Source organism: Stenotrophomonas maltophilia, from assembly GCF_006974125.1.
In the GTDB taxonomy this organism is placed as follows: domain Bacteria; phylum Pseudomonadota; class Gammaproteobacteria; order Xanthomonadales; family Xanthomonadaceae; genus Stenotrophomonas; species Stenotrophomonas maltophilia_O.
Map to the genome: position 1 here is coordinate 4205751 of NZ_CP037858.1, position 56141 is coordinate 4261891.

The window sequence follows — 56141 nt, forward strand, 5'->3', positions numbered from 1 at the left end:
TGGACACGATCGAGTCGCCGGTGGCGAAGAACGCGACCAGGCGGTGGATCAGGTGGCGCTCACCCGGCGACATCTTGCTGTGCAGGTCGGTGATGTCGATCTGGAAGTTGATCTCTTCCACCGTCCAGGTGTTCTTGATCGCGTTCCGGTACATGTCATAGAACTGCGGGTAGCGCATCGGGCGCAGGGTCAGTTCAAAACCGGGATCGAGCAGCATCTGCTTGGGCTTGTCGGCCATGGGTGTTTCCTTGAATTCCTGGGTGAGCCGCCGGGCATGGCCCGGCGCTACCGTGGGTGTTTTTTCGCAGCCGAGCATGGCTCGGCTCTACAGGTGCGAGGTGCCGGCGGGGCCGGCACAGCGCGTTTTACTGGCAGGCCTCGCAGGCTTCCGGGTTTTCCAGCGAGCAGGCGATGGCTTCGTCCGGGCTGAACACCTTGGCCGGGGCTGCGCTGCTCACCGTGGTCTTGGCGATCTTGGTGGCCGGGCGCGAACGCAGGTAGTAGGTGGTCTTGATGCCCTGCTTCCAGGCGTACATGTACATGGAAGACATCGCGCCGATGTTCGGGCTTTCCATGAACAGGTTGAGCGAGGCCGACTGGTCGATGAAGGCGCCACGCTCGGCGGCCATGTCGATCAGCGAGCGCATCGGCAGTTCCCACGCGGTGCGGTAGACCTCGCGCAGCGTTTCCGGAATCTGCGCCACGCCGGCGATGGAACCTTCGGCCAGCTTGATGGCATCGCGCATGTCGGCGGTCCACAGGCCCAGCTTCTTCAGCTCGTTCACCAGGTAGCGGTTGACCTGCAGGAAGTCACCGGACAGGGTCTCGCGCTTGAACAGGTTGGACACCTGCGGCTCGACGCACTCGTAGCAGCCGGCGATCGAGGCGATGGTCGCGGTCGGGGCGATCGCGATCATCAGCGAGTTGCGCAGGCCGTGTTCCTTGATGCGCTCACGCAGGGCATCCCAGCGTGCGGTGTCTTCCGGCACCACGTTCCAGGCGTCGAACTGCAGTTCACCACCGGCGGCACGGGTGTCGTTGAACGACGGGTGCTTGCCACGTTCCTGGGCCAGCTCGCAGGAGGTTTCCAGCGCGTGGAAGTAGATCGCTTCGGCAATCTTCTTCGACAGGGCGCGGGCTTCGGCGCTGTCGAACGGCAGGCGCTTGCGGAAGAACACGTCCTGCAGGCCCATGCAGCCCAGGCCGACCGGACGCCAGCGCAGGTTGGCGCGGCGGGCGGTTTCGATCGGGTAGAAGTTCAGGTCGATGACGCGGTCGAGCTGGCGCACGGCCAGGCGCACGGTCTCGGCCAGCTTCTCGAAGTCGAACTCGTTGTGCTCGTCGAAGTGGTTGCCCAGGTTGATCGAACCCAGGTTGCACACGGCGGTTTCATCGTTGGAAGTGACTTCCAGGATTTCGGTGCACAGGTTGGACAGGTGGATCACGTTGCCCGGACGCAGGGTCTGGTTGCTGGCGCGGTTGCACTTGTCCTTGAAGGTCATCCAGCCGTTGCCGGTCTCGGCCAGCGTACGCATCATGCGGGCATACAGCTTGCGCGCGGAGATGGTGCGGTTGGCCTTGCCCTGGGCTTCGGCCTGCAGGTAGGCGGCCTCGAAGGCTTCGCCGAACAGGTCGGTGAACTCCGGCACGACGCGCGGATCGAACAGCGACCATTCCTGGTCGGCTTCGACGCGCTTCATGAACAGGTCCGGCACCCAGTTGGCCAGGTTCAGGTTGTGCGCACGGCGGGCTTCGTCACCGGTGTTGTCACGCAGCTCGAGGAAGTCCTCGATGTCGGCATGCCAGGTTTCCAGGTACACGCAGGCCGCGCCCTTGCGCTTGCCGCCCTGGTTCACCGCGGCCACGGACGAATCCATGGTCTTCAGCCACGGCACGATGCCGTTGGAGTGGCCGTTGGTCGACTTGATCAGCGAACCACGCGAGCGCACGCGGGTGTAGCTGACGCCGATGCCGCCGGAGAACTTCGACAGCTGGGCGATATCGCCGTACTTGGAATAGATCGACTCCAGCGAGTCCTGCGGCGAGTCCAGCAGGAAGCACGAGGACAGCTGCTCGTGGGTGGTGCCGGAATTGAACAGGGTCGGGCTGGACGGCAGGTAGTCCAGGTTGCCCATGCGCTTGTACAGCGCCAGGGTCTCGGACACGTCCTCGCTCAGCGCGCTGGCGATGCGCAGGAAGAACTGCTGCGGGGTCTCGATCACCTTGCGGGTGTGCGGGTGGCGCAGCAGGTAACGGTCGTACAGGGTACGCAGGCCGAAGTAATCGAAGTTCAGGTCCAGCGAGATGTCGATGGCATCGTTGAGCTTGCGCGCGTTGGTCTGCACGAAGTTCAACAGGCGGTCGTTGATCAGGCCGACTTCATGGCCACGGCTGACCGACTGCGAGAACGCGTAGATTTCCTGGCCCGAGACTTCCTTGGCGATGTAGTTGGCCAGCAGGCGCGCAGCCAGGCGGCCGTACTCGGGCTCTTCACCGATCAGCAGGGCGGCGGTGCGGATGGACAGTTCGTCCAGCTCGCGGGTGGTGGCGCCGTTGTACAGGCCGGAAATGGTGCGGGTGGCCACGCGCATCGGATCGACAGCGTGCAGGCCTTCGGAGGAACGCTGCACCGCGCGCACGATCTTGTTCAGGTCCACCAGTTCGGTCGTGCCATTGCGCTTGGTCACACTCATCGCGTTGGCCGTCGGCGGCGACGTCAACAGGAATTCGCTTTCCTTCTCGATGGTGGCGCTGGATTCGGTGGTCACGGCGGGTGTCCTCTTGGCGTGATTGGTGGGTGCTCGATGCATCGGGTGACGCAGCCCGGGACATGACAGCCCAGGATGGCAGGACGGCGTCGCAGGGGATGAGACCCTGCGCCTGCCACTGCCGTTGACGATCGCGGATGGGTACCCCGGGCACCCCTGGAATTGGGGTTGCTGCGACCGACGGCCACAAGATAGTGGGGGTAATGGGGTCCGTCAACGCCAAATGTAGTGAAATTCGGCAATCCCTTGCGCCGCAAGGATCGTGCCATCGGCGCCCGGATCAGACGCTTCAGACCTGCCGGAACGGGCTGCGCAGTCAAGCCCGAAAGGCGTCATTGCGGTGGTACAACGCACCGCGAAAACGGAACAATGACAGCTTCACATGACAGTGATGAAACTGGCTAGGGACAACCCTGTGGATAGATGGTGGGCAGCCGGTGGGAAAGCCGGTATGGCCGGTTGGATGCCATCGGGCAGTGACTTCCGGCCGGTGACGGCACCGTGCGGGCGCGGGATGCTGGGGCCCTGCACCGACCGGAAAGGATTCCACCATGCGCCCGCCCCTGCCCGCCTTGGCCCTGCTGGCCTGCCTGGCCACCGCCCCGGTGATGGCCGGCGACGCCCCGAAGCTGCGCTCGGACCAGTGCGGCATGCGCACCGACTACGACGTGCTGGTGGACAGCGGCGGCATCTGGCTGCGGCATGGCCCGCAGGCGCCGCACGAGGTGGTGTTCCACGATGGCGTGCTGAGCCTGGACGACACGGTCGTGCCGGTCAGCGAGGCCGACGCCGCCCGCCTGCGGCAGATGGAGGCGGGGGCGCGGCAGCTGATGCCGGCAGCCACGGCGTTGGCCCAGGAAGTGAGCGGGCTGAGCTTTGACGTGCTCGACGGGGTCTATGAGAGCCTCACCGGCACCGCCAACAGCCGCAAGGTCCGGCGCCTGCGCCGGCAGGCCGATGACTGGATCGGCGGCACGCTGGGCAAGGGCTACTGGGAACAGGCGGTGTTCGGGCCGGGCTTCGAGGCCAAGGTGCAGGACATGGCCGAGTCGCTGTCCGCATCCATCGCCCGCAGCATGCTGTGGCAGATGGTCACCGGCCGCAGCGAGGCGATGGAGGAGCGCGCCGACCGCCTGGACGCGCAGATGGAACAGCAGCTGGAAGGCCGCGCCGAGCGCATCGAGGCCCGCGCGCAGGCGCTGTGCCCGCTGGTGGCCGCCGTGGCCGAGGCCCACGACGCGCTCGAGGTCCGCTATCAGGGGCAGCCGCTGCGGCTGATCCAGCGCAGTGAGGGCGTGCAAGTGGCGGCCAGCGTGCGCGAGCAGCCGCAGGATGATGCGGTGGCGCCGAGTCGATAGGCCCGCCGCGCTGTTGTAGAGCCGAGCCCACGCTCGGCTGCCTTTCGGCACGTCATTCAGAAGCAGCCGAGCATGGGCTCGGCTCTACAACCAGCGGCCCCCTCACGCCCGGTGCGGGGTACCCAGGTACTCGGCGCTCTGCATCTCGATCAGGCGCGAGGCGGTACGCTCGAACGCGCCCTGCAGGCGCTGCCCGGTGTACAGCTCGATCGGCGAGGTGCTGGCGGTGCAGACCAGGTTGACGTGGCGGTCGTACAGTTCGTCGATCAGGTTGACGAAGCGGCGCGCGGCATCCTCGTTCAAACGGTCGAAGGCGGGGATGCCACCCAGCAGCACGGTGTTGAACTCGTGCGCGATCTCGATGTAGTCCGAGGGCCCGCGTGGGCCCTCGCACAGCGCGGCGAAGTCGAACCAGGCGATGCTCTTGCCGCGGCCGCGGACCGGGATCTTGCGGCCCTCGATCTCGATGTTGCCGGGCTTGGCCGGCTGGCCGCCGCTCAGCTCGTTCCAGCGGGTGGCCAGCCAGTCGTCACTGTCGGCCGCCAGCGGTGCGCGGTACACCGGCGAGCGGGTCAGCGCGCGCATCCGATAATCCTCGGTGCCCTCGGCGTACAGTTCGACGCAGAAGCGCTGCAGCAGGCCGATGGCCGGCAGGAAGCTCTCGCGCTGCAGGCCGTTCAGATACAGGTTCTCCACCGCGGTGTTGGAGGTGGTGACCAGGGTCACGCCTTCGGCGAACAGGCGCTCCAGCAGCCGCGCCAGCAGCATCGCATCGCCGATGTCGGTAACGAAGAATTCGTCCAGCACCAGCACGCGCAGGTTGCTGCGCCATTCCTGGGCGATCTTCGCCAGCGGGTCGCTCTGGCCCTGGTGCTCGCGCAGGCGCTCATGGACGCTGCGCATGAAGCGATGGAAATGGGTGCGGTACTTCTGCTTGATCGGCAGCCCGTCGTAGAACAGATCAACCAGGAAGGTCTTGCCGCGGCCGACGCCGCCCCAGAAGTACAGGCCCTTCACCGGCTCGGGCTTCTTCCAGAACGAGGACAGGCGGTCCAGCCAACCGTCCTCGGCACTGTCCAGCAGGCCCAGGTGGATGCGGTCCAGCTCGGCCAGCGCCGCATGCTGGGCCGGGTCGTTCTGCCAGTCGCCACGGGCAACCCCTTCCGCGTACCGCTGCGACGGGGTCAACTCCGTTGCACTCATGCCGCTGCGCCCAGCCAGTGCTTGACGCCGTGGGTCAGCGCGCCGCGCAGATCGATCAGCTTGCGGTGGAAGAAGTGGCTGGTCTCGGGCATGCGCACCAGCTCATGCGGGGCGTCCAGCGTGTCCAGCCACTGGTAGACGGCCTGCGGGTCGACGATCTCGTCCTGCTCGCCCTGGATCACCAGCCAGCGGGCCGGCGGTGCAATGCCATCGAAGTCCCAGCGACCGGCCGGCGGCGCGATCGAGATCAGCGCTTCCGGCTGCAGTTCGCCGGCGGCCTTCAGCGACACGAACGAGCCGAAGCTGAAACCGGCCAGCCACAGGCGGTCGTCCGGACGCTGGCTGCGCACCCAGGCGGCGACGGCCTTCAGGTCATCCTGCTCGCCCACGCCGTGGTCGAACTCACCGGCCGAACCACCCACGCTGCGGAAGTTGAAGCGCACCGTGGTAATGCCCAGCTCGCGCAGGGTGGTGGCGGTCATGGTGACCACCTTGTTGTGCAGGGTGCCACCCTCGGTGGACAGCGGATGGCAGACGATGGCCACGATCGGCTGCACCGGCACATCGGCCTTGGGCAGGTCGACGACCACTTCCAGCGGGCCGGCCGGGCCGTCCAGTTCGAGGCAGGCGGTTTCGCCGGGGGCGACGGGGAACGAAGGCTTGTGCATGGCACCATGATACCGTCCCCTGCCCCTGCCCTGTGCCCCGCCCCATGCTCTACCTGTCCCTGGCCGTGATCTGCAGTGTGCTGGTTTCGGTGTTGTTGAAGCTGGCCAACCGCCGCGCGCTGGACGTGCCGCAGATGGTGACGTGGAACTACCTGGTGGCCGCCACCCTCACTGCCGTGGTGCTGCAGCCGCCGCTGGAGGCGCTGCGCGCGCCGCATGCGCCGTGGGTGTCGCTGCTGGCGCTGGCGGTGGTGCTGCCGTCGATCTTCCTGGTGCTGGGCCGCGCGGTGGCGGTGGCCGGCATCGTCCGCAGCGACGTGGCGCAGCGGCTGTCGCTGCTGCTGTCATTGGCCGCCGCCTTCCTGTTCTTCGGCCAGACCGCCACGCCATGGAAGCTGGCCGGGCTTGGCCTGGGCCTGCTGGCGATGGTAGCCATCAGCCTGCGCCCGCGCGGCCCGGCGGTGGCGTCCTCGCCCGGTGGCTGGGGCTGGCTGCTGGGCGTCTGGGCCGGGTTCGCGGTGGTCGACGTGCTGCTCAAGCAGGTGGCACTGTCCGGCACGCCGTCGATGGCGGCGGTGCTGGCCAGCTTCAGCGTGGCCTTCGTGCTGATGCTGGCGCTGCAGCTATGGCGGCATTTCAGCGGCCGCAGCCGGCTGGCCTGGCGCAACCTCGGCGCGGGTGCGCTGCTGGGCCTGCTCAATGGCGGCAACATTCTTTTCTATGTGCATGCGCATCAGTCGATGCCGGAGAGCCCGGCCACCGTGTTCGCCGGCATGAACATCGGCGTGGTGGTGCTGGGTGCACTGGTGGGCGTGTTCGCCTTCGGCGAGGCCACCACGAAGTGGAACCGCGCCGGCCTGGCGCTGGCGGTGCTGGCGATCGGATTGATCGCCTGGGGGTGAGCGTTGGTTGCGGCGGGCCATTTCCGCGCCCGCGGTGGGATGTCACTTTTCTTTTCGCGCGAAAAGAAAAGTAACCAAAAGAAACGCGCCGCCAGCCGCGAGCCGGTGCTGTGCACCGGTACCCTGCGCTTCTCGATGAACCAGGGGACGGCGCCGAACTCGCTGCGCTCAGACATCGGCGCCTCTTCGCCCCTGATTCACCTGCGATGCTCGGCTCGCTTGAAGACGGACTGGAAGATCAAAAGCAACAGCAGGATCAGTGCCGCCCCATGTGCACGCCACACCCCAGCGGATGCACAACCGCTGGGTTATTCATCGAAACCCAGCAACAGCGGGTCGTGGTCGGAGCTGCGCCACGGGCCCTGTACGTTGCGGCCCTGGTAGCCGCTGGCGTCCTGCTCGTCGGCATTGCTGTGCCATTCGGCGGCCCCGCGCAGGCGCTTGGCCATGCCCGGGCTCAGCAGTGCATGGTCGAGGCGGCCGGTGTAGCCGTTGTAGACGTAGCTGTAGGGATGCTCGACCTTGGCGACCTTGAACGCGTCCTGCCAGCCCAGCTCATGCAGGGTGCGGATCGGGTCTTCCATCGCGTAGGCATTGAAATCGCCCAGCAGCACCGCGTCCTTGGCACCGGTACCGGTCGGGTCGGTCTGCAGCCAGGCGTGCAGCTGCTGCGCCGAGGTCACGCGGGTGGCGTTCCAGCAGCCCTGGTTGTCGTTGCGGTCGGCGTCGGCACCGCTCGCATCGCGACAGCCCTTCGACTTGAAATGGTTGGCGACCACCACGAACGGCGCGCCCTGCTTGCCCTGGAAGGCCTGCGCCAACGGCACGCGGCTGTGCTCGACGAACGGGCCGCCGGTCAGCGTGGCCGGCGCGCCCACCGGCTGCAGGCGTGAGCTGCGGTAGATGATGCCGACCCGGATCGGGTTGTCGCCGGGGCCGTTGCCCGCGTCGACAAAGCGCCAGTCGCCCTGCGCGCCACGGTCGCGGTTGAGCGCATCGACCAGTTCGGCAATGGCCGACTGCGGACCGTAGCCATCGTTCTCCAGTTCCATCAGCGCGGCGACGTCGGCCCCCAGCGCGTTGACCGTGGTGACCAGCTTGGCCACCTGCGCCTTGTGCTCGTCCAGCGTGCGCGCGCCGCGCAGGGTCGGGAAGCCACCGCCCTGGCCGTCACCATTGAAGAAGTTCTCCAGGTTGAAGGCCGCCACGTGCAGGCTGCCCGGCACCGTCGGCACCGCCGGACGCTTCAGCTCCGGCAGCTTCAGCGCGCCTTCGACCTGCAGCCGCGGACGGCCCTGTGCGTCCACACGCACGATACCCTCCACATTGCGCAGCTGCATGCCGGTACGCAGCACCGGGTTGGCCGGCAGGTACGGCACGCTGGCCGGGTCGCGCGCATCACTGCCGTCGTCCAGCACCAGGCGGCGGCGCAGGTTGTCGGCCATCACCTGCTCGTAGCCGGCAGTACCCGGCGCGGCCACTTCGGTCGGCTGCCAAAGGCGGCCATCGAAGGCGACGGTGAGCTGGCCGAAGCGCTCCAGGCCGTCGGTACCGGCCAGGGTGAGCGGTGCGGCGATGCGCACACGCTGGCCATCCAGCGCGCGCCAGTCGGCCGGTGCGGCGGTCAGCACCACGGTGCCGCTGCTGCGCGCGGCGGAGGGCGACGCGACCGGTGCGGCCTGCGGCTGGGCCTGGGCAAAGGCGCCGGCCGGCAGCAGCAGGGACAGGGCAAGGGCGAGGGAACGGCGGCGCATCGACGGGCGACTCCATGGAAGAGGCGCACAGACTAACCCTGAAATGCGAAACCCCGCCTGCGCAGCGGGGGCATATGAGCGATCAGGCCTCGGTGGGCAAAGCCGGGTCGTGCCGGCCGCTGGCCGGCACGATCGTCTACTTCAGGTTGCCCAGCATCCAGTCCACGGTGGCGTGGATCTGCTCCTCGGTCAGCGCCGGGTTGCCGCCCTTGGGTGGCATGATGCCGCCGTCCGGGCCGGTGTAACCCTCGATGGCGTGCTTGTAGAGCGTGTCCTTGCCCTGCGCGATGCGCTTGTCCCAGTGCGAATGGTCCAGCGTTGGCGCCATGCCCACACCCGTGGTGTGGCAGGCAGTGCACAGGTTGTCGAAGATGACCTTGCCGTCCTTGGTGCCGCCATAGGCCACCTGCGACGCCGCCTTGGCCAGCGCGGCGGCCTTGGCCGCTGCCTGCGCGGCGGCGCCGGTACTGCCGGCATAGACCGCACCGGTGGGCGAGATGCGCTGTTCGGTGCGCTTGGCCGCGGTCGGCGACACCTCGGGCGGAATCCGGGTGTGGATGTAGGCGGCAAGGAGGATGAGGCCGAGGGTGATGGTCGCCAGCAGCGCGATCACCATGGAGAAGCGTTTCAGGAACTCCAGATCGTAATTCCGCACTCTTCGTTACCCCTGGCTGATAGTCGTTGGACCACGGCTGAGCGACTGCGTGATGGGCCGAGTATAGAACGCGCCTTGCGTGCGACAACAGGCGTCACTGCTGGTGCGGCGCAACATGCCGGGGGATGGGGTCAGATCCCTTTTGCGCCGCAAAAGGGATCTGACCCCAGCAACAGAAGCCGGCCAGCGGCCGGCTCTACCGGATTACCGGGCGCCGATCGCGCGCAGGCAGAAGCTGCAGATCGCATCCACCAGCGCGTCTTCGTCGCGGTGCGCTTCGCGGCTGGGCGCGGTGGGGCCGACCATCGCTTCGGTGAAGGCACCGACCAGGCACGCGGCCGTGGCGTGCGCGTCCTGCGCCGGCAGTTCACCGGCGGCCACGCCCTCTTCCACCAGCCGCAGGAAGACATCCCCAAAGGCACGACGGCCGCGCATGCGCTCGGCTTCCACATCCGGGTCGACCGGCTCAACGATGAAGGCATGGGCCAGCCCCGGCCCAGCCAGCGCACGGCGGACGAAGGCGGTGATCGCCAGCCGCAGACGCTCGCTGGCCACTTCCGGGCCACTGGCGATGCGCTCCATGATCGCGACCTCGTGGGCCACGGCGGCGTTGAGCACCTCCACGAACAGTTCGGCCTTGGACGGGAAGTGGCGGTAGATCAGGCCGGTGGATACCCCGGCCTGGGTCGCTACGGCCGTCACCGGGGCGTTGCGCCAGCCGCCGGTGGCGACCAGCTCACGGGTGGCCAGCAGGATCCTTTCACGGGCCCCGGCCAGGCGTTCTTCCATCAATGCAGAGCGTTTATAGGCCATGTTCTGATTCTAGTTTCAATTTTTGAATTCGTATTCACTTCTTGCCCGAACCCCGCTACGCTGGGGCCATCGCCCGTACGGGTGGCGGTCCTGTACACCGCCGCCCGCTCCCCCGTCGGGTGCGTCCATTTCCTGCCATCCCGCCGTGGAGCCACCACAATGCACGTGCCATCCCTGAACTTCGATCTTGGCGAAGACATCGACCTGCTGCGCCAGAGCGTGGCCCATTTTGCCGCCGCCGAGGTCGCACCGCTGGCCGCCGAGGCCGATGCCACCAATCAGTTCCCGCTGGCCCTGTGGCCGAAGCTGGGCGAACAGGGCCTGCTCGGCCTCACCGTGGAAGAAGAATACGGCGGCACCGGCATGGGCTACCTGGCCCACGTGGTGGCGATGGAAGAGATCTCGCGTGCTTCCGGCGGCATCGGCCTGTCCTACGGCGCGCACTCCAACCTGTGCGTGAACCAGCTGCGCAAGAACGGCAACGAAGAACAGAAGCAGCGCTTCCTGCCGGGCCTGTGCAACGGCAGCCTGATCGGCGCACTGGCGATGAGCGAGCCGGGTGCCGGTTCGGACGTGGTGTCGATGAAGCTGCGCGCCGACAAGCGCGGTGACCGCTACGTGCTCAACGGCAACAAGATGTGGATCACCAACGGCCCGGACGCCGACGTGCTGGTGGTCTATGCCAAGACCGACATGGACGCTGGCGCCAAGGGCATCACCGCGTTCCTGGTCGAAAAGGGCATGAAGGGCTTTTCCACCGCGCAGAAGCTGGACAAGCTGGGCATGCGTTCCTCGCCCACCTGCGAGCTGGTGTTCCAGGACTGCGAAGTACCGGAAGAAAACGTGCTGGGCCAGATCGGTGGCGGCGTGCGCGTGCTGATGTCCGGCCTGGACTACGAGCGCGTGGTGCTCTCTGGTGGTCCGCTGGGCCTGATGGCCGCGGCGATGGACGTGGTGATGCCGTACGTGCACGAGCGCCACCAGTTCGGTGAAGCGATCGGCAGCTTCCAGCTGATCCAGGGCAAGATCGCCGACATGTACGTGGGCCTGGGCGCCTGCCGCGCCTATGTCTATGCCGTGGCGCGCGCCTGCGACCAGGGCCGCACCACCCGCCAGGACGCCGCCGGTGCCATCCTGTATGCCGCCGAGAAGGCCACCTGGCTGACCGGCCAGGCGATCCAGATCCTGGGCGGCAACGGCTACATCAACGAGTACCCGACCGGCCGTTTGTGGCGCGACGCCAAGCTGTATGAAATCGGCGCCGGCACTTCGGAGATCCGCCGCATGCTGATCGGCCGTGAACTGTTCCAGCGCACCCTGTAAGGCCACCGCGATGACCGTCCTGAACAGCCAGCTGCAACCGGGCAGCGAAACGTTTGAAAGCAACCGCGCGGCCATGCAGGCCGTGGTCGACGACCTGCATGCCACCTTGGCGCGCACCGCGCTGGGTGGCAGCGAAGCCGCACGCGCCAAGCACACCGCACGCGGCAAGCTGCTGGTGCGCGACCGCATTGATGCCCTGCTCGACCCCGGCAGCGCCTTCCTGGAAATCGCGCCGCTGGCCGCGCATGGCATGTACGAAGACGCCGTGCCTGCCGCCGGTGTGGTGGCCGGCATCGGCCGCGTGAGCGGCGTGGAATGCGTGATCGTGGCCAACGACGCCACGGTCAAGGGCGGCACCTACTACCCGATGACGGTGAAGAAACACCTGCGCGCGCAGGAGATCGCCGAGCAGAACCACCTGCCGTGCATCTACCTGGTCGATTCCGGTGGCGCGTTCCTGCCGCTGCAGGACGAGGTGTTCCCCGACCGCGACCATTTCGGCCGCATCTTCTTCAACCAGGCCAACCTGTCGGCGCAGGGCATTCCGCAGATCGCCTGCGTGATGGGCAGCTGCACCGCCGGTGGCGCCTACGTGCCGGCGATGAGCGACGAGACCGTGATCGTGCGCGAGCAGGGCACGATCTTCCTGGGCGGCCCACCGCTGGTGAAGGCGGCCACCGGCGAAGTGGTGACGGCCGAGGAACTGGGCGGTGCCGACGTGCACACGCGCATTTCCGGCGTGGCCGACCACATGGCCGACAACGACCTGCAGGCACTTGCACGGGTGCGTGCGATCATCGCCCAGCTCAACTGGCGCAAGCCGGAACCGGCGATGGCGATGCAGGCCAGCGAAGAACCGCTGCTGCCGGCGCATGAACTGTACGGGGTGATCCCGGCCGATACGCGCAAGCCCTACGACGTGCGCGAAGTGATCGCGCGACTGGTGGACGGTTCGCGTTTCGATGAATTCAAGCCGCGCTACGGCGCAACGCTGGTGACCGGCTTCGCGCATCTGAACGGCTACCCGATCGGCATCATCGCCAACAACGGCATCCTGTTCTCGGAGTCGGCGCTGAAGGGCGCGCACTTCATCGAGCTGTGCACCCAGCGCAACATCCCGCTGGTGTTCCTGCAGAACATCACCGGCTTCATGGTCGGCCGCAAGTACGAACAGGGCGGCATCGCCAAGGACGGGGCCAAACTGGTGATGGCCGTGGCCTGCGCCAAGGTGCCCAAGTTCACCGTGGTCATCGGCGGCTCGTTCGGCGCCGGCAACTACGGCATGTGCGGCCGTGCGTACTCGCCGAACTTCCTGTGGATGTGGCCGAACGCGCGCATCGGCGTGATGGGCGGCGAACAGGCCGCCAGCGTGCTGGCCACGGTCAAGCGCGATGGCATCGAAGCCAAGGGCGGACAGTGGCCGGCAGCGGAAGAAGATGCGTTCAAGGCGCCGATCCGCGAGCAGTTCGAACAACAGGGCCATCCCTACTACGCCAGCGCGCGCCTGTGGGACGACGGCGTGATCGATCCGGCCGACACCCGCCGCGTGCTCGCCCTGGCCCTGTCGGCCAGCCTCAACGCCGCCCCGCAGCAGACGCGCTTCGGCGTGTTCCGCATGTGACCCGTGCCATGACCGAGCCTGTTGCCATGTTCACCAAAGTCCTGATCGCCAACCGCGGCGAGATCGCCTGCCGCGTCATCGCCACCTGCCGACGCCTCGGTATCGCCACCGTGGCGGTGTATTCCGATGCCGACCGCAACGCACGCCACGTGCGCCTGGCCGACGAAGCCATCCACATTGGTCCGGCCGCTGCACGTGAGAGCTACCTGCGCGGCGATGTCCTGCTCGACGCCGCACGCCTGACCGGCGCGCAGGCCATCCACCCCGGCTACGGCTTCCTGTCCGAGAACGCCGATTTCGCCGACGCCTGCGCCGCCGCCGGCATCACCTTCATCGGACCGCCGGCCAGCGCCATCCGCGCGATGGGCGACAAGAGCGCGGCCAAGGCACTGATGGCCAAGGCCGGTGTGCCGCTGACCCCGGGCTACCACGGCGACCAGCAGGCGCCGGACTTCCTGCGCGCGCAGGCCGATGGCATCGGCTACCCGGTGCTGATCAAGGCCAGTGCCGGCGGCGGTGGCAAGGGCATGCGCAAGGTCGAGCGCAGCGAGGACTTCGTCGATGCGCTGGCCAGCTGCCAGCGCGAGGCGGCCTCGGCATTCGGCAACGACCACGTGCTGGTCGAGAAGTACGTCGAGCGCCCGCGCCATATCGAGATCCAGGTATTTGGCGACAGCCACGGCGAGGCGGTCTACCTGTTCGAGCGCGACTGCTCGGTGCAGCGCCGCCACCAGAAGGTGCTGGAAGAGGCACCCGCCCCGGGCATGAGCGCGGAACGTCGTGCTGCGATGGGCAAGGCCGCGGTCGATGCCGCGCGTGCGGTGGGCTACGTCGGTGCCGGCACGGTGGAGTTCATCGCCGGCCCGGATGGCGATTTCTACTTCATGGAAATGAACACCCGCCTGCAGGTCGAGCACCCGGTCACCGAGTACATCACCGGTACCGATCTGGTGGAGTGGCAGCTGCGCGTAGCCTCGGGCCAGCCGCTGCCGCTGCGCCAGGAACAGCTGGCCATCCACGGCCACGCCATCGAAGCGCGCCTGTACGCCGAAGATGCCGACCGTGGCTTCCTGCCGTCCACCGGCACCCTGCGCCGCCTGCGCCTGCCGACGCCATCGGCCCATGTGCGCGTGGATACCGGCGTGGAGGAAGGCGACAGCATCACCCCGTACTACGACCCGATGATTGCCAAGCTGATCGTCTGGGACGTGGACCGCGACGCCGCGCTGCGCCGCATGAGCCAGGCGCTGGCCGACTGCCAGGTGGTGGGCGTGACCACCAATGCCGGCTTCCTGCGCCGGCTGGTGAACACCGATTCGTTCGCGCACGCCAAGCTGGATACCGCGCTGATCGAACGCGAACAGGCGGCATTGAGTGCAGTGGGCGACACGGATGACGCCCTGTGGCAGCTGGCCGCCGTGGCCGCGGTTGCTGGCACTGCTGGTGCCAGCACCGACGCGCGCGACCCGCATTCGCCATGGCAGGCCCAGGATGGCTGGCGCCTCGGCGCATCGGCACCGCGCGTGCTGCCGCTGCAGCAGGGCGAACGCAAGCACACGCTGAAAGTGTGGGCACAGGCCGATGGCTGGCGCGTGCAGCGCGATGACGCCGCGCCGGTTCAGGTGATCGGCACAGCCGATGCGCAGCATCTTACCGTGCAGCTGGGCGAACGCCGCTGGTCGCTGCAGCTGCTGCGCGACGGTGACCAGCTGTACCTGTTCGGCGCCGACGGCCAGCACCGCTTCACCCTGCACGATCCGGTGGGCGAATCGGACCACGCCGTGGCCGATGCCGGCAGCCTGCTGGCGCCGATGCCGGGCAAGATCGTCGCGACACTGGTCGCGGCCGGCACCGAGGTCAAGCGCGGCACGCCGCTGGTGGTGCTGGAAGCGATGAAGATGGAGCACACCCTGCAGGCACCGGCGGATGGGACGGTGAAGGGCTATCGCGCCAAGGCCGGCGACCAGGTGGGTGATGGCACGGTACTGGTGGACTTCGAAGCGGCGTGATGCAGCAGAGGCCGCGCGGGGTCAGCCCGCGCGGTCTTCAAGGTTCCAGATCGTGCCTGCAGGGTCCAGCTCGGTCGTGGTCATGGTCGCGGCGCGCCAGCCGAAGCCGCACACAGCGAGCACGCCATCGGTGACGGGATCCAAGGAAAGGGCGCGCTCGATTGCTTTCTCGTTGATTGCCGCAGTGATGAACGCACCCAGGCCATCGTCGGTCGCGGCCAGATACAGTGTCTGGGACAGATGGCCCGCCTCAAGGGCGATGACGCGGTAGCTTTTCGCGTGCTGGCGATACTTCCAGAATGTACGGTCGAAGCGCGGCGCCAGGATCACCAGCACGTGCGCATCGGCAAACCAGTGCTGCTGGCCCACAACATCCATCACGAAGTCACGGTCCACCTCGCTGTCCGAGGCCACCGGCTCCAGCACATGGGTATCGCCGCGATAGTGGTACAGGCCCGCCGGCAGCCCTTCGACGTGCTGCACCACCAGATAGGCCTCGATGGGATGCAGCCCGCCACCGGAGGGCACGTTCTTCTTCATGAACACCAGGTCCTCGCCGACACGGTGTTCTCCGGTACTGCCGAAGGTCCGCTGCAACATCCGCGCCAGCATCGGCAGCGGCAGCGGTCGCTGCCAGTCGAAGTTGCGACAGGTTGCGCGACGGGCCAGCAGCGTGTCGAAGGCTGCCGGCTCGGCCCTGGGCAGCGCAATGGCGCCTTCGCTGCAACGTGACACCGTGGTCGCAGGCGGCGCTCCCAGTGTTTCACGCATCTGCACGGCCGTCTCGGTCCTGGACGCGCGCATGTTGCCGACGGCATCCACCCCATCCCAGCGCGAGAATGCGTGCAGCACGGCAGCAAGCGGGTGCCAGTAGGTCGAGCGCAATGCCTCGTCGGCAATCGACGCTGCATCCGTCGCGCTGCCCTGGACAAACACCAGCCCTGCCTGCTGCAGGGGCGACACCATGCCCGCCTCCTCGCTGTCCACCGCGACCTCCTGCCATGCGCTGGGGCTGAGCCGACCCAGCCAGGCCTGCTGCCTGGCATCCAGTTCGACCGGTTCGGGCAAGTGCGGCGCGAGCGCAAGCCAGGCCTGCCTGCGACGAAGCCCATCACCGCCCTGCATCAGGCCCTGCAGGTCGAACGTTGCCGTTTCCCGCAGCTCCATCATCAGTACCGAACAGCGCCTGACCTGCATGTTCTTTCCTTTGGATATTCCTGCCACGTTATCGAGCGATACCGCGATTCCTTGATGGCAGCGCGGCGGTCACTCAAGAAGCGCTCCCCTGCGCCGACATCAAGGTTCCATATCGACGTTTCCGGACCCCACCATGCCCACCCTGCAGCTGGAACCTGCCGTCGCGCAGAATCTTGTGAACCTGCTCGCCACCGATGACGCATTCCGCGGCCGCTTCACCCAGTCGCCGGAGGCGGCGTTGCTGGAAGCCGGCCACGTTCCTGCAGATCCGGCCGAGCTGAGCCAGTTCGTCGCCATGTGCTGTGCCTCCATCGAGCTGGCGGACAAAGCCGTCATCGAGCAGGCACACGCGCAGATCGTCGCGATGCTGTCCAGTGGAACGGCCTACACCGTGCCGATGCTCGAGAACGGCAACACAGGTAATTCCCCGCGTACGCTCCGCTGAGAACCGCTCACCCTTCGGGCCTGGTCTCCGCTGCGGGCAAAGGCCGGGCAGCCTCGCGCACATCCAGCACGTTCATCGCCTGCAGGCAGTAACTGCATTCGATCTCTGCGTACGCAAGGCCGGGGTTGGAGGCCAGCCAACGCTTCTGGTCGAGCATCTGGGCATCCAAGCCCGCATCGCGGGCCGCCTTCATCGCCGCGACCCGCGATTGCACCCGCGAGCGAGCACCCAGATAGGGTTCGAGCAGCTGGAGTGCCTGCAGCGGTTTACCTGATGCGCGCAGCCTCTCCGCGCCCAGCACAGCATCGAATTCGCGGATGACGGCGCTTTCCGGCTTTCTCTGCAACGAAGCCCAGCGACGCTCGACCTGCCTGGCGTAGCGGGCGTCCCCCATGCGCAACCCTACAAGTGCCGCGGCCTGGGCGGTGACGATACGATCAACGGCATCGACCACGGGAACTGATTCGATGCCTTCGAATGTCCGGTGGATCGCCTCATCCAGCAGCGGTCCGACGCTTGAATGCTGGCCCGCCTGCAATCGCGCTACGGCCAGGGGAACATAGAAGTTGAAGCGGTCAACACCGGGCATGGTGTAGCTCCGCTTCATGCCGCGCTCGGCATTCCACAGCGCGGCCTGGATGTCACCCTTGTCCAGCTGGACGGAAATGCGGATGTTGTCGGCGTGATAGTCGCTGGCGTCGATCTTCTGCAACAAGCCCAGGGACCGTGCCAGGTCGCCTCGCGCCGCTGCAACGGTCGCCTGTCGCATCAGTGCTCCCTGCCAGCCGCTGGCCGCTGCAACGGAAAGCGCGCGGTCTGCTTCATCGAACCGCCCCATTGCCAGCAGGATGCGGCCGTACTGATCCTGGCCAACGCCCAATAGATCGACCTGGCTCATCGCAACGCGTTGCGCCAGCGGCAGTGCTTCGCTGAAACGGTTCTCGCAATAGAGGCTGATCGCAGCATTGTTCGCAGCCGGCAGATAGTCCGGATACAACTCGGCCATCTGCATCCATCCATCGGTTGCGCGGTCCGGGTCGCCCAGATGAAGGGTCCAGTTGCGTACGTAGAGCGCTTCACGTGTGGTCAGATGCCGGGACCATCGCTGTGCCTTCTTCAACACGCTGGCGGCACGGGAGAAATCCGCATCCGCGAAATGGCTCCGAGTCTGTCCCAGCCATGCCAGTGCGAATTCTGGATCGATTTCCGTGGCCTGCTGGTAAAACGCCAATGCTCCCTTGTAGTCACCGCGCACGTAGCGCTTCTGGCCCAAGGCAAACGCACGCAGCGCATCCATGCTGCCCGTGGTCACCTCAGGCAGGGATTGGCTGTCGCGCTGGATCAATGCGGGCTCTTCGCCCAGGCGATCGCGCAGCTGGCGCGAAACATCGTCCACCGCCGCCAGTACCGCACCCGCCTTCGCATCGGCGGATACCACAGCCAGGGTGCGCAGCGTCGACGGCTCGATCACCTCCACGCTGAAGCGGGTGCGGCCGCCGACATCGGTAGCCGATGGCACGAACACCAGGCGGGCGCCCGTGCGTACCGCCACAGCGGCGGCATCGCCGCGTTCGCGGACGCCACCATCCAGCGGTTTCCGCATCATCTCAAGGGTGCGGCCGACGCGGTCGTCACTGACGACGTTGACGTAGCGGGACTGCTCGAGACTGATCCGGAACGCCTGGTCCAGGGCGTCATCGAGCAGGCGATTGCCGGTGAAGTTATGCAGCCCGCCGAGCACCACCCAATCGCGTTCGGCGAACGCGATGGCCGGCTGTGGCCGGGTCAGCAACCAGACGCCAAGCACCGCGGCCAGCAGTACGGCAGCCTGCGCCGCCATCGCCAGTGGACGGCGCCACAACGGCAGGTCACGCCGGGCCTTGGCCGTGTGCCGCAGCCGCCCCGGCGTGGGCATGCCCGCCGCCTGCACGCCGTAGACTTCGGCTGGCTGGCTCACGCCCTTGAAACGCCATCGCCCGAACGATCGCCATTGCAGGCCTTCAGCCATCGCGCCCAGCGACCCACTGGAGCGACGCACGATGGATTCGGCCACCGCCGAAAGCAGGATCTGGCCCGGCCGCGCCAACTGCATCAGGCGCGCCGCCGTCGGCTTGGCCAGGCCTTCGACTTCAATCGCCTTGGCGCCAGCCCGCACTGCCTCGGCGCTGTTCTCCCAGGTGAGCACATCGCCCACATGCAGACCGGCCCGCGCCTGCAGATGGATCTCGTGTCTCTGCCCCAGCGGCTGCAGTCCACGCTGGTAATCCAATGCGAAGCCAAGCGCGTCGATCGGGCGCTCGAACAGCATGAACAACCCGTCGGAGCGATCGATCAGCTGGCCGTTCCAGCGCTGCTGCAGCGCCAGCACCAGCCGGTCGTGTTCCTGGAACAGTTCGGCGGCGGCGACATCGCCGATGCGCTCGACCAGCAGCAGCGAGTCACACAGGTCGGTGAACAGCAGGGCGCGCAGTTGCTGGTTGTGCGGCGCCGACGTTCCGTTGTCGCCATTCATCGCCTCTGTCTCCCGATCTAGGGTGAGTCCACTGCGTCTGCCCAACGCAGGCAGTTGCCACCATCGCGCTTGGCCTGGTACAGCGCACGGTCCGCGCTGGCGTACCACTCGCTCCAGCCCGCATCCGGGTCCAGCAGGCTGGCGCCGATGCTGACCAGGCTGACGTGCGGCGTGCCGTGGCTGCGTTCGAGCAGACCATGTACCGCGCTGAGGATGAACTCGGCCGCGTGCTGCACGATCTCGTGGTTGCCACGACGCAGGATCAGGCAGAACTCGTCACCGCCGAGCCGGCAGGTCAGGTCCTGCTCGCCGGCCATCGAGCGCAGGATGTTGCCCATGCTCTGCAGCACGCGATCGCCGGCCTGATGGCCATGGCGGTCATTGATCTGCTTGAAGCGGTCGCAGTCGATCAGCAGCAGCGCCTGCGGCAGCCCACTGCCATCGGCACGGCATTCCTGCAGGTACAGAGTGAGGCCACGGCGGTTGTGCAGTCCGGTCAGTTCATCGGTACGCACCAGCTCACGGGTGTGGGTCAGCTGGTGGGTGGTGATGTAGAGGTTGTCCAGCGCGGTTTCCAGGTCATGGTTGCGCCGGCGCAGCTGGCTGATCAGGGCCTGTTCGTTGGTCAGCACGCGCATGATCGTGCGGCGCAGGAAGTAGGCGACCAGGCCCGGATCGGATTCGACCAGGCGATGGAAGTCGGCGGGCCCCAGCTCAAGCACCTCGCAGTCCACCAGGGCGCGCGCACTGGCGCTGCGCGGGTGGTCACCCACCAGCAGGCCCAGCTCACCGAAGAACTCCTGCTGCCCGAGAGTCTTGATCACCAGGTCCTCGCCGAAGTCCAGTTCGATCTGGCCTTCCAGGATCACGTACATGCGCTCGCCACGATGCCCACGCTGGAACAGCCACTGTCCGGCATGAAGCTTGCATGGACGGGCAAATCTGGCGAACAATGCGACTTCGGCATCGGACAGCAACGCATGCACGATCTCGGCCATCGCCACCCGGGCGATACCTGACGTCACATCACTGTTCTCGGCCGCACCCCTGCCGGTCATTCCCTGCACCCGCCGCCAGCGTCCCCTGGTGAGCCGCGGAGCATAGCACCGCTTTAAAATGTGCGCCCTATCTCATTTTGAGCCTTGAGGTCCGCTTTCCCGATGTGAAGGCGCGCGGTGGCCGTTCTGCCCGCCACGATCGAGGGAAAAGTCGTTCCGGATCAATCTGATGGCCACCTTCACAGGGTTTCGGCCAAGTTGCCGGGCCGTGGGGTGCGCCGGATTGACGCTGGCGGCCTCCATCTGTTTCCCATCGACACAACAACGCCGGCAGGTCCCCCGACCCACCGGCGTTGCCTGGCCCTTCCCTGGCCACCCTGATCGGATTTCGAGGCTTCGGTAGAGCCGGCCGCTGGCCGGCTTCCCTGCAATGCCCGGAAGATCACATGGTCGCCGGCCAGCGGCCGGCACTACCGCATCACGCGGCGCGTTCGCTGCGCCCGCCGTGGAACTGTTCTTCTTCCGTCGAACCGGTCAACGCGGTGGTCGAGGACTGGCCCTGCTGGATCGCCTGGGTCACGGCATCGAAGTAACCGGTGCCGACCTCGCGCTGGTGCTTGACCGCGGTGAAGCCACGCTCGGCTGCTTCGAACTCGGCCTCCTGCAGTTCCACGAAGGCGCTCATCTGGCGGCGTGCATAGCCGTGGGCCAGGTTGAACATGCCGTAGTTCAGCGCATGGAAACCGGCCAGGGTGATGAACTGGAACTTGTAGCCGTAGCTGCCCAGCTCGCGCTGGAACCTGGCGATGGTGGCGTCGTCCAGGTTCTTCTTCCAGTTGAAGCTGGGCGAGCAGTTGTAGGCCAGCAGCTTGCCCGGGAACTTCGCATGGATTGCCTCGGCGAACTTGCGTGCGAATTCCAGATCCGGCTTGCCGGTCTCGCACCACACCAGGTCGGCATACGGTGCATAGGCCAGGCCACGGCTGATCGCCTGGTCCAGACCATTGCGGGTCTTGTAGAAGCCCTCGACGGTGCGCTCGCCGGTGGCGAACGGCTTGTCGTTGCCGTCGATGTCGCTGGTCAGCAGGTCGGCGGCTTCGGCGTCGGTGCGCGCCACCAGCAGGGTCGGCACACCCAGCACGTCGGCAGCCAGGCGCGCGGCGTTGAGCTTCTCGATCGCCTCGCGGGTCGGCACCAGCACCTTGCCTCCCATGTGGCCACACTTCTTCACCGAGGCCAGCTGGTCCTCGAAATGCACGCCGGCGGCGCCGGCCTCGATCATCGCCTTCATCAGCTCGAACGCGTTGAGCACGCCGCCAAAACCGGCTTCGGCGTCGGCCACGATCGGCTGCAGGAAGTCGATGTCATCCTTGCCTTCGGCGTGGTGCAGCTGGTCGGCGCGCAGCAGGGTGTTGTTGATGCGCTTGACCACCGCCGGCACCGAATCGGCCGGGTACAGCGACTGGTCCGGATACATCTGGCCGGCCAGATTGGCGTCGGCCGCCACCTGCCAACCGGACAGGTAGATCGCCTTCAGGCCGGCCTTGACCTGCTGCATGGCCTGGTTGCCGGTCAGCGCACCCAGCGCGTTGACGAACTCGCGCTCGTGCAGCGACGCCCACAGCTTCTCCGCGCCCAGGCGGGCCAGCGAGTGCTCGATGTGCACGGTGCCGCGCAGGCGCACCACGTCGGCGGCGCTGTAGTTGCGCTGGATGCCTTCCCAGCGCGGGTTGGTGTCCCAGTCGTGCTGGATCTGTTCGGCAGTGGGCAGCTTGCTCATGTCTTTCTCCAGTTCGGTTCGTGCGTGCAGCGGGGAGGGAAACGACGGGTTTGCGGGCAGTCGGTCAATCGATGCGCGCGTAGGCCGGCAGGGTCAGGAAATCGGTCAGTTCTTCGCTGCGGCTCAGTTCACCGAGCAGGGCGATGGCTTCGCTGATGCGTGCGCCACCGGGCAGCGCGGCGGTATCACCCAGCCGTGCCGGCAGCTGCGCCAGCGTGGCGTCGAGCAGAGCCAGGTCGATCGCGGTGCCATCGTCCAGCTGCTGGCCCGGCGTGTGCAGCCACTGCCACAGCTGGCTGCGGCTGATCTCGGCGGTGGCCGCGTCCTCCATCAAGTGATGGATCGGCACGCAGCCGTTGCCATCCAGCCAGGCGGCCAGATAGCGCACGCAGACTTCCACGTTGCCGTCGAAGCCGGCGCGGGTGATGGTGCCCGGCGGCCGTGCGATCAGCTCGTCGCGACCGACGCGCACATCGTGGCGCAGCACGCTGTGCTGGTTCGCACCGGGCATGTGCTCGTCGAAGATCGCCATCGCCACCGGAATCAGCGCGGGGTGCGCGACCCAGGTACCGTCGTGGCCGGCAGTGACCTCGCGCAGCTTGTCGGCGCGCACGCGGGCCATCGCCTGCTCGTTGGCAGCGGCATCGTTGTTGATCGGGATCTGCGCGGCCATGCCGCCCATCGCATGCGCACCGCGGCGGTGACAGGTCTGGATCAGCAGTTCCGAATACGCCTTCAGGAACGGCTGGGTCATGGTCACCTGGCCGCGCTCGGGCAGCACACGGTCAGCGTGGCGGCGGAAGGTCTTCAGGTAGGAGAAGATGTAATCCCAGCGGCCGCAGTTGAGGCCGACGATGCGCTCGCGCAGCGCGTGCAGGATCTCGTCCATCTCGAACACCGCCGGCAGCGTTTCGATCAGCACGGTCACCTTGATCTGGCCGTGCGGCAGGCCCAGCATGCCTTCGATGTGCGACAGCGCGGTCTCCCACAGCGCCGCTTCTTCCATGCTCTGCAGCTTGGGCAGGTAGAAGTACGGGCCACGATCCTTCGCCTGCAAGGTGCGGGCGTTGTGGAAGGCGAACACCGCCGCATCGAACAGGCCACCGGCAATGAACTGGCCATCGATGCGCACGTGCTTCTCGTCCAGGTGCCAGCCACGCGGGCGCACGATCAGCACCGCCTGTTCGTCGTAGGGGCGCAGGGTGTAGTGCTTGCCCGGCTTGCCGTTGGCGGCCGGTGCGGTGAATTCCAGATCGCCGCGCACGGCGGCCGCCAGCGACTGCTGGCCGGCCAGCAGGTTGCGCCAGGTCGGCGAGGTCGAATCCTCGAAGTCGGCCATGAACACCTTGGCGCCGGAGTTCAGCGCGTTGATGACCATCTTCGGATCGGTCGGGCCGGTGATCTCGACGCGGCGGTCCTGCAGCGCGGTCGGCAGCGGGGCCACGCGCCACTCGCCGCTGCGGATCGCGGCGGTGTCTTCGCGGAAGTCCGGCAGGCCGCCCTGGTCGAAGAATGCCTGGCGCTTGCGGCGGTCCTGCAGCCGCGCCTGCCGGCCCGGTTCCACCGCCCGGTGCAGCGAGACCAGCAGGGCCAGCAGCGGTGCCGGCAGCACGGTCTCCTGGCCGGCCACGCGGGTCGCCAGGGCGATGCCGGGGGTAGCCTTGCTGGCAGGGGTGGGAACAGCGGAAGCGACGGCGGACATGGGGCGACTCCAGCGGTGGGGGAACGTCTCCACGGTGCCGCTGGGCCTTGGTATTTGGCAAAACAGTTTTTGCAATGCTTTACATAAATTGTGCTAATACTTGTGACGCCATGACCACGCGCCCCTCGCCAAGTCCGCGTTTTTCCTACAAATCCGACCGGTTGAAGCCGCTGCGCGCGTTCTGCCAGACGGTGCGCCTGGGTTCGGTCTCACGGGCGGCTGAGGCACTTTTCGTCAGCCAGCCGGCCATCAGCCTGCAGTTGCAGGCGTTGGAACGGGAGCTGGGTGTGCCGTTGTTCGAGCGCAGCGGGCGGCGCCTGGTGCCCAGTCGCGAGGGCCAGCTGCTGTACGAAATGGCACAGCCACTGGTGGAGAACCTGGATGGGCTGGAGGCGCGCTTCCGCGACAAGGTGCGCGGCCTGGACGCAGGCGAACTGAACATCGCCGCCAACAGTTCCACCATCCTGTACCTGCTGCCGAAGATCGTCGAACGCTTCCGCCTGCACCACCCGGACGTGCGCCTGACCCTGCACAACGCGATCAGCGCCGATGGCACCGACCTGCTGCGCGAGGACGCGGCCGACCTGGCCATCGGTTCGATGACCGATGTGCCGGCCGACCTGAGCTACGCACCGGCCTATCGCTTCGAGCAGGTCCTGATTGCTCCGCACGACCATCCGCTGGCCAGTGGCGGCGAGCTGGAACTGGCCGACATCGCGCGCTACCCGCTGGTGCTGCCGCCGAAGCGGCAGATCACCTACCGGCTGGTGGACCAGGTGTTCCAGCGCCACCGCATCGCGTACACGGTGGCGCTGGAGGTCGGTGGCTGGGAGGTGATCAAGCAGTACGTGGCGATGGGCATGGGTATTTCCATCGTGCCGGCGCTTTGCCTGAACGATGCCGACCGCGAGCGGCTGGCGGCGCGGTCGATGAAGCGCTGGTTCCCGGAGCGCAGCTACGGGGTGATCGTGCGGCGCGGCAAGGCGTTGTCGGCGCAGGCGCGGGCGTTTGTGGAGCTGATCCAGCCGGAGTTGTTCAGTCCGCGCGATTACGACCAGAGCGGGCATTCGGAGCGGTAAGGGGTGTTCGGCAGGGCTGCGCCCTGCACCTGCCGAATCAACGTCAACGGCAACTGCAACGTCAAAAGCCGGGCTTCCGTGAGTTGGCGGGGTGGGTCCGGTTGCGGGGGACGCTGCAAGTACGTCCCTGTAAGCTCGGTCGCCGCATCCATGCGGCTCACGCCCCCGCAACCGGACCCACCCCGCCTTCGACAGATTGCTGCTGTTGGTGGGTGTCGACCTTGGTCGACACGGTAGATCCACGCCATGCGTGGATGACGTACAAATGATCGAACTGTTGGATCCGCGGCTCGGATCCCGTTGCCTTGCAACGGGCTCTGACCCTATGTGCAGCTCACGGCGGGAGCGATTGCCCCGTGGGGCCGTCCACGATGGCGAGCCATTGCGCGAACGCGGTGTCGAAATGTTCGGGCTGCAGGTTGGTCCAGCTGCATTGGTAGATCCGCTGCTCTGATTCAACATCAAGAATCTCAGCATCGCATTCACCGGAACTCCAGTAGGTGATGCGGGCGATGACCTGCGCGGTGTCGATGTCGAGCCTGCCAGCCGGGTTGGCGGTGGGGAGACAGCGCGTGGCGATGCCATGGGGTGCAGCCCAGGCCAGGAAGGCGTTCAACCATTCGCGATGGATTGGCGGGTCGAAGGGCATGGGGTTCCGGTCACGGTGGATTCCTGACCGTAAGATAGGCGGGCCGACCGGGCGCGTCATCTGCCGCTGCTGCATGTCCATCGAACTCCGCCACCTGCGTTACTTCCTCGCTGTCGCCGATACGCTGCACTTCGGCCAGGCGGCGGAGCGGTTGGGTATGTCGCAGCCGCCGCTCAGCCAGCAGATCCGCCAGCTGGAAGATCTGATCGGTGCGCGCCTGTTCGTGCGCAGCCATCGTCGCGTGCAGCTGACGCCTGCGGGCGAGCTGCTGCAGGAACGTGCACGCGCCATCGTGCAGCAGGTGGAAGCGGCGGTGGACGAGGTGCAGCGTGCGCAGCGCGGCGAGCAGGGTGAGCTGCATATCGGCCTGACCCGCGCCACGCCACTGTCGCCGCAGATTCCGCGTTCGATCCTGCATTACCGCCAGCAGTACCCGCAGGTACGGCTGCAGCTGAGCGAGATGAACACGCTGCAGCAGATCGATGCGCTGCTCGACGGTTCGCTGGACGTGGGCATCATCCGCAAGCGCGCGTTGCCGCCGGAACTGGCGGCGCACAGCCTGTTCGTCGATCCGCTGGCGTTGATCGTGCATGCCGACCATCCTGCTCTGCGCAGACTGTCGAAGCAGGGCGCGCTGTCGCTGCGCGACTTCGCGCAGGAACCGTTCGTGGCATTCCGGCGCAGCGCGGGCGCGGGCATCCACGACCACATGATCGCGTTGTGTGCGGCTGCCGGATTCACGCCGCGCATCGTGCAGGAAGCGGGTGAAGCCTCGACGCTGATCAGTCTTGCTGCTGCCGGCCTGGGTGCGGCAATCCTGCCGTCGTCGTGCGATCACATCCGGGTCGAAGGCGCGCGCTTCGTGGCACTGGCCGATGCTGGCGCGCATTCGGAAGTACAGCTGGCCTGGCGCCGCGAAGGGGTGACGCCGTTGATCCGCAACTTCGCCGGATTGTTGCGCGGCGCGTTTGCCGAAGAGTGAGGCGCCGACCAATCAGGTTTGGTAGACGCCAACCTTGGTTGGCTGCTGTGCCAGAGCGCCGACCAAGGTCGGCATCTACCAGAGCAACGCCGCGCCCGTGCGGAACGCGAGGCAGGCGTCAGGCAGCAACCGGCTGCGGGGCGCGCTGCTGCAGGGCCCAGACGATGCCACCACCGATCAGCGTCAGTACGGCGGCAAACAGGCACACGCCCAGCCAGTCCCAGGCTGCATAGGCCAGGCCACCGACACCACCCAGCACACTGGACCCCAGGTAGTAGGCAAACAGGTACAGCGCCGACGCTTCCGCGCGCATCGTGCCGGCGCGGCTGCCGACCCAGCTGCTGGCCACCGAATGGCCACCGAAGAAGCCGAAGGTCACCAGTGCGATACCCAGCGCCATCGTGCTCAGCCACGGCATCGCCAGCAGCGCGATGCCGACGCCGATCAGCGCGAACGAGACCGACAGGATGCGGCCGCGGCCGTAGCGCGTGGCCTGCTGGCCCATCCACGCCGAACTGAAGGTGCCCACCAGATAGACGCTGAAGATCAGCCCGACCACGGTCTGGCTGAGGTGGTAGGGCGGCGCCAGCAGGTGATAGCCCAGGTAGTTGTAGAGGGTGACGAACACGCCCATCAGCACGAACGAGGTAGCGAACAGCCACGGCAGGCCCGGGTCGGCGAACAGCGTGCGCCAGCGCGACGGCAACTGGCGCAGGCCATCGCGGCGCGCGCTGAAATGGCGCGACGGCGGCAGCTGCAGCCACAGCAGCATGGTGCTGGCGATGGCGATGATCGAGACCACGCCGATACCCCAGCGCCAGCCCCAGTGGTCGGCGATGATGCCGGCCAGCAGGCGCCCGCTCATGCCACCAATGGCATTGCCGCCGATATACAGGCCCATCGCCAGGCCCAGCGCGCGGCTGTCCATTTCCTCGACCAGGTAGGTCATCGCCACTGCCGGCACGCCGCTCAGCGCCAGGCCGAGCAGGGTGCGCAGCACCAGCAGCGTGGTCCAGTCGTCCACCAGCGCCGTGCTCAGCGACAGCATGGCCGAGGCCAGCAACGCGACGATCATCAACGGACGACGGCCGACCGCATCGGACAACAGGCCGGCCAGCAGCATCGCCACCGCCAGCGTGCCAGTGGTCAGCGACAGCGACATCGCGCTCCCGGCGGCGGACACGCCGAAGTGGCGGCTGAACTCGGGCAGCAGCGGTTGCACCGTGTACAGCAGGCCGAAGGTGGAGAATCCGGCCAGGAACAGCGCCAACGCGGTGCGGCGGAAGGCCGGCGTGCCCTGCTGGATGCGGGTCTCGGCGCCGGAATCGGCAGTGTGGGGACGGCGTTCGACAGCCGCCGCGGTTTCGCCAGTCATCGGATCGGTGGGCCGGTGGGGTCGGCCGGGCATGGGAGGGAACGGGCCTAGACTAGGCCCACCCATCCAGTCGATCCATAACCTGATAGGTCATGATTGATACGCCTGGCGTATTGATTCAGCTTAGAGGCGCTGCCACTCGAAGCCGTCGCCACGGCGGTAGTACACCGCCACCGCACGGCCGTAGACCTTGTCCGCATCGACGAAGCCGAAGAAACGGCCATCGAAGCTGTTGCCGCGGTGGTCGCCCAGCACCAGCAGCTTGCCGTCCGGCACCACCAGGTCGGCGATGTCCGGGCCGCCCCCCATGTCCAGATCGAGGCGGGCACGGCGTTCACCGAAGGCTTCCACATCCTGCAGGTCCGCGGTCTGCAGCGGCTGGCCGTTGATGCTCAGGTGCCCTTCGTGCAGCCGCACATGGTCACCGGCCACTGCGGCCACGCGCTTGATCAGGCGGGTGCCATCGGCCGGCGAATCGAACACCGCCACTTCGCCGCGCTGCGGGGTACCGGTCGCCATCAGTTCCTTGCTGGTGAACGGCAGGCGCAGGCCGTAGGCACGCATGTCCACCACCACCCGGTCACCAGGCTGCAGGGTCGGCTGCATCGAGCCGCTGGGCACTACGTAGTGGTTGGCCAGGGTATCGCGGGCGGCGGCGAGCAAGCCGAGCATCACCAGCAGGGGCAACGCCTCCTTCTTCAGCCAGGCCAGCGCACGTTCGGAAAAGGGAGGGCGGGCAACGGCATCCATGGCAGGCTCCGGGTAGGTGGTAGCTGCATCAGACCACACATGGGGGGAGAGGTTCCCGGTAGCGCCGGGCCGTGCCCGACGGCCGATGGAAACGGGGATGCGGCGCGTTCACCGGGCATGGCCCGGCGCTACCGATGCAGGGTTACGCAGGTTTTACGCGCTGGACCGGCCACGGGCATCGCACCTTTACGGCCAGCGCGCGCATCGTGTGCCCACCGCGCCACAGGGCGCATTCCGCAAGGTGTTGTATGACCCTCCTGGTGATCCGCCACGCATCTTCGTCGGCACCGCGCCCGCAATTGCCGACGCAGCTGGCCGGCCATCGCGTGCTGTGCAGCGACTGCGCCAGCCTGTCCGAAGTACGCCAGTGCCTGTGCCAGCCGCACGCGCGCTCGGCCGACTGGGTACTGCTGGATGTCGGCGTGGCCGATGATGCGCAATGGCAGGCCGAGGGTGGCGCGCTGCAGGCGGCATTGGAACGACTGCCGGCGCAGTACATCGAACTGCAGGCACCCAGCGAGCCCGGCCTGGAGGCGCGCCTGCGCCTGCAGCATGGCCCCGCCGCGGTGGTGGTGGACCAGCGCAGCCAGCAGGCCGGTTACCCGTTGTCGCTGGCCATCGTTGGCCACCGCCTGGCACAGGAGGGCTGAGCCATGTCGATCTTCATCATCCGCGGCCCGGAAGCGGCCGGCGCCTTGATCCGCACCGCCATGCCACTGCCGGCGCCGGTACTGAAGTCGCTGGTGCATCGCGCGATCGACGCCGGCACCAGTGTGGCGATCCGTGCCTGCGGTTCGGAGCAGGAACTGCTGGATGCGCTGCGCGTGGCCGACCACAGCCGTGGCGAGGTGACGCTGCTTGACCCGGGTGCCTGTGCCAACAGCCTGCGCCTGCAGCGGCTGCTGCCCTACCTGCACAACGCCTACGTGGAAGTGCATGACGACGGCGCGGTCGCCGAGCCGTGCCTGCCGGCCGGTGTCGGCCAGCGCCTGGGCATCGCCGCCGGGTATGGCGCACAGAGCTATGTGCTGGCGCTGGATATCGCGCTGGATCACCTGGGATTGGCCGAACAGGCAAACCGGGTGCATGTGGGGACGTGATGGCCGGGCTGCGCCCGGCACCCGGTAGTGCCGGCCGCTGGCCGGCAACCTCAACAGCAACAGCCGGTTTCCTGGGGGATGGCGGGGTGGGTCCGGTTGCGGGGGACGCTGCAAGTACGTCCCTGTAAGCTTGGCCGCGGCATCCATGCCGCAGACACCCCCGCAACCGGACCCACCCCGCCTTCGACAGATCTCCGCGAACTGTCGGAATGGCATGGCCTGCTTCTGGTGGGTGTCGACCTTGGTCGATACATGGATCCACGCCATGCGTGGATGAGCGGCAAACTGCGGAATCTGTCGATGGCATCGATTCAACGAATAACGGCGGGGTTTCCCCCGCCGTTATTTCTTTCGTACTTCAGGTCGCGCTTATTTCAGCCCGCGGAACTTCAGCAGCGGTTCCACCGACGGATCCTTGCCGCGGAAATCGCGGTACAGGGTCGACAGTTCCACGCTGTTGCCGCGCGAGAGAATCTTGTCGCGGAACTCCTGTCCATTGGCCGCGGTCAGGCCACCGTGTTCGGTGAACCACTGGTAGGCGTCATGGTCCAGCACTTCCGCCCAGAAGTAAGCGTAGTAACCGGCCGAGTAACCACCCCCCCAGATGTGGTCGAAGTAGGTGGTGCGGTAGCGCGGCGGCACCTGCGGCAGGTCGACCTTGAACTTCTTCAGCGCGCTGGCTTCAAAGGCGCCAACATCCTGCAGCGGCGCATCAGCCTTCTGCGTGTGCCAGGCCAGGTCGAGCAGTGCGGCCGACAGGTATTCGGTGGTCGCATAACCCTGGTTGAAGCTGCGTGCCTTGAGGATCTTGTCGACCAGTTCCTGCGGCATCGCTTCGCCAGTCTTGTAGTGCTTGGCGTAGTTGGCGAACACCTTCGGATCCAGCGCCCAGTGCTCGTTGAACTGCGACGGGAACTCGACAAAGTCGCGCGAGGTGGCGGTGCCGGCGATCGACGGGTACTTCACGTTCGAGAACATGCCGTGCAGCGCATGGCCGAACTCATGGAACATGGTGGTGACGTCGTCGAAGCTGATCAGCGCAGGCTGGCCGGCGGCCGGCTTGGTGAAGTTGCAGACGTTGTAGACCACCGGCTTGGCACCGGTCAGGCCATCCTGCTCGACGAACACGTCCATCCAGGCGCCGCCGGACTTGCTGTCACGCTTGAAGTAGTCGGTGTAGAACAGAGCCAGCGAGGTGCCGTCCTTGTCAAACACTTCGTACACCTTCATGTCCGGGTTGTAGGTCGGAATGTCGGTACGCGGCTTGAAGGTGATGCCGTACAGCTGGGTGGCGGCGTAGAAGACGCCGTTCTGCAGCACGTTGTCCAGTTCGAAGTACGGCTTGATCTGCGATTCGTCCAGATCGTACTTGGCCTTGCGCACCTGCTCGGCGTAGAAATCCCAGTCCGAAGCGGCGACCTGGAAACCACCCTTCTGCGCGTCGATCACCTTCTGGATCTCGCCGGCTTCGGCGCGCGCCTTGGCGGTGGCAGCCGGCACGGTGTCGGTCAGCAGCTTCAGCGCGGCGGCCGGGGTCTTGGCCATCTGGTCGCCCAGCTGGTAGTCGGCGAAGGTGTCGAAGCCGAGCAGCTTGGCCTTCTGCGCGCGCAGCTGGGCCAGGCGCTGCACGGTCTGCCGGGTGTCGTTGGCATCGCCGCGCTCGGCACGGGTTTCCGAGGCCTTCAGCACGGCGGCGCGCTGGTCGCGGTCACTCAGCGAACCGAGCACCGGCTGCTGGGTGGTGTTCTGCAACGGCAGCAGGAACTTGCCATCCAGCTTGCGATCCTTGGCTGCATTGGCGGCGTTGTTGATCGCATTCTCGTCCAGGCCGGCCAGCTTGGCCTTGTCGTCGACAACGACGGCCGCAGCGGCAGTGGCGGCCACCAGGCGGGTATGGAACTGGGTGGAAAGGGTGGTTTCTTCCACGTTGAGCTTGCGCAGGCTCGCCTTGTCGGCGTCGGACAGCTGCGCGCCGGCGCGCACCAGGCCGTCGTAGTAATGCTCGACCAGGCGCTTCTGCACCGGGTCCAGTTCCAGCGTGTCACGCTGGTCGTACAGCGACTTCACGCGCGCGAACAGCTTCGGGTCGAGATTGATCTCGTCCTGGTGCGCGGCCAGCTTCGGCGCCACTTCTTCCTGGATCTTCTGGCGTGCATCGTTGGTATCGGCCTGGACCAGGCCGAAGAAGATGCGCGACACGCGGGTCAGGGTCTCGCCGCTGCGCTCCATCGCCACGATGGTGTTGTCGAAGGTGGCCGGCTCACTGCTGTCGGCGATCTTGCGGACATCGGCCAGGTGCTGGCGCATGCCTTCCTCGAACGCCGGCAGGTAGTCGCTGTCCTTGATCTTGTCGAACTGCGGCGCCTGGAACGGCAGCGTGCTGGCGCTCAGCAGCGGATTGGTGGAGGCTTCGGCCGGCTGCTGGGCCGGGGCTTTCTGGGCATCGGACACGGGGGTGGACTCCTTGCCGGAACAGGCCGCCAGCGCCAGGCTGATGGCGGCGGCCAGGACTACGGTACGCGACATGTAAAACGCTCCTTGGGCAGACGGTATGGAATACCAGCCCTCCACCCTACTCCTGTCGCGCTCGCCCGGCATGTGCCGGACGTGGCGTCTATGCGGCGGCCTGTGACCGGCTCAGACCGTGCCGCGGGTCTTGCCCATCCACGGCCGGTAGAACTCGCGGATGGCGGCCATGTCGGCGGCGTCATCGCCGGTCGGCCGGAACAGCGGGCCGATGCCGATGGTTTTTTCCGGGTAATGGAAATAGGCGGCCAGGATCGGCACGTCGGCCATCCGGGCGATCTTCAGGAAGCCGGCCTTCCAGTCCTTCACCGCCTTGCGGGTGCCCTCGGGGGTGATGGCGAACCACATCTTCTCGTTGTTGCGCAGCAGGTCCACCGCCTGGCCCACCGTGCCCTGCGGCGAGCTGCGGTCCAGCGGGATCACGCCCAGCTTGTGCAGCAGCGGGCCCAGCGGCCACCAGAACAGCGAGGCCTTGCCCAGCACCTTCACCTTCATGCCCAGCGCGATCTTGGCCGCCATGCCCCACAGGCCATCCCAGTTGGACGAATGCGGCGCGATGATGAACACCAGGCGCGGGATGTCAGGCAGGGTGCCGGTCACCTTCCAGCCGCCCATGCGCAGGGTGCAGCGCGCCAGCCAGCGCAGGAAGGCGTTGGGTTTGACCTGCGGCATCTGCGGCGGCACGGCCGGCAGCAACGAAGTCGGCTTGTTCAAGCAATCACTCCCAGTCACGTGATGAGCGCCCGCGCTTGATCTGCGCGCGCCCGCGTTTGGCGTCCAGACGACGCAGTTTCGACCCGAGGGTCGGCTTGGTGGCCTTGCGTGGTTTGGGCACGCTCAGCCCGGCCTGGATGAAGGCCGCCAGCCGCTCGCGCGCATCCTCGCGATTGCGATCCTGGGTGCGGAAACGTTGCGCGTCGATGACCAGCACGCCTTCGCCGGTCATGCGCCGGTCGCGCCGCGCCAGCAGGCGCGTGCGCAACGGTTCGGGCAACGAGGGCGAGTTGGCCACATCGAAACGCAGTTCCACCGCGGTGGAGACCTTGTTGACGTTCTGGCCACCGGCACCACTGGCACGCACGAACCGCTCGACGATCTCGCCGTCGGGGATTTCAAGCTGCGCGCTGATGGTGACCGGTCCACTGCCCATCCGCGCATTGTAGCGGCAGCCACGTATCGGAGTGCGCATCGCGCGCCGTATGCCGCCGATCAGGTACCGAACACGCCGCCTTCGCCTTGGCTGCGGGTATGCTGGCCGTCCCATGTACCGCAGGAAGCTTCGCATGACCCGCTCCGCACCCGCCCTGCCGTCCCTGCCGTCCCTGCTGCGCCGTGCCGCCCTGTTGCTGGCGCTGGCCGTGGCCAGTGTCCCGGCCCTGGCCGCACCACCGACCGACGGCGACATCAACCGCCTGCTGTCGGCCTCGCGCGCGCAGAGCATGATCGACACCATGCTGCCGCAGATCGAGGCGATGCAGCAGCAGCAGTTCCAGCAGGTGGCCGCCCAGCGCCAGCTCAACGCCCAGCAGCAGGAACAGCTGAAGCGGATCCAGGCACGGACCAGCCAGACCCTGCGCCAGGCCCTGTCGTGGCAGCAGCTGCGGCCGATGTACGTGGACCTGTACAAGAAGACCTTCAGCAAGGAAGACGTGCTGGCGATGGCCGAGTTCTACGAGAGCGCGGCCGGACAGAGCCTGCTGGACAAGACCCCGGCCCTGATGCAGAACGTGATGGTGGCCATCCAGGCGCGCATGCAGCCGCTGTTCGCGGACCTGCAGAAGGACCTGGAAGCAATCGTCAACGAGCCGGAAAAGAAGTGAGGTAGTGCCGGCCGCTGGCCGGCAATCCCAGGACAACGGGAATCAGGCAGCTGCCGGCCAGCGGCCGGCACTACCGTCAGGCGGTTTCTACCTGCCAGTCGAACAGGTCCAGCGCCTTCTGGAACTCGCGGTCCAGCGGCGCACGTACATCCACCACGCCACCATCGGGATGCGGGAAGCGCAGGCGCTCGGCGTGCAGCAGCATGCGGTGCACGCCCTGCATGCGGAAGATGCGGTTGTGGCGGCCATCACCGTGGCTGGTGTCGCCGATCATGTGATGCGACAGGTGCTTGAGGTGCCGGCGGATCTGCCGGAAACGCCCGGTCTGCGGCTGGCAGCGCAGCAGCGCGTAACGCGAGCTGGTGAACTCACCGACCGGCACCGACAGCTCGCCGGTCGCCAGCCGCTGGAAGTCGGTGATGGCCGGCTTCTTCACCGGCTTGCCCGGGCCGCCATCCAGATCATGGTCGACCTGCCAGGAAAGTTCGGCCGGCCAGCCCCGGCAGACCGTCAGGTAGTCCTTCAACACTTCGCCGCCCATCAGCGCCTTGCCCAGCGCGCTGGCGGTCTCGCGGTCGAAGGCCAGCAGCAGGCAGCCGCTGGTCGCCCGGTCCAGGCGATGCACGAGGAAGATCGGGCGGCCCAGCTGCTCGCGCAGGCGGTCGGCCAGGAAGTCATCTTCGCCGCGGGCCAGCTTGCTGTCGTGGACCATCAGCCCGGCAGGCTTGTTGACCACGGCCAGGCGTTCATCCAGGTGCAGCATCTGCAGGGGCGCGGTGTCGGTCTCGACCGCGGCGAGGGTATCGGGTTCGGTGCTCACCGCGGGATTATCGGGGCTGGGCACTGAATGGGGTAGAGCCGGCCGCTGGCCGGCTGCCTCCGGGCCGTTGGATTGTTGCGGTTGCCGGCCAGCGGCCGGCACTACCGGATCAGGCGCGGGCAATGCGGGGTCAGGCGCTGCGCACGGCCAGCAGCTCGCCGTTGCCCACCGGCACCAGACTGGTGCTGAAGTTCACGTCGGCCTCCAGCAGCGCCCGCAGCGGTTCCATCTCTTCCGCGTGCGAGGTGGCGTTGTCCACCACCAGCAGGCCGCCCGGGCGCAGCACGCGCCGCAGCTGCGGCCACCAGCCGGCGTACTGACCACGGTCCGAATCGAGGAACAGCAGGTCGATGCTGTCCTCAGCGGCCTGCACCAACCACGGCCCGGCATCGCCGTGCACCAGCGTGATGTGCTCGGCCAGACCGCTGCGTGCGAAGTTCGCACGTGCCATCGCCACCTTGTCCCCGGCGAACTCCAGCGTGGTCACGTGGCCGTCGATGGCAGCGGCAGCCTCGGCCAGCCACAGCGTGGAGTAGCCGTTGGAGGTGCCGATCTCCAGCACCCGGCGCGCTACCCCGAATCGCACCAGCACCGCCAGGAACTCGCCCGTATCCGGTGTGATGTTGAGCATGCGACGGCCGCGTTCGACTTCACTGGCGTCGTTTTCGACACCAAGCCGGGTCAGTTCATCCTTCAGTTCCGACAGTTCCAGGGCCATTTTCCGCTGAGCTCGCCATGAGGCAGCGTCCATTCTTACCCGAATCCCGGATTTTCGTATTAATCCTAAAGCCGCTGCATTTTCACGCTGAGATAGTTCCCGCCTCCTTCACGCGGGGACAGCATGCCTGGCCGCCGCGCACCCGGCTTCCGCTAGGACACAGCCATGACATTGAACATTCTGGCAATCGGTGCCCATCCAGATGACATCGAACTCGGTTGCGGTGGCAGCCTGGCAAAGCTCGCCCGCGCCGGCTCACGCATCCATGCACTGGTACTCAGCCGCGGCGGCCGCGGCTGCCACGCCGGCATCGATCGCAGCGATGAATCGCATCGCGCCCTGCGCCGACTCGGGGTGGCCGAGGTGATCCAGCAGGATTTCCCGGACACGCGATTCCCCGCCTGCCGCAACGACATCATCGCGTCGATCGAACAGGTCTGCGCCGTGATAGAACCAGGCCGCATCTACACGATGTGTGGCGAGGATCATCACCAGGACCATCGCACTGTTCATGAAGCGTCGATCATCGCCTGCCGCCACATTCCGCAGATCCTCTGTTATGAGAGCCCCAGCACCCTGCCGCAGTTCGCGCCGCAGGTGTTCGAGGACATCAGTGCGCAGCTGGAGCTGAAGATCCACGCGCTGCGCGAGCATGCCAGCCAGGGCGATCGCCACTACATGCAGGAAAGCCACCTCCGCTGCCATGCGCAGTTCCGTGGCCAGCAGATCGGCATCGGTCCCAGCGAGGGCTTCCTGCCATACCGGTTGGTGCTGTGATGAAGACACTGTTGTTCCTGGCCATGTGCGCCTTCATCCTGGTGCGCATCTGTGTGCAGGCCTCGCGCCGGCCCAGCACCCGCCTGTACAGCATCGACGCGATCGTGCCGGCCTACAACGAAGCCCCGTGCCTTGAGCGCTCGCTGGCCAGCCTGCTGGAAAACCCGTACGTGGCGCGGGTGATCTGCGTCAATGATGGCTCCACCGACAACACGGCTCAAGTACTTGATGCGCTGCAGGCACGCTGGCCCGGGCGGCTGGTGGCCGTGCACCAGGCCAACACCGGCAAGGGCGGTGCACTGATGCACGGGCTGCAGCACGCGACCGCCGAGCAGGTGTTCCTGACCGATGCAGATACCCATATCGATCCACGCAGCCATGGCCTGGGCCATCTGCTGGACGAGATCGAACGCGGCGCCGATGCAGTTGGCGGCGTTCCCTCTTCCAGCCTGCAGGGCGCCGGCTTCCTCCCCCATGTGCGCGCCAGCCTGAAACTGCCGATGATCGTTATCAAGCGCAGCTTCCAGCAATGGCTGGGCGGCGCACCGTTCATCGTCTCCGGTTCGTGTGGCCTGTTCCGCACTTCGGTGCTGCGCAAGGTCGGGTTCTCCGATCGCACCCGCGTGGAAGACCTGGACATGTCCTGGTCGCTGGTTGCGCAGGGCTATCGGGTTCGCCAGAGCGTCCGCTGCGTGGTCTACCCGCAGGAATGCAACACGCTGGTCGAAGAGTGGCGGCGCTGGCGACGCTGGATCGTCGGCTATGCGGTATGCATGCGCCTGCATCGCCGCCTGCTGCTGACCCGCTTCGGCCTTTTCAGCATCCTGCCGATGATGCTGCTCGCCCTGGCCGGCATCGTGCTGTCGCTGCAGGTATGGTTCGGTGCGGCCCGGCTGCACGGACCCGGTGGCCTTGCACTGTCGGTGATGCCGCTGTTCTGGATCGGCATCGTCATGCTGCTGGCAGTGATCAGCGCCATCCACCACCGGCGCGCGTGGCTGGTGCCCGCGGCGGCCTTCTCGATGCTGTATGTACTGCTCGCCTATGCGATCTGGCTGCTGCACGGCCTCGCGGGACTGTTCACAGGTCGTGAGCCCGTGCGCGACAAACCGACGAGGTATCCGCATGTGGTGGAATGACCTCGCCGCCATGGCCGAGACGCTGTCGACACTGGCGCCCCACACTGATCCCAGCGCACGGGTCTCGCCACTGGCCACCCTGCGGGGCGCCGTACGGATCGGTGCCGGCAGTCGCATCTGCGACGGTGCCCATGTCCAGGGTCCGGTGTCGATCGGCCGCGACTGCCTGATCGGCAACAACGCGCTGCTGCGCGGCCCGCTGTGCATCGGTGACGGCACGCGTATCGGGTTTGCCAGCGAACTGAAGAACGCGCGGTTGGGCAACCAGGTCAGCGTCGGTCCGCAATGCTTCATCGCCGACAGCCGTATCGATGACCAGGTCTATCTCGGCGCCCTTGTGCGCACCAGCAACCACCGCCTCGATGGCGCCACGGTCAGCGTACACATCGAAGGCACCGCCATCGACAGCCAACGCGACAAGCTCGGTGCCTGGATCGGTGAAGGTGCCGCGCTGGGCGTCGGCGTGATCATCCTGCCCGGCCGCATCGTCGCGCCGGGGAGCCAGTTCGGCCCACGCATCACCGTGGAACGAAACCTGCCGCCCGGCCGCTATCGCCTGCTGCAGTCACTGCATTCCCAACCCCTGGAGTAACCCCATGCGATTGATCATCCGCGGCGCACTGCCGTGCGCCCTGCTGCTGGCTGTTTCCAGCGCCCACGCCGGCGTCGACCGTGTCACGGTGCAGCTGGACCATGCCGACTACAGCGATGGCTTCGGCAAGCGCGACGTACAGACCGTGGACGTGGCCGGCCGCAGTGGTGACAGCCGATGGCACCTGGGGTTGGCCCATGGCGAGCGTGACTACGGCAGCAGGCGATTCAGCGGCAACCGCGTACAGGGCTCGCTGCACCATCGCTGGAGCCCCCGCCTGTCCACCCGCACCGCCGTCACGGCATCCAACGATGATCCAGTGTTCGTCAACCGCCAGGTGAACCAGGACATCCAGTGGAAAGTGACACCGCAGACCGTACTGAGCGTGGGCGGCAAATACGCCCAGTACCATGCCGGCGCCTATGTGAGCGGCTGGTCGGTGGGTGCCTCGCATTACTTCCCGCGCGTGACCACCTCACTGCGCCACGAACGGCACCGCCAGTCCAATGGACCGGATGGGCATGGCACCACACTGTCGCTGCGGCTGAAGGATGGGCAAGGCCGTGGCTCGACCCAACTGTGGCTGGGCAGCGGCACGGCCGGCTACACCGCCGAGTCCGATCCGCTGCTGCTGCGCGAGCACGACGCACGGCGTGCCTTCCTGCGCCGCAGCCAGCCATTGGGTGAACACCTGGTGCTGGACGTGGGTATCGGCAAGACCTGGCACAAGACGCGCCTGGACAGCTTCCAGAGCATGCAGTCGCACCTGGGCCTGGGCTACCACTGGTAAGCCTGTGGTCGATCGGCGGCATGCATTGCCGCCGATCTTCAATCCGCTGGGGTCAGCGCCACCACGCGCGTGCCAGTGCCACCACGCCGACCGCACCGGACAGCCAGCTCCACATCGGCAGGTCGCCCCAGTACCAGCCCGGCGGCTGCACCACGTACATCAATGCAGCGATGGCGAGCAGGCCGACACCGGTGATCGCCCCCACGGCGCGCTTCTGCAGGCGCTGCAGGCTGGCGTCGAGCGCAACCAGATCGCGCGACCGCATTGCCAACTCGTGTCGGCCTTCCACCTGCTGGGTCAGCCAGGCATGTACCAGGCGCGGCATGTCCGGCGCGTGGGTCATGATTTCCGGCAGGCGCTTGCCGATCTCGCGTACCACCCGGCGCGGGCTGTAGCGCTCGCGCAGGATCTTCGCCAGCACCGGCTTGGCCACCGCCCAGATGTCGATCTGCGGATCCAGCTGGCGGCCGACGCCTTCGATGTTCAGCAGGGTCTTCTGCAGCAGGATCAGCTGCGGCTGCAGGGTCAGCTGGTAACGCTGCGCCACGCGGAACAGCTTCATCAGCACTTCGGCCAGCGAGATCTGCGACAGCGGACGTGTGAAGTACGGCTCGCATACCGAACGCACGGCCGCTTCCAGATCGTCGATGCGTACGTGGTCCGGCATCCAGCGTGCCTGCACGTGCAGTTCGGCGATGCGGCGGTAATCGCGGTTGAAGATGGCCATGAAGTTCTCGGCCAGGTAGTACTGATCTTCCTGCGAGAGCTGGCCCATGATGCCGAAGTCCAGCGCGATGAATCGCGGGTTGGCACGGCGCGCCGGATCGGTATCGACCCAGATGTTGCCAGCGTGCGCATCGGCGTGGAAGAAGTTGTCGCGGAACACCTGGGTGTAGAACACCCGCACGCCCTTGGCGGCCAGCGCCTTGCGGTCGATGCCGGCCTTGTCCAGCGCCTCGATGTCGTCGGACGGAATACCCCACACGCGCTCCAGGGTCAGCGCGCGCTCTGCGGTGTGGCTCCAGATCACTTCCGGCACGTACAGGTCGTCGGAATTTTCCCAGAAGCGGCGCAGCACGCTGGCATTGGCGCCTTCGCGCTGCAGGTCCAGCTCGGCGGCCAGGGTGTTCTCGACCTCGGCCACCACTTCGCGCGGGCGGATCTTGTCGGCGCGTGGGTGGGTGCGCTCGACCAGCGCCGCCAGCGAGTTGAGCAGGGCGATGTCAGCGTCGATCTGCTTCTCGATGCCCGGGCGCAGCACCTTGACCACCACCTGGCGGCCATCTGCCAGGGTGGCCGCGTGCACCTGCGCGATCGAGGCCGAAGCCAGCGGTTCGGTATCGAAGCTGGCGAAGGCCTCGCTCACCGGCAGTCCGAGCGCGTCCTCGACGATGCGACGCGCGGTCTCGCCATCGAACGGCTTGACCCGGTCCTGCAGCAGGGTCAGTTCATTGGCCACGTCCGGCGGTACCAGGTCGCGGCGGGTGGACAGGATCTGGCCGAACTTGACGAAGATCGGGCCGAGGTCCTGCAGCGCCAGACGCAGGCGGGCGCCGCGCGACTGCGAAGCAATGCTGGCCGAGGCGCGCGGCACGAAGGGCTTGGCCAGGCGCAGCCAGCGCTCGGCCGGCGTGCCCTGCAGCAGGTCGTCGAGACGATAACGCAGGATCACCCGGCCAATGCGGCTGGCCCGCAGCACGGCCTTCATGCGGCACCCCGCAGGCGCTGCACGCGTGCACCCAGGCGCTCGACGTCGTCGCGCAGCACGTCCACATCATCGTGGAAGGCATCCAGTTCAGCGCGCGGCACTACGTCGCGCGATTCTTCGGTGATGAACTCGGCGGCGCTGTGGGCCAGGTCGATCGCACCCTGGCGTGCATGCTGCAGGGCGCTGCGCAGGGTGTTGGCCACCTGCACGCCCAGTACTTCGCCGAACACGCTGACGAAGGGCTGCTGCCAGTCCGGGTCGAAGCCCTTGGCCAGCTGCTGCAGGCGGCGCGCCAGTTCGGCGTCGCCGGCCACGCGCACGCGGCCCTTGCCGCTGTTGTCGCCGCGTCGTGCGTTGGCCAGCAGCGGCAGCTGCGCCAGCACGCCGGCCAGGCTGCTGCGCACGGCCAGGTCGGCTTCCTGCGCGTCCACAGGGCCGACCCGCAGCTGGTCGCCGTCGACGCTGATGCGCATCGCCAGCGAAGGCGCTTCCAGGGTCAGGTCGATATGCCGGCCGTCGAGGCTGGCCAGTGCATGGCGGGTATCCGGATCCAGCGCCAGTGCGCGGTTCAGGGCGATCTGCAGGGCGCGGCCAGCGACCGGCTTGAGGGACTTGAGCAGGGAGAGAGCCATGTGCGCATTCTACCTGCGTGGGTGGGGGGCTTGGGCCGGGCTGCCGCCCGGCACCCGCAGACGCAACGGCAACGGCCAAAGCAACAGCGGGCATTCCGTGGGTTGGCGGGATGGGTCCGGTTGCGGGGGACGCCGTAAACCCGTCCGTGGGGGCTTGGCCGCGGCATCCATGCCGCGGACACCCCCGCAACCGGCCCCACCCCGCCTTCGACAGATTTCCGCGCTGTTGGTGGGTGTCGACCTTGGTCGACACAGTAGATCCACGCCATGCGTGGATGGATTTCTGGTTCATCTGTGCCTCACATGAGCGGCGATGGAAGGTTCATGCTGTACGGCCACGCAACGCACAGGACATCGCATCCCCCATGGCACGGACCCGGGTCGGCATCATCTTCGGGGGCAAGTCCTCCGAGCACGAAGTTTCGCTGCAGTCGGCGAAGAACATCCTCGATGCGCTTGATCGCGAGCGCTTCGAGCCGGTGCTGGTCGGTATCGACAAGCAGGGCCAGTGGCATCTGAGCCAGCCGGATACCTTCCTGATCAATGCCGATGATCCGTCGCGCATCGCGCTGCATCGGTCCGGCACGTCGCTGGCGGTGCACCCGGGTGTGGAACACGGGCAGCTGCAGCCGTGCGATGCGGCCAGCGCGCTCGGCCAGATCGACGTGGTGTTGCCGATCGTGCACGGGCCACTCGGCGAAGACGGTGCGCTGCAGGGGCTGCTGCGCATGGCCAACCTGCCCTTCGTCGGTTCGCCGGTACTGGGCTCGGCAGTGGCGATGGACAAGGACGTGACCAAGCGCCTGCTGCGCGACGCCGGCCTGCAGGTCGCGCCGTGGCTGTGCATCCGTCGCCATCAGGTCGCGGAGGTCGATGCCAATGCGGTGATCGCGCAGCTCGGCCTGCCGCTGTTCGTGAAACCGGCCAACCAGGGTTCGTCGGTGGGCGTGAGCAAGGTCAAGGATGCGGCGGGCTTCACCGAGGCACTGGCATTGGCTCTGCGCTACGACCACAAGGTGCTGGTGGAATCGGCGGTGGTCGGCCGCGAGATCGAGTGCGCGGTGCTGGGCAACGAACATCCGCAGGCCAGCCTGTGCGGCGAGGTGGTGGTGCACGACGAGTTCTACGCCTACGACACCAAGTACATCAACGAGGATGGCGCCGAGGTGGTGGTGCCGGCGGATATCGATGCTGCAACCCAGGCGCGCGTCCAGCAGATCGCGCTGCGGGCCTACCAGGCGCTGGAGTGTGCGGGCATGGCCCGCGTGGATGTGTTCCTCACCGCAGACGGCGAGATCGTCATCAACGAGGTCAACACGCTGCCGGGCTTCACCCGCATCAGCATGTACCCGAAGCTGTGGGGCGCCAGCGGTGTGGACTACACCACGCTGATCACGCGGTTGATCGAGCTGGCGCTGGAGCGCCATGCTGCGGACCAGGCGCTGCTGTAACGTCGAGCCATGCTCGCCTCATGAGAAGCAGCCGAGCATGGCTCGGCTCTACAGAAGACGTGCCGACCAACGGTCGGCACCCACCGGGAAGCGGCGTACCGGTCGGTGACCGGCACGTCCTGCAGGTTCTATCCGCGCTTGCGGAACATCGAGATAACCGCCAGCACCAGGAAGATCACGAACAGGATCCAGGCGATGTTGCTGGCGGCACCGGCGATGCCGGAGAAGCCGAGCACGGCGGCGATGATGGCGATGACGAAAAAGATGACGGCGTAATGCAGCATGGCGCTCCTCGCAGATGTCCGGGCCGTTGGATGGCGTGGGTCCATCCTCCCGATCTGGCGGTGTGCAACCAGTGATGGCGACCTATGCGGCAGATGAAGCCTTCAGCCTGCGCAGCCCTTCCTCGATGCTGACCTGCGGCACGTAGCCGAAGTCGCGGCGCGCCGGTTCCATGCTGTACCAGTGCGGCGTGCACAGCTGCTCGGCCAGGAAGCGGGTCAACGGCGGTTCGCCGCGCAGGCGCAGCAACGGCCACAGCCGCTCGCAGATGGCGCCAATGCGATAAGCGGTCTTGAAGCTGATCGCCTTGTCCACCGTCGGTGCACCCACAGCGGCCAGCAGCTTGTTGACCAGCTCGCGCATCGGCAGCGGTTCGCCGTTGGAAATGAAGTAGGCCTTGCCTGCACATGCAGCGCCCGGCGCCAATGCCTCGAAGGCGAGGAAGTGGGCGAGCGCGGCGTTGTCGATGTAGGTGGTATCGACCTTGTTGTTGCCATCGCCCACCAGGCGCAGGCGGCCCTGCCGCGCACGTTCGGCCAGGCGCGGCACCAGCTGCTGGTCGCCCGGGCCCCAGATCAGGCGCGGGCGCAGCGCCACCGTCGCCAACGAGGCGTCATTGGCCGCCAGCACACGCTGTTCGGCAATCGCCTTGGTCGCCGCATACGGCGCCTGGAAGTCCTCGCCGTAAGGCACTTCGTCGGCGCCGAGGCCTTCCACCGGGTGGGTGGCACGGTGCGTCACGCTGGGCGTGGAGGTGTAGACCAGCCGGCTGATGCCGTGCGCGCGGCATGCGGCGATCACGTTGTCAGTGCCGACCACGTTGGCCTGGTGGTAGCTGTCATAGCTGCCCCAGGCGCCAGCCTTGGCGCCGTTGTGGAACACCGCGTCGACGCCGGCCACCGCGTGCAGCACCGCCTGCGCATCGGCCAGGTCGCCGCGGATCTGGCCCACACCCATCGCCTGCAGTTCCGGGTAGTGGCTGCGGTTGAACGCCAGCACCTGGTGGCCACGTTCGACCAGCCCGCGGCACAGCGCCTGGCCGAGGAAACCACCACCACCGGTGACCAGGATCTTCATGCGCGCTTCTCCAGTTCGGCGCTGGCCCAGACGGCGAGCTTCTCGCGGCCGATCTTGGCGTTGTGACGGATATCGACGGGGAAGGCCGGATGCACCAGGAAGTGCTGCAGGCCGGCCTCAGGCGTGCGCGCTGCGGCATGCGCACGCAGCGCTTCCTGCAGTGCCGGGCTGTCGGACTGGCCGCGCAGCAGTTCCACGCACAGCACCGGCACCTGCGCACCGGCCACGCCAACGCCGACCAGCGCGGTGCGCGCCACGCCTGCCACGGTGTTGAACACCGGCTCGACCTGTTCGGTGTACAGCGGCCCGCGCGCGGTCTCCACGCGCTGCGTCTTGCGGCCGCAGAACCACAGGCGGCCCTGCGCATCGAAGTAACCGACGTCGCCCATGCGATGGACCACGCGCGTGCTGCCATCGGCCAGCGTCTCGCTGATCTTCGCCGCCGCGGTGGCCTGCGGGCGGTTGAAGTAGCTGTCAGTGGCGGTTGGTCCGGCCACGGTGATCTCGCCCACCTCGCCGGTAGCCAGCACGCGCGCCTGCGACCAGTCCGGCAGCGGTGCGTCATCGATGGCGATGATGCGCACCTCGTTCGGCGCCACGACGCTGCCCACGCAGGTACCGGCACCGGCCTCGGTGGCGGCGCGCGTGCGTTCCAGCTCGCGGCCTTCGACCACCGCCACCGGCAGGCACTCGGTGGCGCCATATGGCGTCCAGAACTGCGCATCGGCGGGCAACAGGCTACGGATGGTGGCGACCACGTCCGGCGGCACCGGTGCCCCCGCCGAGGTCACCCGGGTCACCGTCGGCAGCGGACGGCCATGCTTCGCCAGCACCCGCATCAATGCCGGAGAACCGAACAGCTGGGTCACACCGAAACGCTGGATGGCGTCGTGCAGGCGCGCCGGGTCGGCCTGCGCCGGCCGGGTCGGGTCCATGTCCGGGATGACCGAGGTCAGGCCCAGCGCAGGATCGAACAGGGCGAACGGCGGGAAGGTCGGCAGGTCCACCCCGCCCGCTTCCATGCCGAAGGCGCTGCCCAGCAGCTGGATCTGGCCGACGAAGTGGCGATGGCGGTAGACCACGCCCTTCGGCACGCCGGTGGAGCCGCTGGTGAACAGGATCGCGGCCATGTCCTCGCCGTCAGTGGCCGCCAGCATCGGCCCGCCGCTGGCGCCGGCGCGCTCCAGCGCGGCCAGCGTGGTCCCGCCCCAGCCGAGGCGGCGGCCGACGGTCACCAGGCGGGTCGCCGACGGTGCCCAGCGCAGCACCAGCCGCGCCACATGCGCCAGAGGAATGCCGATGAAGGCCTCCGGCTGCGCCTCGTCCAGGCACTGCTTCAGCGCGCGCCTGTCGATGCCCGGGTCGACCAGCACCGGCACCGCGCCCAGCTTGAACAGGGCAAACATCAGCAGGAAGAAGTCCGGCGACGGCCGTACCATCACCACCGTGCGCACCCCACGGCCGATCCCGTAGCCGGCCAGGCCGGCCGCCATGGCATCGCTGCGGGCGTCCAGCTGGCGGTAATCCAGGGTCACGTCGTAGGCGGCCATGCCGTTGCCGGCGCCACGGCGGCCAGGGCAGCGGATGGCGATCTGATCAGGCCGTTCACGCGCCAGTTCAGGCAAGCGGGCGGCAATATTGCAGGGTCGGTTCATCCGTTCATTGTCGCCGCTTACGGAATTTCTTGCGCGGCGGCCCACTTCGTGGAAAATCCGCACCCTCGTTCCTGATTCCGACTGCCGCCCGAGGCGGCTTGCCCATGCAACATCCCTGCATGACCTGCGGCGCCTGCTGCACCCAGTACCGCGTGGCCTTCCACTGGATGGAATCGGACGAGGTCACCCCCGGCGGTGTGCCGCACCAGCTGACCGAGGTTCTCGACCCGCATCGCCTGTGCATGCGCGGCACCCACTCCAAACCGGTGCGCTGCGTGGCGCTGGATGCGCAGATCGGCGTGTATTCACGCTGCACCATCCACCCCAACCGCCCCAGCGTGTGCCGCGAGGTGGATGCATCGTGGGAGTACGGCAAGGCCAGCCCGCAGTGCGACAAGGCGCGCATCGCCTATGGCCTGGATCCGTTGACGCTGGCCGACTGGCGCTGGCGCGACGCGGCCGACAACGACGACGACCATCCGGACGACAACGGCAACAGCCCGTCCTCGCCGCCGCAGGCGCCGGTCGCCGCGTAGCGGCAGTGCCGGCCGCTGGCCGGCAACCTCTTGAACCCGGCGCACATTGCGCCCTTGCCGGCCAGCGGCCGGCACTACCGGGATCCGCCCCGGGAACCGATCAGATCGGGTTCTTGTCCAGGAACGCGCGGATCTCCGGCACCAGCACCTCGTGCTTGTCTTCCAGCACGTAGTGGCCGGCGTCCTCGAAGGCATGTACCTGGGCCTGCGGCAGCGCGGCCTGGAAGCCCTTCAGGAAATGATGATCGAACACGAAGTCGCGCAGGCCCCAGCCGAGGAAGGCCGGGCGGTCGGCGAACGACGGCAGCGCCTTGCCGGCCCGCTCCAGCAGCGACCAGGCCTTGTCGGCCGGCGACAGCGGGATATCCTGCATGAAGCGGATGGTGCTGATGCGGTTGGCGTAGTTGTTGTACGGCGACACGTAGGCGCGGCGCACGTCGGCCGGCATCTTCCGCTCCACGCCCAGCCACGAGGCACCGGACGAGAACGCATTGAAGGTGCGGATGATCCACTCGCCGATCTTCCAGTGGCGGCCCAGCACGATCTGCCACGGCATCTTCTTCGCCGCCGGCATCGGGAACGCGGCGGTGTTGAGCACCACCAGGCGCTTCACCTGGTCGTGGTGCGACAGCGCCCAGCCGAAACCGATCATGCCGCCCCAGTCGTGCACCGCCAGGGTCACCGGGCCGGTGATGCCCAGGTGCTTCAGCAACGCATCAAGATCATCCACGCGCGACTGCAGCGTGTACTCGTAGCGGCTGTCATCGGGCTTGTCCGACAGGCCCATGCCGATGTGGTCCGGCACGATGCAGCGGTACGTGTCCGACAGGCCGGCCACCAGCGTGCGCCAGTAATAGCTCCACGACGGGTTGCCGTGCACCATCACCACCACCTCGCCGTCGCGCGGGCCTTCGTCGAGATAGTTCATCGACAGGCCGGGGCGCACTTCGAAGCGCTGCGGGTGGGCGGGGTAACCGGGGAGCTTGGACATCGGATCGCACCTGTAGAAAGGGCCGGTAGAACCGGCCCCTGGACACTTGGAAAAATCATCGCTGCCCATCGTGCAGCAGGTCAGCGGTGACCTTTTTTACCAGACCACTTCCGCCATCGAACAGTTCAGGCCCGAGCCGATGCCGAGCAGCGCGATGCGATCGCCCTTCTTCAGCTTGCCCAGCTGCTTGAGCTTGCTCAGCACGATCGGCACCGAGGCCGGGCCGATGTTGCCGTGCTCGCCGAAGATGGTCATGACCTTCTTCGGGTCGATGCCGAAGTTCTTGATGAACGCGGCGGTGTGCGGCTGGCTGACCTGGTGGATCACGAACTGGTCCAGCTCTTCCACGGCCCAGCCCAGGGCGATCTTGGCGGCGGTGAAGGTCTTCTGCGCCAGCTTGATGCCTTCGATCAGCAGCAGGCGGGTGTCGGTGACCATGCGGTCCAGGTTGCCCAGGCACAGCTGGTTCCACTCGGTGGCCGAGCGTGTCACGCCGCCCTTGTAGCGCGGCGCGTCCGGCACCAGCTCCGAGCGCGCCATCACCATCGCCGCGGCACCCGAACCGGTGGTCAGCGCCGCCAGCTCGTTGCGGAAATCGTCGGCGGTGACGTCCGGGGCGGTCATGCGCTCCAGGGTCTTCTCGTACACCAGGTTGGCGGTCTCGCCGTCCACCACCAGCGCGTAGTCGATGTCACCGCGCTCGATCATGCGCGCGGCGATATCCATGCCGTTGATGAAGGCCAGGCAGGCATTGGCGACGTCGAAGGTCATGCACTCATCGCTGACGCCGAGATTGCCCGAGACGATGGAGGCGGTGGACGGCTCCAGGTAGTCGCGGCTGACCGAGGTGTTGACCAGCAGGCCAACCTGCGTCGCATTGATGCCTGCGTCTTCCAGTGCCTTGCGGCCTGCCATGGTGGCAGCGTCGGACGCCAGCACGCCGTTGTCCCACAGGCGGCGCGCGTGGATGCCGGCGATGTCGCCGAGCACGTCGGTGCGGATACCCAGGCGATCCAACGTCGGCTGCAGGCGTTCGTTGATTTCCTTGGTGGTCAGCGTATGCGGCGCGTCGACGTGTGCCAGGCCGGCGATCGAGACATTCTTGAAGAGCATCGAGGTTAGCGCCAAGGCTCAGGCAAAAGGGGGCGCTATTCTATAACCCCCGGGGCCTTCACCGCATCTTTACGAATTCAGCCTTGGCCGTATGGTGAAGCGTTCAGCGCGGCGGGCACTGGAACGCGGCGAAGCGCTGGCTGCCATCAGCGGGCGCCGCAGCGGCCTGCACGGCATTGGCGCCGGCACTCGGGGCCTCGTTGCGGGCCAGGGTTTCCAGCTCTTCCTGCACGCGCAGAGGGTTGCGGTTGTAGAAACCGACCTTGCTCTTCACGGTCACCACCACCTCGCCCTTGGCGATGCAGCCGGCCGGGACCGGACCTGCCGGCAGCACGCGGGTCGCCTTGCCGGCCGGTTCGATCGGCACCCAGGTACAGGCGGTGACGGTGAGCAGCAGGGAGGAAAGCAGCAGAACGCGCATGGGCAGATCCTGGAAGGGTATGGAGGGATTCTGCCTGAACAGCCTGAATCGGGGGTAGCCGGTGGGGGTCGGATCCCTCGCAGGGGCTCTGACCCCGGATGCATGACGGGGTTGCCGGCCAGCGGCCGGCACTACCGGGGGGAGCCGGCCCGCCACATGGCGGGCCGGGTAGTGCCTTACTTCTTGACCGGGTTGCCTTCTGCGTCGATCACCGTCACCTCGCCCAGGTTCAGCGCGCGCACGGCCGCTTCGGTCTGCTTGAGGTCACCCACCACCACCCAGGTCAGCGCCTGCGGCTTGATCTCGGCGGCGGCCTGCTGCACCTGCGCCGGGGTCATCGCTTCGATCTCGGCCTTGCGACGCAGCACGTAGTCGTCCGGACGCTTGAACTGGACGATCGAGCCGATGGTCGATGCCACCGCGCTGGCGGTCTCGTAGGCACCCGGCAGGCTCAGCGTCTGGATGTTGCGGATGCGGTTCACCTCGCCGGCGGTGGCCGGCTTGCTGCCATCGGCGAACGCGGCGATTTCCTTGCGCATTTCCGCCATCGCCGGACCCGTCTTGTCGATCTGCACCGGCGCGCTGGCCATCCACGGACGCTGGCCGACCGAATTGACCGCGCTGCTGCGTGCACCGTACGACCAGTGCTTGTCTTCACGCAGGTTCATGTTCAGACGCGAGGTGAAGTCGCCGCCGATCACGCCGTTGGCGATATCGAAGCGGGTCGAGCTGGTGGCGCTGGACGGCGCGACCACCTGGCCGGCGAACAGATTGGCCTGCACTGCGCCCGGCTGGTCGATCAGGAACACGCGCGGGCCCTTCGGCAACGCCACGTCGGTGGCGGCCTTCACCTGCGGGGCATCGCCGGCAGCCTTCCAGTCACCCAGCTGCTTGTCCAGCAGCGGCACGATCTCGGCCAGGGTGGTGTCACCGACCACGATCAGGGTGCCGTTCTGCGGGCGCAGCCAATCGTGGTGGAAGTCGACCAGGTCTTCGCGGGTCAGGCCGTTGATCGCTGCTTCGTCACCGCTGCCGGTGAACGGAATGGCATACGGATGGCCCTTGCCGTACAGCAGCGGCGGCAGCACGCGCATCGCCACCGCACCCGGGTTGACCTTCTCCTGCTGGATGCCGGCGATCCAGCTCGCCTTGACCCGGTCGATCTCGCCCTGCTCGAAGCGCGGTTCGCGCAGCAGATCGCGATACAGCGCCAACGACGGCGCCAGGTTTTCCTTCAGCGCCGACAGGTCCACGCTCATCGAGTCCAGGCCGGCCGAGGCATCCAGGCTGGCACCCAGTGCGTCAGCGGCATCGGCGAAGGCCAGCGAGCCGAGCTTGCCGGCGCCTTCGGTCATCAGGCTCATGGTGAAGTTGGCGGTGCCCGGCTTGCGGCCCTGGTCGGCGCTGAAGCCGCCCGGGAACTGGTAGCTGAACTGCACCACCGGAATCTCGTGGCGCTCGGCCAGGATCACCTGGGTGCCGTTCTTCAGCGTGGCGCGCTGCAGCGCCGGGAACTTCAGCTGCGGGAACTCGCGGGTCTGCGGCACGCCGGCCTTGCGGTCGACCTGCTCCGGCAGCGTGCTGTACTTGGGGTCCACTGCCGGCACATTGAACGGCTTCGGCGCCTGGCTCGGGTCTTCCTTCAGCGCCACGCGCTCACCCGGTGCGATCACCAGGGTGTGGCTGCCCTTGTCCAGCCACTGCGTGCCCAGACGGCTCAGATCGGCGGCACTGGCCTTCTCGATGTTGGCCAGCGAGGTGCGGAAGCAGCCCGGGTCGCCGGTGAACACCGCGCACTCGGCCAGCGCGTCAGCCTTGCCGCCGAAGCCACCGATGCGCTCGATGCCGCGGATGAAGCCGGCGCGGGCACCGGTCTTGGCGCGCTCCAGCTCGGCCGCGGTCGGGCCCTGCTTGATCAGCCGATCCAGTTCCTCGTCGATGATCTTCTCGACCTTGGCCGGGTCCTGGCCCTGCTTGACCGTCGCCATGATCACGAAGTTCGAACCCAGCTGCGACGTCGACAGGCCCGACGCGATGCTGTCCACCAGCTTGTCCTGGTGCTGCAGGCGCTGGCTCAGGCGCGAGGACTTGGCACCGCCCAGGATCTGCGCGAACAGCTGCAGCTGATCGACATCGGCGGTGCCGACCTGCGGCACGTTCCAGGCGCGGTAGATGCGCGCCTGCGGCACCTTGTCGGTCATCGTCTCGCGCGTGTCGGCGCTGCGCTTGGCCACGTTCACGGCCGGCTGCGCCATGGTCGGGCCGGCCGGAATGCTGCCGAAGTACTTGCCGACCTTTTCCTTGGCGGTGGCCAGGTCGATGTCGCCGGCCAGCACCAGCACCGCGTTGTTCGGGCCGTACCAGGTGCGGAACCAGGTCTTCACGTCATCCAGCGACGCCGCGTTCAGATCGTTCATCGAACCGATCACGCTGTGGTGGTACGGGTGGCCCACCGGGTACATCGCCTTGTTGAGCTGGTCCCAGGCCTGTCCGTAGGGCTGGTTCTCGCCCTGGCGCTTCTCGTTCTGCACCACGCCGCGCTGCTCGTCCAGCGCCGCCTGGTCGATCGCACCGACCAGATGGCCCATGCGGTCCGATTCCATCCACAGCGCCATGTCCAGTGCGGTGGTGGGCACGTTCTCGAAGTAGTTGGTGCGGTCGGTATTGGTGGTGCCGTTCTGGTTGGTGGCACCCACCTGCTTGAACGGTTCGAAGAATTCGCCGTCGTGGTTTTCGCTGCCCTGGAACATCAGGTGTTCGAACAGGTGCGCAAAGCCGGTACGGCCGGCCGGTTCGTCCTTGCTGCCCACGTGATACCAGACGTTGACCGCGACGATCGGCGCCTTGCGATCGGTATGCACGATCACGCGCAGGCCGTTGGGCAGGGTGAACTGCTCATACGGGATATCGACCTTGGCCGGTGCGGCCGGCTTTGCCGCCAACGCATGGGAAGGCACAAGCGTGCCCAGGGCGGTGCTGAGGGCGACAGCCAGCAGTGCAGCGCGCGGGCGAAGGGCGAGAGACATATCCGGATCCTTGGTCACATAGGTGAACCCCGATCCTAGCGTGCGCACGCAGCGGCAGGAATCGGTCGCCAGTCACTGGGGGTGTTTGCCCCAGTGCGCCATCCGCCCGGCCCTCCCAAGCTGGCGTGGGAAGTCACATGCACCCGCAGCAGGCGTCCGGACAGTGTCCGCGGCGCATCGAATGGACAGGTGTCCGCCCACCGGACACTTTTCGATCCAAACAAAACCCTTGTAAATCAACGACTAAAAGTTGGCACGGGGATTGCTTGGTACTTCCTGCGCCAGGAAGGGCTTCAGACGAAAGCTGACTGAAGACTGAACAAATGCAGGAAATCGAAAATTTTCCTTGCATGCCCAGAATCGGTGTACTACCTTACTACCACACCACTGATCACCAACACTAAACAGGCCCCGTCATGAACGCCAAGACCATTGCCATCGCCATCGCCCTGATCGCCGGCACCGCGGTTGTTTCGTCGGTGCAGGCCTCCGAATCCATCAAGACCCTGTCCACCGTGCAGGTCCGCCCGGCCGCCGACCAGCTGGCCCAGCAGGCCTGGGAACAGGCCAGCGGCATTCCGACCCTGGCCACCGTGGAAGTTCGCCCCAGCGCCGACCAGCTGGCCGAGCGCAGCGGCTACGTCGCCGCCCCGGTCGCCGCCGCGATGCCGATCACCACCCTGGCCTCGGTGGAAGTGCGTCCGAGCCTGGAGCAGCGCGTCGCCCTGGCCGCCGAACTGGAAGCCCAGCGCTACGCCGCGACCCTGGCTGCTGCCGCCACCAACGTCGCCAACTCGGTCATCGTCAACCTGCCGGCCCTGCAGGTGCGTCCGAGCGCCGCCGACCTGCAGGCCCTGGCCACCGAAACCGCCCAGGTTCTGCTGCGCCCGTAACCGGTGCCGCCCTGCCCAGCGCAGGGCGTGCGCCGTAAAGGCGGCCGCCGTCGCAGGTACACTGCGCCGATGAATGCCGCGCCCCAGTTCCACGTGATCCTGTTCCAACCGGAAATCCCGCCCAACACGGGCAATGTGATCCGGCTCTGCGCCAACACCGGCGCGCAGCTGCACCTGGTCGAGCCGCTCGGCTTCGCACTGGAAGACAAGCAGCTCAAGCGCGCCGGCCTGGACTACCACGAGTATTCGCGCCTGCAGGTGCACCCCGACCTTGACACTGCACTGGCGCGGATCGCACCGAAGCGGTTGTTCGCCCTGAGTACGCGTGCCAGCGTCCGCTATGACAGCGTGGCGTTCGAAGACGGTGATGCGTTCCTGTTCGGCCCGGAAAGCCGCGGCCTGCCGCAGGACGTGCTCGATGCTTTGCCCGATGGCCACCGCCTGCGCCTGCCGATGCGGCCGGACAACCGCAGCCTCAATCTTTCCAACACCGTTGCCGTGGTGATGTACGAAGCGTGGCGGCAGCATGGGTTTGCCGGCGGGGCGTAGCTCACGTGTGTCACTTTCTTTGCTCGCGCAAAGAAAGTAACCAAAGAAACGCGCCGCTTTCAGCGTGCCAATCGCAACGCCGGCCAGCGGCCGGCACTACCGGTGCACTCAGAACGCGTTGATGCCGGTCAGTTCGCGGCCGATCACCAGCTGGTGCACGGTCTCGGTGCCTTCATAGGTGATCACCGATTCCAGGTTCAGCGCGTGGCGGATCGCCACGTGTTCGGTGGTGATGCCGGCCCCACCCAGCAGATCGCGGCATTCGCGGGCAATGTCGATGGCCATGCGGCAGTTGTTCCACTTGGCCAGGCTGACCTGCTGCGGCTGCAGCTGGCCGGCTTCCTTCAGGCGGCCCAGCTGCAGGGCCAGCAGCTGCGCGGTGGTGATGCGGCGGGCCATCTCGGCCAGCTTGATCTGCGCGCTCTGCGTGGCCGCCAGCGGGCGACCGAACAGAACGCGCTCCTTGGCATAGCCCAGTGCTTCATCCAGGCAGGCAATCGCCGCGCCGATCGGGCCCCAGCTGATGCCGAAGCGCGCCTGGGTCAGGCAGCCCAGTGGCCCCTTCAGGCCCTTCACGTTCGGCAGCCGATGGCTGTCAGGCACGCGCACGTCATCGAAGAACAACGCGCCGGTCAGCGACGCGCGCAGGCTCATCTTGTGCTTGATCTCCTGCGTGGTGAAACCGGCCATGCCCTTTTCCAGCACGAAGCCCTGGATGCCGTCCTCGGTCTGCGCCCAGACGATGGCCAGATCGGCCACCGGACCGCTGGTGATCCACATCTTGCTGCCGCTGATGCGCCAGTCAGTGCCGTCGCGCACCGCGCGGGTCTTCATGCTGGCCGGATCGGAACCGCCGTGCGCCTCGGTCAGGCCGAAGCAGCCGATCAGCTCGCCGCGCGCCATCGCCGGCAGCCACTGCTGGCGCTGTTCCTCGCTGCCATAGGCGTAGATCGGATACATGCACAGCGAGCTCTGCACCGAGACGAAACTGCGCAGGCCGGAATCGCCGCGCTCCAGCTCCTGGCAGATCAGGCCGTAGCTGACCGCGCCCAGGCCACCACCGCCGTACTCGGTCGGCAGAGTCGCACCGAGCAGGCCCAGTGACGCGATCTCCGGCACCAGTTCATCGGGGAAGCGGGCCTGGTCGAAGGCATCACCGATGATCGGCAGCACACGCTCGTTGGTGAAACGGGCGACGCTCTCCTGTACGGCGCGCTCTTCCTCGTTGAGCAGGGAACGGACATCAAACAGATCGTACGGATGCAAAGCCATGGCACTCACACGCAGTCAGGACCCGGCCATTGTCGGTCATCCGGGCAGAGCGTGCCGACCAGGGTCGGCACCCACCAGAGCTGCGGCACTACGCTGCAATGCAGCAATCGTGGCGTGAACGGCGCCGATCTAGCTGGATCCGGCGCGTCCCGGTACCCTGACACATTCAAACAACCGTTTCGCCCGTGGCCGCACGCGCGATTCCCAGGCACCGCCGGTGGCCCCGATGCCGGCCCTACCCACGAGTCATGCAATCGATGAGCGCTGAAGCCAACGCCCTGCCCCCGCGTGAAGTAATGGAATTCGACGTGGTGATCGTCGGTGCCGGCCCCGCCGGCCTGGCCACCGCGATCCGCCTGCGCCAGCGCGCGATCGAAGCCGGCCGCGAATTGTCGGTGTGCGTGCTGGAGAAGGGTTCCGAACCGGGCGCGCACGTGCTGTCCGGCGCGGTGATGGATCCGCGCGCGCTGACCGAACTGTTCCCGGACTGGGCCGAGCGTGGCGCACCGCTGAAGCAGAAGGTCACCCGCGACGAATTCCTGTTCCTCAGCGAAACCGGCGCACGCAGCACGCCCAACGCGCTGCTGCCGGAGTGCTTCCACAACGAAGGCAACTACATCATCAGCCTGGGGGAAGTGACCCGCTGGCTGGCGCAGCAGGCCGAGGCGCTGGAAGTGGCGATCTTCCCCGGCTTCGCCGCCGCCGAAGTGCTGTTCGGCGACAACGGTGAAGTGATCGGCGTGGCCACCGGCGACATGGGCATCGAGAAGGACGGCAGCATCGGCCCGGCCTTCGAGCGCGGCATGGCGCTGCAGGCCAAGTACACGATCTTCGCCGAAGGCGCGCGCGGCCACCTCGGCCGCCAGCTGATCGCCCGCTACAAACTGGACGAAGGCAAGGACCCGCAGGCCTACGGCATCGGCATCAAGGAACTGTGGCAGATCGACCCGGCCAAGCATGAGCCGGGCCTGGTGGTGCACGCCGCCGGTTGGCCGCTGGACAGCGATACCTATGGCGGCGCGTTCCTGTACCACGCCGACGGCGGCAAGGTCGCCATCGGCTACGTGGTCGGCCTGGACTACAGGAACCCGTGGCTGAGCCCGTTCGAGGAATTCCAGCGCTTCAAGACCCACCCGTCCATCCGCAAGCACCTGGAAGGCGGCACCCGCATCGGCTACGGCGCGCGTGCGATCACCGCCGGCGGCCTGCTGTCGCTGCCGAAGACCGTGTTCCCCGGTGGCGCGCTGGTCGGCTGCGAGGCCGGCTACCTCAACGCCAGCCGCATCAAGGGCAGCCATGCCGCGATCAAGACCGGCATGCTGTGCGCCGACGCCGCGTTCGACGCGCTGGCCGCCGACCGCCAGCACGATGAACTGAGCGCCTATCCGAAGGCATTCGAAGCCAGCTGGCTGTTCACCGAACTGCAGCAGGCCAAGAACTTCAAGCAGTGGTTCAAGAAGGGCCAGACCGTGGCCACGCTGATGACCGGCGTAGAGCAGTGGCTGCTTCCCAAGCTGGGTGTGCGCAACCCACCGTGGACCCTGCATCGCACCCAGCCCGACCACGCCTGCCTGGAACCGGCGTCCAGGCACACCCGCATCGCCTACCCGAAGCCGGATGGCGTGCTGACCTTCGATCGCCTCAGTTCGGTGTTCCTGAGCAGCACCAACCACGACGAAAACCAGCCCAGCCACTTGACGCTGAAGGACC

Annotated in this window: 50 protein-coding genes (2 of these 50 cut by a window edge); 20 read left to right on the top strand and 30 right to left on the bottom strand. The window is 67.0% G+C overall.

All coding sequences use genetic code 11. The annotated features are described in order from the left end of the window. Positions 1 to 238 carry the beginning of a ribonucleotide-diphosphate reductase subunit beta gene (locus EZ304_RS19455; RefSeq protein WP_004153683.1) on the bottom strand. Its footprint begins 782 nt before the window's first position, so only the first 238 of its 1020 coding nucleotides appear in the window; its start codon is at positions 236 to 238; the stop codon falls past the left edge of the window. Between the two features lie 127 nt (positions 239 to 365). Continuing rightward, positions 366 to 2768, bottom strand: coding sequence for a ribonucleoside-diphosphate reductase subunit alpha (locus EZ304_RS19460; RefSeq protein ID WP_142807911.1), 2403 nt, complete (start codon positions 2766 to 2768; stop codon positions 366 to 368). A gap of 551 nt (positions 2769 to 3319) precedes the next feature. On the opposite strand from EZ304_RS19460, the gene EZ304_RS19465 reads away from it, so the two are divergent. Beyond that, positions 3320 to 4126 (top strand): DUF2884 family protein, encoded by an 807-nt coding sequence (locus EZ304_RS19465; protein ID WP_099551543.1) that lies wholly within the window; start codon positions 3320 to 3322, stop codon positions 4124 to 4126. 102 nt (positions 4127 to 4228) lie between these two features. Here EZ304_RS19465 and zapE read toward each other — a convergent pair whose 3' ends face one another. After that, positions 4229 to 5329, bottom strand: coding sequence for a cell division protein ZapE (gene zapE, locus EZ304_RS19470; protein WP_049429774.1), 1101 nt, complete (start codon positions 5327 to 5329; stop codon positions 4229 to 4231). Continuing rightward, the gene (locus EZ304_RS19475; RefSeq protein ID WP_099551545.1) at positions 5326 to 5997 is read right to left on the bottom strand and encodes an alpha/beta hydrolase; all 672 of its coding nucleotides are present in this window, start codon (positions 5995 to 5997) and stop codon (positions 5326 to 5328) included. The genes zapE and EZ304_RS19475 overlap by 4 nt, the downstream gene beginning before the upstream one ends. 44 nt (positions 5998 to 6041) lie before the next feature. Here EZ304_RS19475 and EZ304_RS19480 point away from each other — a divergent pair, with 44 nt between their 5' ends. Continuing rightward, positions 6042 to 6899 (top strand): EamA/RhaT family transporter, encoded by an 858-nt coding sequence (locus tag EZ304_RS19480; protein ID WP_142807912.1) that lies wholly within the window; start codon positions 6042 to 6044, stop codon positions 6897 to 6899. Between the two features lie 308 nt (positions 6900 to 7207). On the opposite strand, the gene EZ304_RS19485 is transcribed toward EZ304_RS19480, so the two are convergent. From EZ304_RS19485 to EZ304_RS19495, 3 genes are all read right to left on the bottom strand, one after another. Further along, positions 7208 to 8653 (bottom strand): ExeM/NucH family extracellular endonuclease, encoded by a 1446-nt coding sequence (locus tag EZ304_RS19485; protein ID WP_142807913.1) that lies wholly within the window; start codon positions 8651 to 8653, stop codon positions 7208 to 7210. Positions 8654 to 8789: 136 nt separating this feature from the next. Then, positions 8790 to 9308, bottom strand: a complete 519-nt coding sequence (locus tag EZ304_RS19490; protein ID WP_005407662.1) for a c-type cytochrome — start codon at positions 9306 to 9308, stop codon at positions 8790 to 8792. Positions 9309 to 9512: 204 nt separating this feature from the next. Further along, complete coding sequence (locus EZ304_RS19495; protein WP_099551548.1) at positions 9513 to 10121, bottom strand: TetR/AcrR family transcriptional regulator; 609 nt, start codon at positions 10119 to 10121, stop codon at positions 9513 to 9515. A gap of 159 nt (positions 10122 to 10280) precedes the next feature. Here EZ304_RS19495 and EZ304_RS19500 point away from each other — a divergent pair, with 159 nt between their 5' ends. Genes EZ304_RS19500 through EZ304_RS19510 form a run of 3 tightly spaced genes read left to right on the top strand, consistent with a single transcriptional unit; the run spans position 10281 to position 15074 of the window. Continuing rightward, on the top strand, positions 10281 to 11444 hold the full coding sequence (locus tag EZ304_RS19500) for an isovaleryl-CoA dehydrogenase (RefSeq protein ID WP_099551549.1): 1164 nt from the start codon (positions 10281 to 10283) through the stop codon (positions 11442 to 11444). 10 nt (positions 11445 to 11454) lie between these two features. Further along, positions 11455 to 13065 (top strand): carboxyl transferase domain-containing protein, encoded by a 1611-nt coding sequence (locus tag EZ304_RS19505; RefSeq protein WP_099551550.1) that lies wholly within the window; start codon positions 11455 to 11457, stop codon positions 13063 to 13065. Positions 13066 to 13091: 26 nt separating this feature from the next. Continuing rightward, positions 13092 to 15074, top strand: coding sequence for an acetyl-CoA carboxylase biotin carboxylase subunit (locus EZ304_RS19510; protein WP_142807914.1), 1983 nt, complete (start codon positions 13092 to 13094; stop codon positions 15072 to 15074). 21 nt (positions 15075 to 15095) lie between these two features. On the opposite strand, the gene EZ304_RS19515 is transcribed toward EZ304_RS19510, so the two are convergent. Continuing rightward, a complete protein-coding gene (locus EZ304_RS19515) occupies positions 15096 to 16271 on the bottom strand; it encodes a putative peptide maturation dehydrogenase (RefSeq protein WP_088430670.1) in 1176 nt (391 codons plus the stop codon). A 133-nt stretch (positions 16272 to 16404) separates the two neighbouring features. Here EZ304_RS19515 and EZ304_RS19520 point away from each other — a divergent pair, with 133 nt between their 5' ends. Then, a complete protein-coding gene (locus tag EZ304_RS19520; protein WP_049452942.1) occupies positions 16405 to 16716 on the top strand; it encodes an NHLP-related RiPP peptide in 312 nt (103 codons plus the stop codon). A 7-nt stretch (positions 16717 to 16723) separates the two neighbouring features. Here the strand turns inward: EZ304_RS19520 and EZ304_RS19525 are convergent, their stop codons facing one another. The 4 genes from EZ304_RS19525 to aceB form a co-directional block, all read right to left on the bottom strand. Continuing rightward, positions 16724 to 19228 carry a putative peptide modification system cyclase gene (locus EZ304_RS19525; RefSeq protein ID WP_185959199.1) on the bottom strand — a complete coding sequence of 835 codons (2505 nt, stop codon included), beginning with the start codon at positions 19226 to 19228 and terminating at the stop codon, positions 16724 to 16726. 17 nt (positions 19229 to 19245) lie between these two features. Further along, positions 19246 to 20286 carry a GGDEF domain-containing protein gene (locus EZ304_RS19530; RefSeq protein WP_099551553.1) on the bottom strand — a complete coding sequence of 347 codons (1041 nt, stop codon included), beginning with the start codon at positions 20284 to 20286 and terminating at the stop codon, positions 19246 to 19248. 418 nt (positions 20287 to 20704) lie between these two features. Beyond that, on the bottom strand, positions 20705 to 22006 hold the full coding sequence (gene aceA, locus EZ304_RS19535; RefSeq protein ID WP_069118153.1) for an isocitrate lyase: 1302 nt from the start codon (positions 22004 to 22006) through the stop codon (positions 20705 to 20707). Positions 22007 to 22070: 64 nt separating this feature from the next. Continuing rightward, the gene (aceB, locus tag EZ304_RS19540) at positions 22071 to 23708 is read right to left on the bottom strand and encodes a malate synthase A (protein WP_099551554.1); all 1638 of its coding nucleotides are present in this window, start codon (positions 23706 to 23708) and stop codon (positions 22071 to 22073) included. 110 nt (positions 23709 to 23818) lie between these two features. Here aceB and EZ304_RS19545 point away from each other — a divergent pair, with 110 nt between their 5' ends. Then, on the top strand, positions 23819 to 24787 hold the full coding sequence (locus tag EZ304_RS19545; protein ID WP_099551555.1) for a LysR family transcriptional regulator: 969 nt from the start codon (positions 23819 to 23821) through the stop codon (positions 24785 to 24787). Between the two features lie 334 nt (positions 24788 to 25121). Here the strand turns inward: EZ304_RS19545 and EZ304_RS19550 are convergent, their stop codons facing one another. Further along, on the bottom strand, positions 25122 to 25436 hold the full coding sequence (locus EZ304_RS19550; RefSeq protein WP_099551556.1) for an immunity protein TriTu family protein: 315 nt from the start codon (positions 25434 to 25436) through the stop codon (positions 25122 to 25124). 73 nt (positions 25437 to 25509) lie between these two features. Here EZ304_RS19550 and EZ304_RS19555 point away from each other — a divergent pair, with 73 nt between their 5' ends. Beyond that, positions 25510 to 26418, top strand: a complete 909-nt coding sequence (locus EZ304_RS19555; RefSeq protein ID WP_142807915.1) for a LysR family transcriptional regulator — start codon at positions 25510 to 25512, stop codon at positions 26416 to 26418. 118 nt (positions 26419 to 26536) lie between these two features. On the opposite strand, the gene EZ304_RS19560 is transcribed toward EZ304_RS19555, so the two are convergent. Both EZ304_RS19560 and lepB read right to left on the bottom strand, forming a co-directional pair. Further along, positions 26537 to 27793, bottom strand: a complete 1257-nt coding sequence (locus EZ304_RS19560; protein ID WP_142807916.1) for an MFS transporter — start codon at positions 27791 to 27793, stop codon at positions 26537 to 26539. 123 nt (positions 27794 to 27916) lie between these two features. Further along, a complete protein-coding gene (lepB, locus tag EZ304_RS19565) occupies positions 27917 to 28543 on the bottom strand; it encodes a signal peptidase I (protein WP_142807917.1) in 627 nt (208 codons plus the stop codon). A 248-nt stretch (positions 28544 to 28791) separates the two neighbouring features. Here lepB and EZ304_RS19570 point away from each other — a divergent pair, with 248 nt between their 5' ends. Next, entirely contained in the window at positions 28792 to 29193 is a 402-nt protein-coding gene (locus tag EZ304_RS19570; RefSeq protein WP_142807918.1) for a hypothetical protein, read from the top strand. 3 nt (positions 29194 to 29196) lie between these two features. Continuing rightward, the gene (locus EZ304_RS19575) at positions 29197 to 29643 is read left to right on the top strand and encodes a 3-dehydroquinate dehydratase (protein ID WP_004153636.1); all 447 of its coding nucleotides are present in this window, start codon (positions 29197 to 29199) and stop codon (positions 29641 to 29643) included. A gap of 369 nt (positions 29644 to 30012) precedes the next feature. Here EZ304_RS19575 and dcp read toward each other — a convergent pair whose 3' ends face one another. The 3 genes from dcp to arfB form a co-directional block, all read right to left on the bottom strand. Beyond that, positions 30013 to 32169 (bottom strand): peptidyl-dipeptidase Dcp, encoded by a 2157-nt coding sequence (dcp, locus tag EZ304_RS19580; RefSeq protein ID WP_099551561.1) that lies wholly within the window; start codon positions 32167 to 32169, stop codon positions 30013 to 30015. Positions 32170 to 32280: 111 nt separating this feature from the next. After that, positions 32281 to 32841, bottom strand: a complete 561-nt coding sequence (locus EZ304_RS19585) for a lysophospholipid acyltransferase family protein (protein ID WP_239503795.1) — start codon at positions 32839 to 32841, stop codon at positions 32281 to 32283. A 46-nt stretch (positions 32842 to 32887) separates the two neighbouring features. Continuing rightward, a complete protein-coding gene (arfB, locus tag EZ304_RS19590; RefSeq protein WP_032962216.1) occupies positions 32888 to 33319 on the bottom strand; it encodes an alternative ribosome rescue aminoacyl-tRNA hydrolase ArfB in 432 nt (143 codons plus the stop codon). A 133-nt stretch (positions 33320 to 33452) separates the two neighbouring features. Between arfB and EZ304_RS19595 the strand changes: the two genes are divergently transcribed. Then, the gene (locus EZ304_RS19595; RefSeq protein ID WP_099551563.1) at positions 33453 to 33989 is read left to right on the top strand and encodes a DUF2059 domain-containing protein; all 537 of its coding nucleotides are present in this window, start codon (positions 33453 to 33455) and stop codon (positions 33987 to 33989) included. Positions 33990 to 34065: 76 nt separating this feature from the next. Here the strand turns inward: EZ304_RS19595 and EZ304_RS19600 are convergent, their stop codons facing one another. Continuing rightward, positions 34066 to 34809, bottom strand: a complete 744-nt coding sequence (locus tag EZ304_RS19600) for a pseudouridine synthase (RefSeq protein WP_099551564.1) — start codon at positions 34807 to 34809, stop codon at positions 34066 to 34068. Between the two features lie 130 nt (positions 34810 to 34939). Further along, positions 34940 to 35527 (bottom strand): O-methyltransferase, encoded by a 588-nt coding sequence (locus EZ304_RS19605; RefSeq protein WP_142807919.1) that lies wholly within the window; start codon positions 35525 to 35527, stop codon positions 34940 to 34942. Between the two features lie 165 nt (positions 35528 to 35692). Here EZ304_RS19605 and EZ304_RS19610 point away from each other — a divergent pair, with 165 nt between their 5' ends. From EZ304_RS19610 to EZ304_RS19625, 4 genes are read left to right on the top strand one after another with little or no spacing between them, the layout of a single operon-like run. Then, positions 35693 to 36304, top strand: a complete 612-nt coding sequence (locus EZ304_RS19610; protein ID WP_099551566.1) for a PIG-L deacetylase family protein — start codon at positions 35693 to 35695, stop codon at positions 36302 to 36304. After that, positions 36304 to 37443, top strand: coding sequence for a glycosyltransferase (locus EZ304_RS19615; protein WP_142807920.1), 1140 nt, complete (start codon positions 36304 to 36306; stop codon positions 37441 to 37443). Before EZ304_RS19610 ends, EZ304_RS19615 begins: the two co-directional genes overlap by 1 nt. After that, positions 37430 to 38035, top strand: a complete 606-nt coding sequence (locus EZ304_RS19620; protein ID WP_142807921.1) for an acetyltransferase — start codon at positions 37430 to 37432, stop codon at positions 38033 to 38035. The genes EZ304_RS19615 and EZ304_RS19620 overlap by 14 nt, the downstream gene beginning before the upstream one ends. Positions 38036 to 38039: 4 nt before the next feature. Then, positions 38040 to 38825, top strand: a complete 786-nt coding sequence (locus EZ304_RS19625) for a YaiO family outer membrane beta-barrel protein (RefSeq protein ID WP_099551569.1) — start codon at positions 38040 to 38042, stop codon at positions 38823 to 38825. A 52-nt stretch (positions 38826 to 38877) separates the two neighbouring features. Here EZ304_RS19625 and ubiB read toward each other — a convergent pair whose 3' ends face one another. Together ubiB and EZ304_RS19635 are read right to left on the bottom strand one after the other, a co-directional pair. Further along, positions 38878 to 40533: a ubiquinone biosynthesis regulatory protein kinase UbiB gene (ubiB, locus tag EZ304_RS19630; RefSeq protein ID WP_099551570.1), complete on the bottom strand. Its 1656-nt coding sequence runs from the start codon at positions 40531 to 40533 to the stop codon at positions 38878 to 38880. Beyond that, positions 40530 to 41165, bottom strand: coding sequence for a ubiquinone biosynthesis accessory factor UbiJ (locus EZ304_RS19635; RefSeq protein ID WP_099551571.1), 636 nt, complete (start codon positions 41163 to 41165; stop codon positions 40530 to 40532). The genes ubiB and EZ304_RS19635 overlap by 4 nt, the downstream gene beginning before the upstream one ends. Positions 41166 to 41530: 365 nt before the next feature. Here EZ304_RS19635 and ddlA point away from each other — a divergent pair, with 365 nt between their 5' ends. Further along, positions 41531 to 42616: a D-alanine--D-alanine ligase gene (ddlA, locus tag EZ304_RS19645; RefSeq protein ID WP_142807923.1), complete on the top strand. Its 1086-nt coding sequence runs from the start codon at positions 41531 to 41533 to the stop codon at positions 42614 to 42616. Positions 42617 to 42744: 128 nt separating this feature from the next. On the opposite strand, the gene EZ304_RS19650 is transcribed toward ddlA, so the two are convergent. The 3 genes from EZ304_RS19650 to oleC form a co-directional block, all read right to left on the bottom strand. Continuing rightward, entirely contained in the window at positions 42745 to 42900 is a 156-nt protein-coding gene (locus tag EZ304_RS19650) for a DUF1328 domain-containing protein (RefSeq protein ID WP_049429804.1), read from the bottom strand. A gap of 82 nt (positions 42901 to 42982) precedes the next feature. Then, complete coding sequence (oleD, locus tag EZ304_RS19655) at positions 42983 to 43975, bottom strand: 2-alkyl-3-oxoalkanoate reductase (protein ID WP_099551573.1); 993 nt, start codon at positions 43973 to 43975, stop codon at positions 42983 to 42985. Next, positions 43972 to 45630 (bottom strand): olefin beta-lactone synthetase, encoded by a 1659-nt coding sequence (gene oleC / locus EZ304_RS19660; RefSeq protein ID WP_142807924.1) that lies wholly within the window; start codon positions 45628 to 45630, stop codon positions 43972 to 43974. Before oleC ends, oleD begins: the two co-directional genes overlap by 4 nt. Positions 45631 to 45734: 104 nt before the next feature. Between oleC and EZ304_RS19665 the strand changes: the two genes are divergently transcribed. Further along, complete coding sequence (locus EZ304_RS19665) at positions 45735 to 46166, top strand: YkgJ family cysteine cluster protein (protein ID WP_088023282.1); 432 nt, start codon at positions 45735 to 45737, stop codon at positions 46164 to 46166. 100 nt (positions 46167 to 46266) lie between these two features. On the opposite strand, the gene EZ304_RS19670 is transcribed toward EZ304_RS19665, so the two are convergent. The 4 genes from EZ304_RS19670 to EZ304_RS19685 all read right to left on the bottom strand — a co-directional run bounded on the left by EZ304_RS19670 (position 46267) and on the right by EZ304_RS19685 (position 51717). Continuing rightward, the gene (locus tag EZ304_RS19670; RefSeq protein WP_142807925.1) at positions 46267 to 47157 is read right to left on the bottom strand and encodes an alpha/beta fold hydrolase; all 891 of its coding nucleotides are present in this window, start codon (positions 47155 to 47157) and stop codon (positions 46267 to 46269) included. 96 nt (positions 47158 to 47253) lie between these two features. Beyond that, positions 47254 to 48270 (bottom strand): 3-oxoacyl-ACP synthase III, encoded by a 1017-nt coding sequence (locus EZ304_RS19675; protein WP_004135358.1) that lies wholly within the window; start codon positions 48268 to 48270, stop codon positions 47254 to 47256. A 103-nt stretch (positions 48271 to 48373) separates the two neighbouring features. Next, the gene (locus EZ304_RS19680) at positions 48374 to 48691 is read right to left on the bottom strand and encodes a DUF4156 domain-containing protein (protein ID WP_005407628.1); all 318 of its coding nucleotides are present in this window, start codon (positions 48689 to 48691) and stop codon (positions 48374 to 48376) included. A 176-nt stretch (positions 48692 to 48867) separates the two neighbouring features. Next, positions 48868 to 51717, bottom strand: coding sequence for a M16 family metallopeptidase (locus tag EZ304_RS19685; protein ID WP_142807926.1), 2850 nt, complete (start codon positions 51715 to 51717; stop codon positions 48868 to 48870). Between the two features lie 416 nt (positions 51718 to 52133). On the opposite strand from EZ304_RS19685, the gene EZ304_RS19690 reads away from it, so the two are divergent. Next, on the top strand, positions 52134 to 52610 hold the full coding sequence (locus EZ304_RS19690; RefSeq protein ID WP_049402662.1) for a hypothetical protein: 477 nt from the start codon (positions 52134 to 52136) through the stop codon (positions 52608 to 52610). Positions 52611 to 52679: 69 nt separating this feature from the next. Next, positions 52680 to 53159, top strand: a complete 480-nt coding sequence (locus tag EZ304_RS19695; RefSeq protein WP_099551577.1) for a tRNA (cytidine(34)-2'-O)-methyltransferase — start codon at positions 52680 to 52682, stop codon at positions 53157 to 53159. Between the two features lie 108 nt (positions 53160 to 53267). Here EZ304_RS19695 and EZ304_RS19700 read toward each other — a convergent pair whose 3' ends face one another. Then, positions 53268 to 54431: an acyl-CoA dehydrogenase family protein gene (locus EZ304_RS19700; RefSeq protein ID WP_142807927.1), complete on the bottom strand. Its 1164-nt coding sequence runs from the start codon at positions 54429 to 54431 to the stop codon at positions 53268 to 53270. A gap of 257 nt (positions 54432 to 54688) precedes the next feature. Between EZ304_RS19700 and EZ304_RS19705 the strand changes: the two genes are divergently transcribed. Continuing rightward, positions 54689 to 56141, top strand: partial view of an electron transfer flavoprotein-ubiquinone oxidoreductase gene (locus EZ304_RS19705; protein ID WP_142807928.1) — the 5' portion only. The gene runs 224 nt beyond the window's last position; 1453 of the gene's 1677 nt are visible here — the first part of the coding sequence; its start codon is at positions 54689 to 54691; its stop codon lies beyond the right edge, outside the window.

Bases quoted from the DNA above. Each gene is read 5' to 3' on its own strand.
- EZ304_RS19505 (WP_099551550.1), top strand. From the start codon at position 11,455: ATGACCGTCCTGAACAGCCAGCTGCAACCGGGCAGCGAAACGTTTGAA.
- EZ304_RS19530 (WP_099551553.1), bottom strand. From the start codon at position 20,286: ATGACCGGCAGGGGTGCGGCCGAGAACAGTGATGTGACGTCAGGTATC.
- EZ304_RS19545 (WP_099551555.1), top strand. From the start codon at position 23,819: ATGACCACGCGCCCCTCGCCAAGTCCGCGTTTTTCCTACAAATCCGAC.
- EZ304_RS19585 (WP_239503795.1), bottom strand. From the start codon at position 32,841: ATGCCGCAGGTCAAACCCAACGCCTTCCTGCGCTGGCTGGCGCGCTGC.
- EZ304_RS19675 (WP_004135358.1), bottom strand. From the start codon at position 48,270: ATGCTCTTCAAGAATGTCTCGATCGCCGGCCTGGCACACGTCGACGCG.
- lepB (WP_142807917.1), bottom strand. From the start codon at position 28,543: ATGGATGCCGTTGCCCGCCCTCCCTTTTCCGAACGTGCGCTGGCCTGG.
- EZ304_RS19620 (WP_142807921.1), top strand. From the start codon at position 37,430: ATGTGGTGGAATGACCTCGCCGCCATGGCCGAGACGCTGTCGACACTG.
- EZ304_RS19515 (WP_088430670.1), bottom strand. From the start codon at position 16,271: ATGCAGGTCAGGCGCTGTTCGGTACTGATGATGGAGCTGCGGGAAACG.
- EZ304_RS19595 (WP_099551563.1), top strand. From the start codon at position 33,453: ATGACCCGCTCCGCACCCGCCCTGCCGTCCCTGCCGTCCCTGCTGCGC.
- EZ304_RS19500 (WP_099551549.1), top strand. From the start codon at position 10,281: ATGCACGTGCCATCCCTGAACTTCGATCTTGGCGAAGACATCGACCTG.
- EZ304_RS19605 (WP_142807919.1), bottom strand. From the start codon at position 35,527: ATGGCCCTGGAACTGTCGGAACTGAAGGATGAACTGACCCGGCTTGGT.
- EZ304_RS19625 (WP_099551569.1), top strand. From the start codon at position 38,040: ATGCGATTGATCATCCGCGGCGCACTGCCGTGCGCCCTGCTGCTGGCT.
- EZ304_RS19495 (WP_099551548.1), bottom strand. From the start codon at position 10,121: ATGGCCTATAAACGCTCTGCATTGATGGAAGAACGCCTGGCCGGGGCC.
- EZ304_RS19685 (WP_142807926.1), bottom strand. From the start codon at position 51,717: ATGTCTCTCGCCCTTCGCCCGCGCGCTGCACTGCTGGCTGTCGCCCTC.
- ddlA (WP_142807923.1), top strand. From the start codon at position 41,531: ATGGCACGGACCCGGGTCGGCATCATCTTCGGGGGCAAGTCCTCCGAG.
- EZ304_RS19480 (WP_142807912.1), top strand. From the start codon at position 6,042: ATGCTCTACCTGTCCCTGGCCGTGATCTGCAGTGTGCTGGTTTCGGTG.
- EZ304_RS19695 (WP_099551577.1), top strand. From the start codon at position 52,680: ATGAATGCCGCGCCCCAGTTCCACGTGATCCTGTTCCAACCGGAAATC.
- EZ304_RS19690 (WP_049402662.1), top strand. From the start codon at position 52,134: ATGAACGCCAAGACCATTGCCATCGCCATCGCCCTGATCGCCGGCACC.
- arfB (WP_032962216.1), bottom strand. From the start codon at position 33,319: ATGGGCAGTGGACCGGTCACCATCAGCGCGCAGCTTGAAATCCCCGAC.
- aceB (WP_099551554.1), bottom strand. From the start codon at position 23,708: ATGTCCGCCGTCGCTTCCGCTGTTCCCACCCCTGCCAGCAAGGCTACC.
- EZ304_RS19520 (WP_049452942.1), top strand. From the start codon at position 16,405: ATGCCCACCCTGCAGCTGGAACCTGCCGTCGCGCAGAATCTTGTGAAC.
- EZ304_RS19510 (WP_142807914.1), top strand. From the start codon at position 13,092: ATGTTCACCAAAGTCCTGATCGCCAACCGCGGCGAGATCGCCTGCCGC.
- EZ304_RS19525 (WP_185959199.1), bottom strand. From the start codon at position 19,228: ATGAATGGCGACAACGGAACGTCGGCGCCGCACAACCAGCAACTGCGC.
- aceA (WP_069118153.1), bottom strand. From the start codon at position 22,006: ATGAGCAAGCTGCCCACTGCCGAACAGATCCAGCACGACTGGGACACC.
- oleD (WP_099551573.1), bottom strand. From the start codon at position 43,975: ATGAAGATCCTGGTCACCGGTGGTGGTGGTTTCCTCGGCCAGGCGCTG.
- EZ304_RS19570 (WP_142807918.1), top strand. From the start codon at position 28,792: ATGACCCTCCTGGTGATCCGCCACGCATCTTCGTCGGCACCGCGCCCG.
- EZ304_RS19475 (WP_099551545.1), bottom strand. From the start codon at position 5,997: ATGCACAAGCCTTCGTTCCCCGTCGCCCCCGGCGAAACCGCCTGCCTC.
- EZ304_RS19575 (WP_004153636.1), top strand. From the start codon at position 29,197: ATGTCGATCTTCATCATCCGCGGCCCGGAAGCGGCCGGCGCCTTGATC.
- EZ304_RS19650 (WP_049429804.1), bottom strand. From the start codon at position 42,900: ATGCTGCATTACGCCGTCATCTTTTTCGTCATCGCCATCATCGCCGCC.
- EZ304_RS19615 (WP_142807920.1), top strand. From the start codon at position 36,304: ATGAAGACACTGTTGTTCCTGGCCATGTGCGCCTTCATCCTGGTGCGC.
- EZ304_RS19635 (WP_099551571.1), bottom strand. From the start codon at position 41,165: ATGGCTCTCTCCCTGCTCAAGTCCCTCAAGCCGGTCGCTGGCCGCGCC.
- dcp (WP_099551561.1), bottom strand. From the start codon at position 32,169: ATGTCGCGTACCGTAGTCCTGGCCGCCGCCATCAGCCTGGCGCTGGCG.
- EZ304_RS19465 (WP_099551543.1), top strand. From the start codon at position 3,320: ATGCGCCCGCCCCTGCCCGCCTTGGCCCTGCTGGCCTGCCTGGCCACC.
- zapE (WP_049429774.1), bottom strand. From the start codon at position 5,329: ATGAGTGCAACGGAGTTGACCCCGTCGCAGCGGTACGCGGAAGGGGTT.
- EZ304_RS19665 (WP_088023282.1), top strand. From the start codon at position 45,735: ATGCAACATCCCTGCATGACCTGCGGCGCCTGCTGCACCCAGTACCGC.
- EZ304_RS19670 (WP_142807925.1), bottom strand. From the start codon at position 47,157: ATGTCCAAGCTCCCCGGTTACCCCGCCCACCCGCAGCGCTTCGAAGTG.
- EZ304_RS19700 (WP_142807927.1), bottom strand. From the start codon at position 54,431: ATGGCTTTGCATCCGTACGATCTGTTTGATGTCCGTTCCCTGCTCAAC.
- EZ304_RS19555 (WP_142807915.1), top strand. From the start codon at position 25,510: ATGTCCATCGAACTCCGCCACCTGCGTTACTTCCTCGCTGTCGCCGAT.
- EZ304_RS19485 (WP_142807913.1), bottom strand. From the start codon at position 8,653: ATGCGCCGCCGTTCCCTCGCCCTTGCCCTGTCCCTGCTGCTGCCGGCC.
- ubiB (WP_099551570.1), bottom strand. From the start codon at position 40,533: ATGAAGGCCGTGCTGCGGGCCAGCCGCATTGGCCGGGTGATCCTGCGT.
- EZ304_RS19550 (WP_099551556.1), bottom strand. From the start codon at position 25,436: ATGCCCTTCGACCCGCCAATCCATCGCGAATGGTTGAACGCCTTCCTG.
- EZ304_RS19610 (WP_099551566.1), top strand. From the start codon at position 35,693: ATGACATTGAACATTCTGGCAATCGGTGCCCATCCAGATGACATCGAA.
- EZ304_RS19680 (WP_005407628.1), bottom strand. From the start codon at position 48,691: ATGCGCGTTCTGCTGCTTTCCTCCCTGCTGCTCACCGTCACCGCCTGT.
- oleC (WP_142807924.1), bottom strand. From the start codon at position 45,630: ATGAACCGACCCTGCAATATTGCCGCCCGCTTGCCTGAACTGGCGCGT.
- EZ304_RS19560 (WP_142807916.1), bottom strand. From the start codon at position 27,793: ATGACTGGCGAAACCGCGGCGGCTGTCGAACGCCGTCCCCACACTGCC.